Here is a 57,671-nt window from a genome sequence, read left to right as displayed (position 1 = left end):
TAGTAACAACAAGATATTTTTTGTGATGTTGCATCCAAGTAAGCATATCATTCCTTGATTAAATTTAAACTAGATATTGTATCGTAGAAGTGTTTAAGTGGAGTTTAATTATAAAATTTTTACCAAAAAATATTTGTTCTTTAAATTTTATGATTTTTACAATGAAATTTAGTTATAATTATAGCTTATAAAAATTTATTAGGATTGATTTTGGAAATTCCTCATATCCCAGTTTTGCTTAATGAAGTTCAAGAGATTTTTAAAAATCTTAAAACAGGTTATTTTTTAGACTGCACTTTAGGATTTGGCGGACATAGTGAAGCTTTGCTTAAAAATCATCCTGATCTTAAATTCATTGCTTGTGATCAAGATCAACAAGCTTTAGAATTTTCTAAAAAACGTCTTAAAGATTTTCACAATAGGATAACTTTTATACAAAGTAATTTTAGTGAAGTTTTAGAAAAAATTTCACATAAAGAAGAATTAAGAGGCATTTTAGCAGACATTGGAGTTTCTTCATTTCAACTCGATAATAACGAAAGAGGTTTTAGTGTAAATTCTGACTTTTTGGATATGAGAATGAATCAAAACTCCAAAATATCGGCTTATGAGATTATTAATGCTTATACAAAAGAGCAATTAACTTCCATTTTTAAAGATTATGGAGAATTGCACGATGCACATTTTATTGCTGAAAAAATTTGCCTAGAAAGAAGTAAAAATCCAATCAAAAGCGCCAAGGAACTTTATCAAATCATAGGAAAAGGCAAACAAAATCATAGAAAAATTTCCAAAGCCACTTTAGCATTTCAAGCCATTAGAATAGAAGTAAATCAAGAACTTAAAGTGCTTAAAGATTTTCTTGGGCATTTAGAAAATTTAAAACCAAAAAATTGCATTTTAGCAATCATTAGTTTTCATTCTTTGGAAGATAGAATAGTAAAAAATTTTTTCAAAAAATGGTCAAAAAACTGCATTTGTGATGAAAAAATAATGCGTTGCGAATGTGGAAATAACCATAGCCTAGGGCAAATAATAACCAAAAAAGCTATAAGTGCAAGCAAGGAAGAACTTTTAAAAAATTCTCGCTCTAGTTGTGCTAAAATGCGGGCTTTTTATTTTAATAATTTGGACAATAAATAATGCTAGAAGATGATTTTATAAAAGAACGCCAAAACATACGCCAAAAAATGCTGAAATTTTCTCGCGCTATAAATCAAGGCAAACCGCTTGATGATGATTTAAGAGATGAAATTTCTAGCGATGATATTTTAAGACGTCGTTTTAAAAAAAAGACTCCTAATAAATTCTTAGAAGAACTCGATGAAGAGTATGAGTCAAAACATACTAAAAAATCAAATATATATTTAAAAGAAGATCTGATCAATGTTAAATTAGAAGAAAAGCAATCTCTTGCTAAAAAATTTTTTTCCAAAATGAAAGAAAGGAAAAAAGAAGAAAATAAAAAAACTAAAAAGATTTTTTCGTTTGGAAGAAAAAAAATAAACGAGATAAAAAATATTCAAACCAAACCAAAAATTCAAACAAAAAATGATCAAAATCCTATCCAAGATAAAAAAGAAAAAAAAGAATCTATAAAATCTATAGAAAAAATTCAAAAAACTGAGCCTAAAATACAAAATTCCCAAACTATAGAAAAACGACCTGATATTAAAAAACAACCCGATATTAAACAAAGTTTGGAAAATTTACAAAAAAAGATAACACCACAAGAAAATAAACAAGAACTTCCAAAACCATCCAATCAAGCCCAAGAAAAACAACAAAATGATGAAGATGCTCAAAAGGCAAAAAATGTTTTATTAGAAGGCTACTCTAATGCCACCAAAGAAGATAGAAACCTAAATTTCAATCATCTTCTTTTTGCGGCTTTACTTGTTAGTTTTGCGTTATTTTTATTTGCTCCACAAATTTATATTAGAAATCAAATTTATTATCTTAGTAGAGAAATTGCTACATTAAGAACAGAAGAAAGCGTTTTAAACGAAGAAAATAAAGATTTAAAAAGAAGGCTTGAAAATATGCGATTCCAAAATCAAATTTTAGACTATTTAGAATGAATAATCTTATCTAAAACATACTGCTCTAAATTTGCTTTTGGAATTTCCTCTTTTAAGGCTTCCTTATAAATTTCACCTGCCATTATAGAGTATTTTTCATAAGCAAAATAAGGGAAATGCAAAGCCCAGGCTTTTTGTATTATTTTTTTTGAGATTATTTTGCGAGTATAAACTTTAAAAATATCATATCCTATAAATACACAAGCAGTAACCATAACAGCACTCACTATGCTTATATGAAAGTCAAGTTTTGTTAAAAAATAATGAGTAATTAAAAGCAATGGTAACAAAACCACAGCACAAAAAACACCAAAATAAATATAAGAATTTAGAATTTTGAAATTAAAATTTAGCTTAGAAGGATCTACAAGCATACCGTCATTAAAAAGTGCATTTGCCTCTAATAAATCCTTCACTAAAACAGGTTGTTCTGATACTTTAAATAAAAAACGAAGGCTAAATTCTTTAAATTTTTTCATAATCCATGCTTTATTTTTTAATTAAAATTTTATCTAAAGAAAATTAATTTTTACTAAATATAAACCTCTTTCAATTGCTTATTAATTCTTCTGTAATTCTAGCGATTTCTAATTCTTCATCTGTAGGAATAACAAGCACTTTAACTTTAGAATTTGCATGATTTATCATTCTTTCGCCCGAAATCCTTTGTTTGTTAAGTTCAAAATCTAACTCGATACCAAGATGAGCTAATCTCTCACATACTTTTTGTCGAACCAAACTATCATTTTCTCCTATGCCACCTGTAAAAATAATAGCATCGGTTTTTGGCAACACAGCAAAGTAGGCTCCTATGTATTTTACAAGACGATAGCAAAACATATCAAGAGCCAAACGTGCTTTATCATCACCTTGCTTTATCTCTCGTTCCATATCTCTAAAATCATTATAACCGCAAATTCCATATACTCCACTTTTTTTATTCATCAGTGTGTCTATTTCTTCTATAGTTAAACCTTTGACATGACTTATAAAAGGTAAAATAGCAGGATCTATATCCCCACAACGCGTTCCCATAATAAGTCCTTCAAGCGGAGTAAATCCCATAGAAGTATCCACACTCTTACCTTTTTCTATAGCACATACACTTGCACCATTTCCAAGATGAGCAGAGATAACATTTAATTCATCTTGATCTTTTTGAAGAAATTTTGCCGCTCTAGAACTAACATAAGCATGGGAAGTCCCATGAAAACCATATCTTCTAATATTATGCTTATCATAAAAATCATAAGGCAAAGCATACATATAAGCAAAATCAGGCATAGTGCGATGAAAAGCTGTATCAAAAATAGCTGCATTAGCAACACTAGGTGCAGCTTTAATCATTGTTTTTATACCTGCTAAATGGGCAGGATTATGCAAAGGAGCAAAAATACTAACCCTATCTATCTCTTTAAGAACATAGTCATCTACTAAACAATGCTCACTTAAATTTCTTCCCCCATGAACTATACGATGACCACAGCCATCAAGAGCATTTAAATCCGCTAAAATTCCTGATTCTTTAAAAAGCTCATTAACTATACTAAGTCCTTCTTCGTGATTATTTATTGTTAATTCTCTTTCAAAACTTTCATTATTTAAAACATTTTTTAATATAACTTTTGAATTTTGCTCTCCGATTTTCTCTACTAAGCCACTGGCTTTAACGATTTTATTATCAAAAAATTTAAATTTAATCGATGAAGAACCTGAATTTAAAACTAAAATTTTCATTTATTATTCCTTTCTATTGAGCTTGTATAGCACTTAAAATAACAGTATCTACAATATCATCTACCAAACATCCACGACTTAAATCATTAACAGGTTTTTTAAGACCTTGTAAAATAGGACCGATTGCTAAAGCATTAGCGGTTCTTTGAACTGCTTTGTAACAAATATTTGCTGCATTAAGATCAGGAAAAATATATACATTTGCATGGCCTGCTATCTTAGAATTTGGCATTTTCTTTGCCGCAGTCTTTAGATCATAAGCGCAATCAAACTGCATAGGACCATCTATATTTAACTCAGGGTATTTTTCTTTAGCAATTTTTAATGCTTCTTTTACAAGATCTACACTTTCCCCTTTACCGCTATCACCACTAGAATAAGAAAGCAAAGCTATTCTTGGTTCAAGTCCAAAAGATTTAGCAGTCATAGCACTTACATAAGCACTAGTTGCAAGCTGTTCAGCAGTTGGACTTGGATTTACAGCACAATCCGCAAAAGCTAAAACTTGATCTTCAAGCCCCATAAAGAAAATTCCCGAAACAGAACTAATACCTTCTTTGGTTTTAATAAGCTGCAATGCAGGGCGAATTGTTTCAGCCGTAGTAGTTGATGCTCCACTAACCATAGCATCAGCTTTTCCAGTATGTATAAGCAAAGTTCCAAAATAAGTTTTATCCTGAACTAGCATCTTAGCCTCTTCTAAACTCATTCCTTTAGATTTTCTTGCCTCATAAAGAATGGAAGTAAATTCTTGATTATATTCTGAATTGAGCGGATTCATAATTTGTATAGTACTTAAATCAAGACTTAATCTAGCAGCATCTTGTTTGATTTTTTCCTCATCACCCAATAAAATAAGATCAACAACTTTACTTTTTAATAAAATTTCAGCAGCTTTTAAAATTCTCTCATCATTACTTTCTGGCAAAACAACAGTTTTTTTATTTTTTACGCTTTGTTTAATCAATTCATATTTAAAACGATGCGGAGTTATAAAATCATACTCTTCAAGCTTTTGCACTTCTTCAAAATTAAATTTTTCATTAATCAAAACATAATTACGACCATCTAGGGCATGATCGAAATATTTTTGAGCTATAAGTTTATCTTCATCGTTAATAATAGCAGCGATAGGGGTATTAAGATTTTTAGCCAATTTTATACTAAGATCAAATCCATCAAGTATTCCAAATTCGCAAAAGCTATTTACAAGCACAAAATCGTATTTGCGTTTTAACTCTTCGTATTCTTCTAAAATAACATTAAAAAAATTATGAGGATCTTTGCTAAATTCCTCCATTGCCTCTCTAAAGGTAAAACCATAAGCGCTTTTTACAGTTTGATTGATATTAAATTCTTCCAACCAACCTTGCAAAACAGGGACGCGATGTATGTATATTACAGGGCAATAAATTGCGATATTTTTGTAAATTTTGCTATAATTTTTAAGCAAATTTGTACTAATAATAGTATTTAACTCATCACTTCTAGATCTCATCAAATAAAGATTTGCCATCATTTTCTCCTTGAATTTATAAATGTGGAACACTCTTTGCTTTTTCTAATTTTAACAAAGAAAAATAAAAATTCATATTTTAAAGGACGAAAATGAAAAAAGTTTTATTTTATGTGTTACCGTTTGCATTTTTTGGTTGTTCTGCAACGGTTGATCCGCAAATTTCAATGAAACCACCTGCTTATGTAGAAGAACTTGCACCAAAACAAAGTAATAATGTAGAAAGTGCACCAGGATCGCTTTTTGGCAAAGGGGATAATCCTTTATTTTCAGATAAAAAAGCTATGAATGTAAATGATTTAGTTACAGTTGTTATACAAGAAAGTACCACTCAAAGCACACAAGCTAATAAAGCAACAAGTAGAACTAATACCTCAAATTTAGGCGGAGGTGCTTTAACAGGAAGTTCAGGAGTGGTAGCTAATGCTCTTAATAAAGTCAATGCTTATTCTAATATAGGCTTTCAAACCAATAGTTCAAACAACTACACAGGAACAGGCTCACAAAGCAGAAATGAAAGTTTCAAGACTACAATTTCAACGCGTGTAATTAAAATTTTATCAAATGGTAATTATTTTATCGAAGGCTCAAGAGAGCTTTTAATCAACGGAGAGAAACAAATCATACAATTAAGCGGTGTTATTCGTCCTTATGACATCGGTCAAGACAATACTATAGATAGTAAATATATAGCAGATGCTAAAATTCTTTATAAAACAGAAGGTGAAGTGGATAGAAGCACAAGAAAACCTTGGGGTAGCAAAGTTATAGAAGCGATATGGCCATTCTAAAAGCAAGGTTAAACCTTGCTTCTTGGCTTTTATTCTTTTACAGTCCTACTTTTAACCTCATCTTCAACTTCAGCTAAAAATCTATCTACAAGTTCACTTTCTTTTAATTTAGCTACAACTTCACCATGTCTTATAACAAGTCCTTGATTTTTCCCAAAGGCTATAGCCACATCAGCGCCCTTAGCTTCACCTAAAGCATTTACTACACAACCCATAACACTGATATTTAAAGGTTCTTTTATATGCTTGGTTTTTTCTTCTACGATTTTAATCGCGCTTAACAAATCACTTTGAATCCTACCGCAAGTTGGACATGAGATGATATTTACTCCGCTTTTTTGCACTCCACTATCTTGCAAAATCGCTCTTGCTACACGAATTTCCTCTTCAAGCTCACCCGTCATAGAAACACGCATAGTATCGCCTATACCTTTAAGAAGTAAATTTCCTAAAGCTATAGAACTTTTTACAGTGCTATGAAATTTAGTTCCTGCTTCAGTTACCCCTAAGTGAAAAGGATAATCACAAAGCGGTCTTAATCTCTCATAAGCTTCTATAGTTTTTTGAGCATCTGAAGTCTTCATGGAAATTTTAATATCAAAAAAGTCTAAATCCTCTAAAAGCTTGATATTATACATCGCACTTTCTAGCATAGCATCGACACCATAGCCAAATTTATTGCTAAATTGTTTTTCTATGGAGCCGTGATTTACACCGATGCGTATAGGGATACCCTGTTCTTTACATGCTTTTACCACTTCTTTGATATTTTCTTTAGAACCTATATTGCCAGGATTTATACGCACTCCATCGATAAATTCAGCACAATATACAGCCAAATTATGATTAAAATGAATATCTACAATTAAAGGCAAAGGACTTTTAGCTTTAATCTCTTTTAAAGCCCTTGCATCGGCCATATCCAAGCACGCCAAACGCACTATATTTGCTCCTGCAAAATAAAGACGATTGATTTGCTCTAAAGAACCTTCTATATCTCTTGTCTTAGTAAAAAGCATAGATTGAACTGAAATGGGTGCATCACCGCCTATTAAAACATCTCCTACTTTGATTTGTCTGGTTTTGAATCTTTTATACTCCATAACTTCACTCTTTAAAAAAATTTTAATATCAAATTTTAACTTTTTATTGCTTTAATTAAAGTTTATTTTTGATAATATATTTAAATTTCATGATATTTAAATATTTATGAATTATATATAAATTAAATACAATTAAAAGAGATTATATGCAAAATCTTTTACTCTATATAAAAAATAACCTAACTCCAACCCTAGCTCAAATTCTTTTACAAGCTTTAAAAAATTCAAATAATGAAAAATTTTTTACCTTTGTTTTGAAAAATATTGAAACAATTTGCACTTGGCTCAATTCTAGCGAATTTAAGAATAGATATTTATCAACAAAACATCCTTATCCACCTTTAATCAATCCTAATTTCATAGAAATAGATGCTAGTCGACATTGTGCAGAATTAGCCTGGGATTTAAATTTACCCCTACCTAAACACTATAAATTTATCTATATTTCTCCACATGGCGTTGGAGCAGCAGCATTTTTAAGATACCTTAATCAATGTTGCGATGTAACTTGTTTTGCCTCCTGGGTTTTACCACCTGATGCCAAAGAAAGATATTGTCTTAATTACATGTGTCTAAATGACAATACGATTACTCAATATGCTATTAATATATCAGAAATTAATCTACCTTATTTTGATAAATATCTATCTTTATTGGATTTTAACTCTAAAATTATTTGCGGAGTTCGCGATCCAATAGGAATTTTAAAGCACAACTGGGGAAGAGATTGGAGTAAAGTTTTAAGAAACTATCCCTCTGAATTTAATCTAACTTATGATTGGCGTTATTATATTGACTATCTTACTCATCAAAATCATAAAATTAAAATCGATATAAACGAACTACAACAAGGAGTTTTTATCATCTCTTATTTATTAAAATATTTTAACAAAGACAATGTATACTATCTTGATATGGAAGAAATCCGTCAATCAAAGGCCTTCGATACTATGAATTTGCTTGCTATAAATTTTAATTTTACCCCCCCCCATAAAGATAAATTAGATTTATTTAAAATTAAAGAATTTAGAGGTTATATTCGCTATCTTTTTCCTATCACACTCTATGCAAATTCTAAAGATATTAATAACACCTTTTATATTAATACTCCTAAAAATAATAAAAATTTCAATATTGATAAAACTTCTAGCATTCCCATAATTTTAGACAGAAAACATATCAATCATGAAAAAATAGACATAATACAAGAAATTATAAAAAACGACCTATGTAATGATATGGGTGTATATATTGATAAAAATGATTTTAAACAATTAGAACAAAACAATCTTTTATTTTCAACAATTAAACATTATTTGTATGATTTTTTATATCAAATTAAAATAACCATAGATGAAACAGAATCAAAAATGATGAAAGAAAAAGATGTAATAGATTATTTTATAAAAAATAAATCACTTATTTATACTTTTTTTAATATTTTTGAAAATGAACTAAATCATTTAAAACAAACACATCCTCATATTATTGACTCTTGGAAATATTATAAAGAATTTGAAAAGATATACAAAGATAAATAATTATCTTACTTACACAAAATCAATAGGATCAATATCCGCACTTACATTTTTAAATTGCAAAATATAATTTTCAATTGCCACTAAAGCTTTATAATTTTCACTTCTAAGCAATAAATAAAAACGATATTTTCCATGCAGCATTTCAACTCCACAAATTCCATAGCCTACCAATTCTACTTGTTTGATATTTTTAAATTGATAGGCAAGTTTTTCGCAGAGCTTTTGTGAGGATTGTTGATCTTTATCTTCTATAAGAACTCTTAAAAGGCGTTTAAATGGAGGGTAAAGATCTTTTCTATTTTCTAACTCATCTTTTAAAAAAGCATCATAATCCTCTATATACTTTTCAAAAAAAGCTCTATTTTTTGTTTGTAAAAGCACTCTTGCTTCACCTTTACGCCCTGCCCTACCTGCAACTTGCATAGCTAAAGCTAAAGTTTCTTCACTCGCTCTAAAACTAGGACGCAACAAATACTCATCAAGTCCTAAAATCACACTCAAATCCACACTATGATAATCATGCCCTTTAGCAAGCATAGAGGTGCCAATAAGTATATCGATCTTATTTTCATTAAAGTCTTTTAAAATAGTATTAAGCTTTTTAACGCTTGTGATTTCATCGCTATCAAATTTTGCTATTTTTGCTAAAGGCAAAGCATTTTGCAAAAGCTCTAAAAGTTCAGCAGTCCCCATTTTTCTAGCTTCTAACATTTCTCCTTTACAACTTGGACAATTTTGCTCTATTAAAGAAGTATAATTACAATAATGACATTTTAAAACATTTTTCTTTTTATGCATACTCATAGCAATAGAACAAAAAGGACATTTTATCGTTTCTCCGCAATCCTTGCAAATGATTTGCCTAAAATTAGCCCTTGTAGGTAAAAACACTATAGCTTGTTTTTGATGTTTTAAACTTTTTTCTAATTCGCTTAAAAGCATAGGTGTTATACCAAGCTCATTTTCATCATATAAAAAATGTTTTTTGCTCTCAAAAAAAGTTCCTTTTAGTCTAAAACTTTTTTGTTTGTAAAAACTCGTCAAAGATGGGGTTGCAGAACCTAAAACCACTTTAATATTATTTTTTTGACCCAAAAAAAGTGCTAAATCTCTTGCATTGATAAAAGGCTGACTAGAAGCCTTGTAAGAATTATCATGTTCTTCATCTACTACAATAAGTCCTAAATTTCTAAAAGGCAAAAACAAAGCCGATCTTGCACCCGCTACTAAAAGCACTTCTCCCTTGCAAAAACGCTCTAAATATTCTTGCTTTTTTTTCTTTGAAATTTTAGAATGCCACAGGAAAAAATTATCCTTAAAATACACTTCCAAACGCTTTTTCATTTGTGGAGTAAGTGCGATTTCTGGCATCAAAAGCAAAGCTTGCTTACCCTGTTCCAAACACTCTTTTATCAAAGAAATATAAATTTCAGTCTTGCCACTACCCGTATCAGCAAAAAGCAAGGAATTATTTTCTTTTTGAAGAAAACTTAAGGCATTTTGTTGTTGATTGCTTAGCTTAGGGGTATCTTTAAAAAACATTTTTTGACATTCATACTTAGGACTAGTTTCAAAAAATCCCAAAACAAAACCAAGTTTTGAAGCATAATAATAAACAATAAAATTTGCTAATTCAAATTGCAAAGGAGTTAGAAAATACCCTGTAATTTCTTTAATTTCTACGGTTTTAAAATCAGGTTTTTGACATTCTTTAAGCACGATAGCTTTAAGGTTTTTTTTAGTTTTTAAATCCACTAATACTTGTGTTAAAGGTTTGATTTCATCAAAACTATGAAAAGTTAAATTATCCAAATACAAACCACAAATTGCAAGTTCATAATATCTTATATCAAATCTTTGCATCTAGAACTTCCTATACACTTTAACAAACCTTCTTTAGAATCATAAATAAATTCAACCATCTCTTTGGCGTTTAATGCAAATCTATAGTGATTTTTACCTATTTTTATCCAAGATTTAAAATCAGAATAAATAGGCGTATCAAGCAAAGAATAATCACAATCATTTAAACAATAAAAGAGTTTTTCTTTGGCTTGATTGTTTTGCGCATTATCTAAAATTTCTGGAAAATTTAAATTTTTAAGTCTCATTTGACTACGCATTAAAGCAAGAGCCGAGCTTAGCATTTCATAGTCCATTTTTAATTTTAAAATTTTAACCTCATCTTTTGTAGTATTGATAAAAGATAAAGATAAGCTTGATAAAATTCCCAAAATCAAAATCACAAAAACAAGCTCAAGCAGAGTAAAAGCTTTATTCATTTTGTCGGGAGTTCTTCATTGATTGCTTTTATTAGTTTCTTAAGTTCTCTTTCTAAAATATAATTTTCATAACTTTTTTTAACAAACGCATCTACAAAGCGTTTAAGTTCTATTTTTTTTGTACCGCCAGAAATCAAAGCGATATCATCTTCTAAAAAATTTGCAAATTCTTCACTGCACTTAACAATGAAATCTTTTGCATTGACATTAACAATGACTTGTTTTAGATTATCTGCCAAGAACAGCCTCTATTTTCTTATAAATATCTTCGCTTTCTATATTGCGAGATTTAAGTTCTTCTTCTAAACGCATGATTTGATTACTTTTTGCTTCATTTTGTGCTTTAACGCTTACAAGCTCATTTCTTAAAGCCTCATTGGCTTCGCAAACTTCGTTATACTTTTCAATTAATTCATTTACTTTATCTGTCATAGTATTGATTATTTTTTCATCAAACATATTTTTGCCTTCTTAAGAAATTTGTAATTTATGGAAAATATTATTTGATATTGTAGCAGAAAAAAATTTAAATTTAGGTTTTTATTGTCAATTAATTTTTAATTAAAGCATTTTCTTTTAAAATTTTTTCAAAAATAAAAATAAAGTAGAAAAATGTTAGAACTTACCAGCGAATTTAAACCCAGTCCCGATCAACAAGAAGCCATAAAAGGCATAGTAAAAAGTATAAAAAAAGGCAACAAATATCAAACCTTACTAGGAGTTACAGGAAGTGGAAAAACCTTTACCATGGCAAATATCATTAAAGAACTTAATATACCTACTCTTATCATGAGTCACAACAAAAGCCTTTGTGCACAACTTTATAGCGAATTTAAAGGCTTTTTTTCTAAAAATCATGTGGAATATTTTATATCTTATTATGATTATTATCAACCTGAAGCCTATATCCCACGCACTGATGTTTTCATAGAAAAAGACAGCTCAACCAATGAAGACTTAGAGCGTTTAAGACTGAGCGCCACTGCTTCTCTTTTAAGTTATGAAGATGTAGTTTGCATAGCTAGTGTTTCGGCAAATTATGGACTTGGTAATCCAAATGAATACATAGGCATGGTTTTAATCTTTGAACTAGGTATGCAAATTTCACAAAAAGAACTTTTAAAAAAACTTGTAGATATGGGTTATAAAAGAAATGATAATTTTTTTGATCGTACAGATTTTAGAGTTCAAGGAGATATTATAGACATTTATCCAGCTTATTATGAAGATGAAGTAGTAAGACTTGAATTTTTTGGCGATGAGCTTGATGCTATGTATCATTACAATGTTTTAGAAAATAAAAAAGGCAAAGATTTAAAACGCTTCATACTCTATCCTACAAGCCAGTTTAGCGTGGGCGAAACAAGATTAAAACAAGCGATAAAAGACATAAAAACAGAACTTAACGAACGCCTTGCTTATTTTGAACATGAAAATAAACTCGTAGAATATCAACGCCTTAAACAAAGGGTTGAATTTGATCTTGAAATGCTTACAAGCACAGGAATGTGTAAAGGCGTTGAAAATTATGCAAGGCATTTAACAGGACTTAAAGAAGGTGATACTCCTTATACGCTTTTTGATTATTTTGCGATTAAAGATAGAAAATTTCTTGTTATAATTGATGAAAGCCATGTATCTTTACCACAATTTAGAGGTATGTTTGCAGGAGATAGAAGCAGAAAGCAAACCTTGGTAGATTATGGTTTTCGTTTGCCTTCAGCCTTGGATAACCGTCCTTTAATGTTTGATGAATTTATCCATAAAAATTGTCAATTTCTTTTTGTTTCAGCTACACCTGCACCTTTAGAACTTGAACTGAGTAAAGAAAATATCTTTCATCAAATCATGCGTCCTACAGGACTGCTTGATCCTTTGATAGAATTAAAAGATGGTGATAATCAGGTTGAAATTTTATTTGATGAGGCTAAAAAAGCCATACAAAGAAACGAACGGGTTTTAGTAACCGTACTGACTAAAAAACTCGCTGAAGAACTTACAAGGTATTATTTAGAACTTGGTATAAAAGTCAAATACATGCACTCAGATATCGATGCTATAGAACGCAATGAAATCATAAGAGGTTTAAGAAGCGGTGCTTTTGATATGCTAATTGGCATTAACTTACTTAGAGAAGGACTTGATTTGCCTGAAGTTTCACTCATTGCCATTATGGATGCAGATAAGGAAGGTTTTTTAAGAAGTACTACAAGTTTAATCCAAACCATGGGAAGAGCAGCTAGAAATGTCAATGGTAAGGTTTTGCTTTTTTGCAAAAAAATCACAAAATCCATGCAAGAAGCTATGGATACCACCAATGAACGCCGCAAACTTCAAATGGCTTATAATAAAAAATACAATATTACCCCAACTTCAGTCAAACGCCATATTGAAGAAAGTTTGAAAAATGAAGAGGATTTAGGCGAAATTTATCGCAAAGGTAAAAAACTAGAAAAAATGCCAGCTAGCGAAAGAGCAAAACTTGTCAAAGAATTAAGAAAGCAAATGCTTGAAGCAGCAAAAGCACTTGAGTTTGAAAAAGCTGCTGCAATTAGAGATGAGATTAATAAATTAAGGGATTTATAATAAAAATATATCCCTTGTTCTAACTCCTGCCTCATTAAGTAAAGCACTTAAAATTTCATACTGAAAGTCTTGCAAGGGACGTTTTTCTTTTAAAACTATACCTATAACCCCTTTAGTTTTTTCCCCATCTTCTATAGGTAAATACATAGCATTAGCATTAGGCAGGGTATTTGTACAAACACCTGCTCTTTCTTTATTTGTTGCAACCCATTGAGCAATAGCAATCTCATCAGCACTAAAACAATTTTTTAACATTTGCTTATCATCGTTAAAAAACAACAAAGGTTTCGATAAAATATTGTTTTTATTTATAGGATAAATAATAATAGGTAAATTTAATAATTTTAAAGCTTGATTTCCAAGTTGTTCCCAAAGTTCTTGTTTGCTTTTCACTCTTGCTAACTTTTCACTATTTTCAAGCAAAATAGCTGTTCTATAAGCTCTTTTAGTGAGTTCTTTAGATTGCAATTTTAATCTTCTAGTAAAAACAGCTGTTAAAAATCCAACTATAAACATAGTTGTAAAAGTAATAATATTTCCACTATCATGAACTTTAAGACTAAAAATAGGCTCTAAAAAGAAAAAATTATAAATCAAAACACTTACCAAAGAAGAATAAAAGGCGAAAATTTTATTATCAGAAATAAAAGAAGAAGCAAAAACTGCTAAAATAAAAATCATAACTATATTACTTGGCTGAGTATTAAATTTATGAAACACAAAAGCTATAAAAGTTGCCAAAAGCAAAACTCCTGTGATTTTTAAAAAACCTAAAAAATCAAAACCTTTTTTACTTCGTATTTTAGGAGTAGAAATTTGATTTTCATTGACAAGATATAAATCAATATTGGGTGCTTTTTTAGCAACAGCTTCAAAAATCTCTTCTTTAAACTTTTTTTTATCTTTATTTTTACCTAAAACAATTTTAGAAACATTGCTAAGGCTTGAATACTCTGCAATTTGTCTTGCTATATCATCATCATATACGCTAATGATTTCAGCATTAAAACTTTTAGCTAGTTCTATATTTTCTTCTAAGGCTTTTTCTTCTTTAATATTGGGATTTTTTATATAAAGCGCACTCAATTTAGCATGAAAAGCTAAAGCAAGTCTTGCAGCTGCACGAATAACCTTTGCATTTGAAGCATTAATACAAACTAAAATATGCTCTCCAGTATGATAAGCTAAATCATCATTAATAAGCCTTTGTTCACTTGCTCTTAAATTCACTCTTGAAGCAAGTCTTCTTAAGGCAATCTCACGCAAAGCTATAAGTCTTTCTTGGCGAAAGAAATTTTCAAGTGCTAGTTTAGCTTGTTTTTCCTTATAAATTTTGCCATCTTGCATTCTTTTTAAAAGCTTATTGGGTTCAATATCAACAAGTTCAACCTGATCAGCATCATCAAAAATACGATCAGGAATACGCTCTTTAACTTCTATCTTACTGATATTAGCGACTAAATCATTTAAACTTTCTAAATGTTGTATATTTAAAGTAGTATAAACATCAATACCTGCTTTTAGAAGTTCTTCTATATCTTGAAAACGCTTTTCATTACGCAAGCCTTTAGCATTAGTGTGTGCAAGCTCATCTACTAAAACCAAAGCAGGTTTTCTCTTAAGGGTAGCGTCTAAATCAAATTCTTTTAATACTATATTTTTATAAGGAATTTCAAGATTAGCTATACTTTCAAAACCTTGTGTTAAAGCCATTGTTTCAGGTCTATCGTGAGGCTCTATATAGCCTAAAACAACATCAACTCCATTATCCCTTAAAGTTCTAGCTTCACTTAACATAGCATAAGTTTTTCCAGAACCTGCAGCATAACCTAAGAAGATTTTTAATTTTGCAAGTTTGTTTTTTTCTTCTTCCTTGGCTTTAACCTCAAGTTTTTTAAGAATTTGTTCAGGACTTTGTCTTTGCATGTTTATTCTTTTTTCATGGCTTTAGCAATAGCTATATTAACGGCTAAAACATTAACTTTTTCTTCCCCAAAAATCCCTAAAAATTTAGACTCGGTATTTTCTTGAATGATTTTTTCTAATTCTTCTTTGGTGATTTTTGAAGATTGACTTATCCTAGGAATTTGCACTAGGGCTGCTTGAAGACTGATATGAGGATCAAGTCCTGATCCCGAAGCGCTTAATAAATCCAAAGGAATTTGTTCTTTTGTAATTTGCGGATTTTCATCTAAAAATTTTTGCAAATCTTTTTGCACACGCTCTTTTAAAGCAGGATTTGACATAGCATAATTAAATCCACCTGAACTTACACTGCTTTCATTTGCATCACTTGTATTGTAATTTAATACAGATGCTCTTGAATGTAGAAAATAAGGCTTATTAAAATCTTGACCCAAAAGCTTTGAACCTACCGCTTTACTTATATCCAAAGTTGGACGACCTTCTTTATCCACTAAACTTCCACTTGATTGATAAGGAAAAATAAATTTTGCAACTGTATTTAAAGCAAAAGGATAAATAAGAGTACACAATATTAACATTATCACAAAAAAACTAAGCAAAGTTCTAAGCATATCACACTCCTAAAATTCTAAGTATCCAAGCTGTAGGAATATCAATTATTTTTATCCCTATAAAAGGTGCTATCATACCACCTAAACCATAAATACTCAAATTTCTTAAAAGCAAATGCTCGCTTTTCATAGGCTTAAATTTAACTCCACGCATAGCAATAGGTATGAGCAAAGGTATAATAATAGCATTAAAAATAAGTGCTGATAAAATAGCACTTTGCGGGGTAGCCAAATGCATAATATTTAAAATTTGCATTTGAGGTAAAACCACACTAAACATAGCAGGTAAAATAGCAAAATACTTAGCAATATCATTTGCCATACTAAAAGTTGTAAGACTACCCCTAGTAATAAGCAAACCTTTTCCTATTTCAACTACTTCTAAAATTTTAGTAGGATTAGAATCAAGATCTATCATATTGGCTGCTTCTTTGGCTGCTTGAGTTCCTGAGTTCATAGCTATACCTACATCAGCTTGCGCAAGAGCTGGAGCATCATTGGTTCCATCTCCTGTCATGGCTACTATCTTACCTTGAGCTTGTTCTTTTTTAATGGCTTCTATTTTATCTTCAGGCTTGCATTCTGCTATAAATCCATCAAGCCCTGCTTCTTTAGCTATAGTAGCTGCTGTTAAAGGATTATCTCCGGTACACATTAAAGTTTTTATGCCCATTTTTCTAAGCTCATCAAAGCGCTCTTTAAGTCCTGGTTTTACTGTATCCTTTAGATAAATTACTCCTAAAATTTTTTCATTTTTACACACTACCAAAGGAGTGCCACCAAGATTTGAAATTTCCATTACCTTAGTTTCTAAATCGCTAGGAATTTTTCCATTCATTTCGCTTATATAAGCTCTTATAGCATCAAAAGCACCTTTGCGAATTTTTGTATTATCTTGCAAATCCACACCGCTCATTCTATTTTGAGCGCTAAATTCGATAAATTCTTTAATATCATTACCTTCTAATTCATAACCCATTTTTTGAGCCAATGCAACTATACTTTTACCTTCTGGAGTTTCATCTTTTAAAGAGGATAAAACACAAGCTTTAATCATTTCGTCTTTGCTTATACCTTGGACTTCATAAAATTCATTTGCCAAACGGTTTCCAAAAGTAATCGTTCCCGTTTTATCTAAAATCATAGTATCAACATCACCACAACTTTCAACAGCCTTGCCTGAAAGTGCGATCACATTAAAACGCGTTACCCTGTCCATACCTGCTATTCCTATAGCTGATAAAAGCCCCCCTATAGTTGTAGGAATAAGACATACAAGCAATGCTACTAACCACGAAATAGGCAAACTCACGCCTAAAAATTGCATAAAAGGATATAAACTTACAACCACTACTAGAAAACTCAAACTAAGCACAATTAAAAGAGTATTAAGAGCAATTTCATTTGGAGTTTTTTGACGCGCAGCACCTTCTACAAGATTGATCATTTTATCTAAAAAACTTTCCCCAGATCCAACTAAAATTTTAATCTTTAAAAAATCAGTTAAAACCGTAGTCCCACCTGTAACAGAAGAAAAATCACCGCCCGCTTCACGCATAACAGGAGCACTTTCACCTGTAATAGCTGATTCATCAACACTTGCAGCGCCTTCTATAATTTCTCCATCATTAGGTATAAGTTCACCTGCTTTAACTAAAACTATATCACCTATTTTTAACTCGCTAGAATTAAGCATTTCTTCACTGCCATCACTTTTTATGCGTCTAGCTTTAGAATCCTTTTTGCTTTGTCTTAAAGTAGCTGCTTGGGCTTTACCCCTTCCTTCTGCAATACTTTCTGCAAAATTTGCAAAAAGCAAGGTTATAAATAAAATAAAAGTGATTAAGATGTTATAAATTCTTTCATCAGAATTTCCATTAAACAAAGTAGGAAAAATACTTAAAATCAAAGTAAGAATGAATCCAACTTCCACCATAAACATAACAGGATTTTTTACCATAAAGCGTGGATCAAATTTTAAAAATGCTCCTTTTATGGCATTATTTAAAATTTCTTTTGTAATGAGTTTATTTTGTTTTTTAGACATTGACTCTCCTTAATGCCATAAAGATAAATATTCTGCAATGCTTGATAAAGTAAGCACCGGAAAAAAAGTAAGTGCAGCAAAAATATATATAATACAAACAAGCACAAACATAAAAGTTAAATTATCCGTTTTTAAAGAATTTGCAGTATTTTCTTGTGTATTTTTAGCCAAAAGCGATCCAGCTATAGCAAGCTGAGCTATTAAAACCAAATAACGCCCACAAAACATAGCAAAAGCTGTACTTAAATTCCAAAATAAATTATCATCTTTTAAACCTTCAAGTCCTGAACCATTATTTGCTGCCGAAGAACTAAATTCATACAAAATTTGAGCCAAGCCATGAAAGCTAGGATTGCTTATACTATCTTTTGCAAAAACAACAGCTAATGCACTTAAAACAAGGATTAATAAAGGATGGATAAGAATTACCAAAGCTATAAGCTTCATTTGTGCGCTTTCTATTTTTTTACCCAAGAATTCTGGAGTTCTGCCTATCATTAATGCACAAATAAACACGGTTAAAAGCACATAAATAATCATATTCATAAGCCCTACTCCTTCGCCACCAAAAGCTACATTTAACATCATATTTAACAAAGTAGCACTGATGCTTAAAGGATTTAAACTATCGTGCATATTATTGACGCTTCCTGTAGTAAAAGCAGTAGTTACAGCACTAAATAAACTCGAACCATCTGTGCCAAATCTTATTTCTTTACCTTCTAAATTTCCCAAATTTGCATTTAAACCCAAAGAATCCAAATTTGGATTTGACATTTTTTCGCTAAAATAAATTAAAAGCAAAGAAATGATAAAAATAATCCCCATTGCACCAAAAATAACTCCCCCTTCTTTTCCCATAAGAGCAAAACCTTGTCTTTCTTTTCTATGATAAACCATCAATCCAAAAGCTACAACACAGGCGCTAGGAATAAGCATCATGGATAAAATTTGTAAAAAATTTGTAAGTAAAGTAGGATTTTCAAAAGGCATACTTGAATTAGCACCAAAAAAACCACCCCCATTTGTCCCTAAATGTTTTATAGACTCAAGAGCTGCAACAGGACCTGTGGCAATACTTTGAAATTTATTTTCTAAAGTAAGCACGCTAAAATTTGCGTGATAGTTTTGCACTACGCCTTCAGAGATAAAAATTACAGCCAAAATAAAACTTAAAGGCAACATCAAACGCGTAATAATACGCGTAAAATCTTCATAAAAATTTCCCATTTGCATGCCACATAAAGCACGACAAAAAGCCATACAAGCAGAATATCCACTTGCACTTGAAACAAACATAGCAAGTAAAATGCCTGTATTTTGCGAAAGCAAACTTAAAGCACTCTCTCCACTATAATGCTGAAGGTTTGTATTTGTAATAAAACTAATTACAGTATTTAAATTCAAATCCCCTTTCATAGAATTTATCGAATTGGGATTTAAAAAAAGTTTATCTTGCAAATAAAAAATCACGAAAGAAAAAATAGCCACTAAGGCATTAAAAGCAATTAAATGCAAAGAGTATTTTTGCCAAGTCATATTTTTTCTATCAATCGCACAAATTTTATAAATTAAGTTATCAATTGGATTAAAAATAAAATCAAAAATAGTTTTTTTACAGCTTGCAATTTTATAAAGATAATTTCCAAAAATTAAAGCTAATATAAAAGCTATAATCAGTGTTATTAAAATTTCTAGCATATTTTTCCTTTAAAATTTTTCAGGATATAATAGAGCATAAAATAAATAAAGAGCAAGTATTAAGCTTAAAACTAGTAAAAATATCATCCGCGTGTCCTAGTTTGAATTTCACAAAAACGGATAAAAAACCATAAACTACCAAAAGCTAAAAACAGAAGCAAAGCAAAGATAACATCCATAGGATAGCCCTTTCTCATTGATTCAAAATAGGATTTATTCTATCCTTGTTAAGCTTATATTTTGATTAATACTAATTTTATGATTTATTTATAATTTTTATTTACATTAAATAAAAAGACAAATGAAGAATTTAGCAGGAAAAATCCTGCTAAAAATTGTTAAAGATAACCCGCTGCCATAGCAATAAAATATCCTGCTATACAAGAAGTGATTACACCTATAAGACCTGGTAAAATAAAACTATGATTGATAACAAATTTACCGATGTGAGTAGTACCTGATCTATCAAATTGTATAGTAGCTAAATCGCTTGGATAGGTTGGTAAAATATAATACCCATAACAAGCAGCCGCAAAGGCAACAATTACACCAGGTTCAACACCAATTCCTAAAGCCAAAGGAACAAAAGCCGAAATAGCTGCTGCTTGAGAGTTTACAAATTTTGAAATTAAAAGAAGCATTACAGCATAAGTCCAAGGATGCTCTTTTACTATATCTCCAAGTGCTGCTTTCATCATAGGAGTGTGAACTGCAAACATAGTATCAGCCATCCAAGAAATTCCAAAAACCGCAACAAGCGCTATCATACCTGATTTAAAAATTTCATTAGAGCCGATTTTCTTTGCATCTGTTTTAGTAAAGATGATAATCAAAGAACCTGCTAAAAGCATAAACATCTGAATAACTGAAACCATGGATAAAACATCCATTTTAGGGTTACCTAAAGCATCTACTTGAGGAATGCCATTTTTTACAACTTGTCCCCAGTTTGGACGCAAAAAATCAAATACACCCAATAAAGCCACTAAAGCAATAGCTCCTAAGAAAATCCACATTGCGACCCAATTGCTTTTTGGAAGTTTAACACCTAAAAGTGTTTTAGAATCCCCATAAACATATTTTTTAAATTCAGGATCTTTAAGTTTTTCTTGAAATACTTCATCTTTATCCAAATCTTTTCCTCTAAACCAAGAAAAAATTCCTATACACAATACACCAAATAATGTACTAGGTATGGTAATTTGAAGAAGATTGATATAACCATCAAAACCTGCTAATTTATGATTAGCATTTAAAAGCAAAGCAGTCAAACTCACAACAGCCACAGATACAGGAGATGCAATAATACCCATTTGTGATGATATAGAAGCTGCTGCCATTGGACGCTCAGGACGAATACCATTTTTAATCGCTATATCATAAATAATAGGCATAATAGTATAAACCACATGTCCTGTTCCACAAAGTATGGTCAAAAAGCAGGTTACAAAAGGCGCTAATATTGTTAAAAACTTAGGATTGCGTCTTAAAATTCTTTCTGCTATTTGAAGCATAACATCCAAACCACCGCTTGCTTGCAAAGTTGCACTCGCAACCACCACCGCTAAAATTGTAAGCATAACATCTATGGCTGGTTTTCCAGGCTTTATATGAAAAGCAAATACAAGCATTAAAATACCTATACCACCAAGTAAACCAAGCGCTATACCGCCTTTTTTTGCACCGTAAAAAAGACAAATTAAAACGATAATGATTTGGATTGCAAATTGCCCTCCCTCACTAAGGCTTGTTAAAAAGTCCATTTTAACTCCTTTGAAAATTGATATTTAAAAACAGTTATTATTGTATCACATTTTTAAATTAAAGAATAATATTTATAAAAATAAAAATAATAATTTTTTAAATTATTTAAATTAAATTTAAATATAAAACACAAGCGTAATGGGTTTGATAGATTGATAGAATTTTATCCTTCAAGTTCATATATTTTTTTTCTATCTGTAGAGCTTGCTATATTAAGATGTTTGCGATATTTTGTAATAGTTCTTCGTCCGATATCGACCTTAAATTCTTCTTTGATTAATTCTAAAATTTTACTATCGCTTAAAGGTTTATTGCGATCTTCATTCTTTACTAAATTTGCCACGAATTCTTTAACACCTACATTTGAAGTCTCTCCCTCTTCATCAAGAGCAAAAGCAAAAAAATCACGCAAGGGAATAAGTCCTCTTTCACAACTTAAATATTTATTTGCCACAGCTCTTGATATAGTCGAAGCATTACGTTCTAAATCAAGTGCTAAATCCTTAAAAGTCATAGGTTTTATCTCTTTTCCCATGAAAAAATCATATTGATATTCTACTATCATAAGCCCTATTTTATAAAGAGTAGCTTTTCTCATCGCTAGAGCATCGACTAAATTTTTTGCTTCTTTGATGTAATGACTTAAAAAATCATGCTCTAAACCATCAGTTTGAATTGAAATTTCAGGATAATAATCATCATTGATTTTTACTTTAATTTCACCATTTTCTTTATAAACAAAAATATCAGGAACAATTATACGAGAATCTTCAAAATATTCCAAAAAAGGAGGAGTGCTAAAGCGCTTAAGTACAGCCAATGCTTCTTTATATAAAGGCTCTTTGGTATAGTTTTGTATATTTTCAAAATCCATAATCAACATTCTACAAAACTCATCAATATCTTCATCTAATTCCATATTTTCAAGAGCAAATAAAAATGCTTCTTTATAATCTTTAGCTCCTACTCCTACAGGATCTAAAAATTTAAATCTTGCTCTTACTCGCTCAATTTCTTCTAAGGAATACTCTTTTAAAAATTCTTCATCGTATTCAAAATATCCTTCCTCATTTAAGCATTCTATAATTTTTTTTGCAAGCTCTTGAGATTTGTTTGTAGGAAACAAAGGAGGAAGAATCTGTTCATTTAAAAGCTCATAAACACTTTTTTTGGCAAGTCCTTTACTATCCACAAAAGCCGAATTTGCATTATGTTTATAAAATGAATCAAAATAATTCTTATCCTTATCATGAGTTTGTATCGAATCTTGAACATTTAAGAAAGGATTATCCTCAGCAAATTTATCTAAATTTTCTTTTAAATCCTCTATGTTTGCTTGTAAAATCGGCAACCAAGAGCGTAAAGTTTGAGAAATTTTAGTCTTGGGTGCTTGAGTGATTTTTTGCTTTAACATCAATCAAGGAGTTTAAACTCCGCTCCTAAATAATACTTTTTCACGTCTTTATTGGTTGCAATTTCATCAGCATTCCCACTAGCAAGTAAAGAACCTGATCTTATAACATAAGCTCTATCACAAATAGCCAAAGTCTCACGCACATTATGATCAGTAATTAAAACCCCAATCCCTAATCTTTTAAGCTCTTTAATTAAAGTTTGAATTTCAGCCACTGCTATAGGATCAACACCTGCAAAAGGCTCATCAAGAAGCAAAAACTTAGGTTCGCACATCAAGCTTCTAGCGATCTCGCAACGCCTTCTTTCACCTCCACTTAAACTTAAACCTTTCCTTAAACGAATAGGTTCTATACTTAAAAGTTCAAGCATTTGCTCAACTTTATCATGTAAAATTTTTTTATCTTTATAAAAAATCTGAGCCGCTAAAAGCAGGTTATCTTCTACACTTAAATCCTTAAAAATACTACTTTCTTGAGGTAGATAACCTATCCCTGATCTAGCTCTTTTGTTTAAAGGATCTTTTGTTACATCCAAACCATCTAAAAGAACTTTTCCACTACTTGGAAAAATAAGTCCACATATCATATAAAAAGTTGTTGTTTTTCCTGCGCCATTTGGCCCTAAAAGTCCTACAACTTCTCCGCTATTAACCTCTAAAGAAATTCCATGTATAATCTTAGTTTTTTTAATAATTTTTTCTAAATTTACAATTTCTAATTTACTCATAAATTTCATACTTTCTTTTGTCGTCTTTAATGCTAATTTTAATCTGGATAGTAGAAATTCCAAATTTCATTAAAGTTTTTTTCAAATTTTCACCGCCCCATTCAACCAAATGTAAACCTTTTTCAAAAAAATTTTCAAATAAACCATTCGCTAAAAGTCCTTCTAAACCTTCTTGATAAATATCATAATGATAAATGCAAATATCATGATTTTCATATTTTTGCATAGTGGAAAAAGTTGGAGAATCTACCCTTGCATCAAGACCAAGAAATTTAACCCAAGCTTGCACCAAGCTTGTTTTTCCGCTAGCCAAATCTCCTTGAAGCAAAACAACACCTTCTTTAGGCATTATTTGAAGCATCGTTTTGATCTCATCTTTTGCTAAAATAAATTCTTTCATAATTTTACCACATATTCATTTTGTGCATTTTTAGGAATGCTTTTCGTGCTAGGTATAGCTAGGACTTTATATTTTTGAGTGTATTCAATAAAATGTAAAGTGATAATATCACCCACCTTAATCTCTTTACTCGCTTTAACAATAACGCCATTAATCCCCACTATGCCACTTTTACACATATCTTCAGAAATAGCTCTTCTTTTCGTGATATTAACTACATTTAAAAATTTATCTACTCTCATAAAAGCAATTTTAGCAAAAAAAATCAATTTTTGGAACAAAATTTGCTTACGCCTTTGCTTTATTTTTTAAGAAAATAGCAAGTAAAAACTTTTCTTTAATGAAATTTGGATACAATTTTACAATTTTCAAATCTATTTTAGCAAAGGATATCTTATGAAAAATGAAGTAAAAAAAGTAGTTTTAGCGTATTCTGGGGGGCTTGATACGAGCATCATTTTAAAATGGCTTCAAGATGAGTATAATTGTGAAGTTGTAACTTTTACAGCAGATATTGGTCAAGGCGAAGAACTCGAACCTGCAAGAAAAAAAGCCCTTTCTTTAGGTATAAAAGAAGAAAATATTTTCATTAAAGATTTAAGAGATGAATTTGTTAAAGATTATGTATTTCCTATGTTTAGAGCCAATGCGATTTATGAAGGAGAATATCTTTTAGGAACAAGTATAGCAAGACCACTTATAGCAAAAACTCAAGCACAAATTGCCCTGCAAACAGGTGCTGATGCGGTAAGTCATGGTGCCACAGGCAAAGGAAATGATCAAGTGCGTTTTGAACTTGGTTATCTTGCTTTTAATCCCGATTTAAAAATCATCGCTCCATGGCGTGAGTGGGATTTAAACAGTCGTGAAAAACTCCTTGCTTATGCACAAAAACACGGTATTGATATTTCTAAGAAAAAAGGAAAATCTCCTTATTCTATGGACGCAAATTTACTTCATATTTCTTATGAAGGACTTGTTTTAGAAGATCCTGCACACGCACCCCAAGAAGATATGTGGAGATGGAGTAAAAGCCCAAAAGACGCTCCAAATGAAAGTGAAATTATAGAACTTGATTTCCAAAAGGGAGATTTAGTAGCGATAAATGGAGAAAAACTAAGTCCTGCAGGACTTTTAACCAAACTTAACGAACTAGGCTGCAAACACGGTATAGGACGCCTTGATATAGTAGAAAATCGCTATGTAGGAATGAAAAGTCGTGGTTGTTACGAAACTCCAGGCGGTACTATACTTTTAAAAGCACACAGAGCGCTTGAAAGCATCACGCTTGATAGAGAAGCAGCACACTTAAAAGATGAACTCATGCCAAAATACGCAAGTTTAATTTATAATGGCTATTGGTTCTCGCCTGAAAGAATGATGCTTCAAGCCTTAATCGATGAGTCTCAAATTCACGCCAATGGCAGAGTAAAACTCGAGCTTTATAAAGGCAATGTGATGGTTATAGGACGTGAAAGTGCGAACGATAGCTTGTTTAACGCAGCTTATTGTACTTTTGAAGAAGATGAAGTGTATAATCAAAAAGACGCAGCAGGCTTTATCAAGCTTAATGCTTTGCGTTTTATCATTGCAGGAAAAAATGGAAGAAAATTTTAATAAAGGAATAAAATGAAAGTATTATTAATCAAAGATGTAAAAGCACTTGGAAAAGCAGGAGAAATAAAAGAAGTAAAAGACGGCTACGGACAAAATTTCTTAATCGCTAAAGGCTTTGCTAAAGCAGCTACTAATGAAGTTTTAAGAAAATACGAAAGCGATAAGAAAAAAGAGGCTGAAAATTTACGCTTTGAAATCGCAAATTTAGAAAAACTCAAAGAAGAACTTAGCAAAATCACTCTTGAAATTTCAAAACCCGTAGGTGCAAATGGAAGTTTGTTTGGTGGTGTAACCAAAGATGAAATCGCTCACGCCCTAAAAGAACAAAGCCATATAGAAATCGATAAAAAAAGTTTAGAATGTGACACCTTAAAAAGCTTAGGAATTCACGAGGTAAGCGTAAAACTTGGACACGCAATCCATGCTAAATTTAACATAAACATAAAGGCAGAATAATGTTTCACGCAACAACGATTTTAGCTTACAAAGGTAAAAATAAATCCGTAATCGGCGGAGATGGACAAGTAAGCTTTGGAAACACGGTACTAAAAGGCAATGCTGTAAAGATTAGAAAACTTAATAATGGAAAAGTTTTAGCAGGTTTTGCAGGATCGACAGCTGATGCTTTTAATCTTTTTGATATGTTTGAAAATCTCCTTCAAAGTTCTAAAGGCGATCTTTTAAAAGCAGCGATTGACTTTTCTAAAGAATGGAGAAAAGATAAATACCTAAGAAAACTTGAAGCCATGATGCTTGTACTTGATAGAAATCACATTTTTCTACTTTCTGGTACAGGCGATGTGGTCGAACCTGAAGATGGGCAAATCGCAGCCATAGGAAGTGGTGGAAACTATGCACTTTCAGCTGCTAGAGCCTTAGCAAAACATGCAAATTTAGATGAAGAAGAACTTGTAAAATCAAGCCTTCAAATCGCAGGTGAAATTTGCATTTACACCAATACCAATATCAAAACTTATGTAATCGAGGATGAGAAATGAATCTAACTCCAAAAGAAATTGTTAAATTTTTAGATGATTATGTTATAGGACAAAAAAAAGCTAAAAAAATCATAGCTATAGCTTTAAGAAATCGCTACCGCAGAATGCAACTTAGCCCTGAATTACAAGATGATATCGTACCTAAAAATATCTTGATGATAGGTTCTACAGGTGTAGGAAAAACAGAAATCGCTAGGCGTTTAGCTAAAATGATGGGCTTTCCTTTCATCAAAATCGAAGCGAGCAAATATACTGAAGTGGGTTTTGTAGGTCGTGATGTGGAAAGCATGGTAAGAGATCTTGCCAATGCAGCTTTAAATTTGGTAAAAAATGAGCAAAGAGAAAAAAACAAAGATAAAATCGATGAATTTATAGAAAATAAAATTTTAGAAAAACTTTTACCACCTTTACCAAAGGGTATCAGTGATGAAAAACAAGAAGAATATAAAAACAGTCTTGAAAAAATGAGAACTAAACTAAGAAATGGCGATCTTGATGAAAGCACCATAGAGATAGAAATTTCACAAAATATGTTCGATACCAATCCTAACCTACCTCCTGAAATGGGTGCAATGCAAGATATAGTTAAGGTTATAGGCGTTGGCAGTAAAAAAGTCAAAAAAGAAATGAAAATCAAAGACGCTAAAAATGCTTTAAAAAACGAAGCAGGAGAAAAAATCCTAGATCAAGAAAGTATCAAAAGCGAAGCCTTAAAAAGAGCGGAAAATGAAGGGATTATTTTTATTGATGAAATCGATAAAATCGCTGTTTCAAGCGGAAATTCAAACCGCCAAGATCCAAGTAAAGAAGGGGTGCAAAGAGACTTACTTCCTATAGTAGAGGGATCAAATGTACAAACAAAAATAGGTACTTTAAAAACCGATCATATTCTTTTTATCGCCGCAGGGGCTTTTCATCTTAGCAAACCAAGCGATCTTATCCCTGAACTTCAAGGACGCTTTCCTTTAAGAGTGGAATTAGATAGTCTTGATGATAAAGCTCTTTATGAAATTTTAACACGTCCTAAAAATTCACTTTTAAAACAATACTCTCAGCTTTTAAAAACTGAAAAATTAGAACTTGAATTTAATGATGAAGCCATTAAAGAAATAGCAAAAATAGCTTCAAGAGCTAATGAAGAAATGCAAGATATAGGTGCTAGACGCTTACATACTGTGATAGAAAAATTACTTGAAGATCTAAGCTTTGAAGCTGATGAGTATGCGGGTAAAAAATTCGTAGTGGATAAAAAAATGGTAGAAGAAAAACTCGGAGATATCATAGAAAATAAAGATCTTGCAAGGTATATTTTGTGAAAAGTGGCTTTGTTAGCATCATAGGGCGCACTAATGCAGGAAAAAGTACTTTAATCAATTCCTTATTAGAAGAAAAAATTGCCCTAGTTTCTCACAAACAAAACGCCACAAGACGTAAAATCAAAGCCATAGTGATACATGAAAAAAATCAAATCATTTTCATCGATACCCCAGGACTTCACGAAAGCGGTGCTAGGCTTAATCAACTGCTTGTCCAAAGTGCTATTAAATCCATGGGGGATTGTGATGTGATTTTATTTGTGGCAAGTGTTTTTGATAGTACAAAAGACTATGAAAATTTTCTTAGTCTAAACCCACAAGTACCACATATCATCGTTTTAAATAAAGTAGATTTAACCGACAATGCTACGCTTTTAAAAAAACTTGGCGAATATGCAAAATTTAGCCAACATTTTAAGGCTATCATTCCTTATTCTTCTAAGAAAAAAAGCTATAAAAAAGGCTTGTTAGATGAGATAGTAAAATATCTTGACGAACATGAATATTTTTATGATCCTGAATTTTTAAGTGCGAGTAGCGAAAAAGAACTTTATAGAGATTTCATACTTGAAAGTATTTATGAAAATTTAAGCGATGAGCTTCCTTATAGTAGCGAAGTGCTTATCCATCGCACTAAAGACACTCCCGATCTTTTAATCCTAGAAGCCAATATCATCACAGATACAAACTCTCACAAGGGTATGCTTATAGGAAAAGAAGGGGCAACTTTAAAAAGAATAGGCAAAGATGCACGCTTTAAAATTTCAAAACTTGCACAAAAAAAGGTACTTTTAAAGCTTTTCGTAACAGTGAAAAAAAACTGGCAAAAAGATGAAGAATTTTTAAAAAAACTTTTAAATGATGAAAATTAATTCATTAAATAAAATAAATTTTATAAAATCTACAGATTTGCTTTATACTCAAAGAACAGGAATATTCAAAGAAGACGAACTTTTTAACAATTTAACCGCAGATTTTAAGCTAAGCAAACCCTTTGACTACCAAATAGCTTTTTTTAAACATAATGAAATTTATCATTGTTTTTTAGCACCTGTTTACAAATTGAAAAAAAGTCGTTTTTGCTTTCCTGAGCCTTTAATTTTTCAAGCTTTATTTGATGAAAGATTTATTGAGGAAAGTGATTATTGTGTTTTAAATTTATATGATCAAACTTTATATTTATATTTTTACCAAGAAGGAAAATTTATCAATCTTAAAAAAATCGAAAATTTCAACCCAAGTAATATGGATTTATTTTTTAAACAAAATCGATTTATAGAACTTTTAAAACACTATGAAAGCAAATTGCTACTTTATCAGGATTTGGATACAATCAAACATTACTTCTCGTCTCAAATAAAATGTTTAAATCTAAATGATATTCTTGATAAAAATAGTTTATTGAAATTAAGTTCATATAGCATAAAAAATCTAGATCAAAATTGTAATTTTATCAAGTATAATAAAATAAAAATATCTATTTCTTTTAAAATTATATTAATATTTATTTTTAGCTTTAGTCTTAGTATGATGATTTTATTATTTAAAGATTTTATAGAGTACAAACAAAACAAGGAAATTCAAAATAAAAATTTTATCATACAAGAAGAAATTTCTAAACTAAAACAAGATAAGCAAAAATTATTAACAAACATACAAGATTTAAACCTTACTCTTTCTAATAAAATATCATCTACACAACAACAATTTCATATTTTATCCACCATAACAAAAGAAATCAATTTAGAAAAAAATAAGGCAATCATTCTAAATCAAATCATATCATGGCTTAACTCCAATGAACTTAAAATCACAAATCTTGAATTTGAACAAACAAAAATCATTCTTTCTTTTATCGATGAAAACCACTTTAAAAGAGCATTAGAAAATCTAAATTCTGCTTTTAAAATTCTTGATAAAAATGAAGAAACATTTAATATCATATTAGAAGTCATATATGAATAAAATAGAAGTATTTTTGCAAAATTTAAATCCTAGGGAAAAATTTCTTTTTATTTCTTTTATCTGCCTTTGTGCTTTGTTTTTAGCTTTTAAAATTCACGATCACTTTTTGGAAGATATTTTTCAAAAAACATTAATAGAACATAATTACCTTGCATTAAATGAAGCAAAAATAGAAAATTCACATCTTAAAGAAATAGAGACAAAGCTAACAAAACAGATAAAAACAGAGGAAGAAAAATTAAAATACTATAAAGAAAAATTACATTTATTTTCTTATGATAAAGATTTTTTCAATAAAAAGATCAATAATTTATCCAAAAATTTAACCATTAATGAAATAAAATTTTCCCAAGAAAACAAAAATTTTATCCACTATAATTATGTTTCTCTAAGTTTAAATGGCAACTTTAAAGACTTGCTCAATTTTATACAAAATTTAGAAAATCTTCCTATAGCTTTAAAAATTGATAAAATAAAACTATACAATACACAGGGTTTGAAATTAAAGCTTGATTTAATGTTTAAATTTGTTAATTGATAATAATGTTAAAATGTTATATTTTTAAATATTATTATAAAAAATATTTAAAAATATTGGAATTTAATTATTTTTCTATTGCTATTAGTTAAAATATTTTAAGCACAAAAAAGAAAAGTATTGGGAAGTGACTAAGCAAGAAATACAAAAACTTAATACAAATTTCCTAGGTCATCCCAAGCCTTTATTCTCTCTATCAATGGTAGAACTTTGGGAAAGATTTGCTTTTTATGGCAACAACCGGACTTGGAATAAACACTGAATGCGCCTTGGCAATTTATGGCATTTTTATAGGGTACTTGTATTTAGCAGCACTTCCTAGAGGCTGAATTACTGATAATTATTTAGGACAAAAAGGCTTTTTATTTCTAGGTTCTTTTATTATAGCTTTAGGACATATTAGCATAGCCTTATCTCAAGTGCATCTATATTTTTCCTAGGGCTTACTTTTATCGTTGTTGGTACTGGATTTTTAAAACTAGCGCTTCTGTAACAGTTGGAATGTTACATAAAAGCAAAATGATACAAGATCCAATACTAGCCATACGATTTTTTATATAGGAATTAACATTGGAGCATTCATTGCTCCTCTTATATGTGGTTTTGTTCAAGCAAAATGGAATTATCATTTAGGATTTAGCATAGGAGGTTTAGGTATACTAATCTCTTTGCTTATTTTACATTTTAAAGCTGCCCCCTGAGCTTGAAGAATTTCATAAAAATTGCACCTTAAAGCAAAGCTGGGAACAACCATTTAAAAAAGTAAAAATTTAACTCTTATACTAAGTATAAACTTGTTAAATATTATTGGATTTTTTCTAATTTTTATTAATCTTATAGATATTAATCTCATAATACTATCAAAAAAACTTCTAATTGTAATTTTGCTATGTTTGGTAAATTTATTTCATATGTCTTTTTGTTTTTAAAGCCTTAAATAAAAGAGAGAAGCAACAATTAACAATTTTAATTGCCTTATTCTTTGCAGCCACTTTTTTGGAGTACTTTTGACAAAATAATCTTTTTTACGCAAGATTTTACAAATAGAAATATTTTTGATTGGAAAATTCCAACAAACTGGTTTCAATCTTTTAATCCAATTTTTATCATCATACTTACTCCTATAGCAAGTTATATTTAGTTATTTTTAGAGAAAAAAATATATATTTTTCTTCCATTGGAAAATTTACTTTAGAAATATTATTTGCCGGTATTGGTTTTATGATAATGACCTTTGCTTCACAAAGTCTAATAAACAACAATGGTTTACCAATATCCATGGCTTGGATTATTATAAGTATATTCTTTTAACACTTGTGGAACTATGCATGTCTCCTATTGGACTCTCTATAATGGCTGAGATTACCCCTGATTTAATCGAAAATCAAGTCATGGGACTTTGGTTTGTAGCAAGTGCACTTGGAAATTTTGTTGCAGGACTTATAGGAGGAAATGTCAATATTAAAAACATCGATCAACTTCCTAATATTTTTGGACAATGCATGTGGATGCTTTTTGTTATAGCGCTTTTACTTTTTATTGCTAAAAAACCAATTTATAAAATTCTTAACGAAAAAAATAAGCAATTATCTAACTAAACTTAAAATACAAAATACACCAAAGTTGAAAATTGATCTTAATATTTCTTTTTTTATATTTGCAAAAAAGTAACATTATGATATAAATCATTTAAAAATATTACAAAGTTATACATATTTTTTTAATTTCTTGTCTATAATTTATAAATAAAAATACACAAAGGATATAAATTGAGTAAAAATGTAAAAAATTTAGATACTTCATTTTTTGGACATCCAAAACCACTTTTATCTCTTTCACTTACTGAGCTTTGGGAAAGATTTTCTTTTTACGGAATTCGTCCCTTGCTTTACCTTTTTATGATAGCAAGTTTTGAAAAAAGTGGAATGAACTTAAAACCCGAAGAAGCAAGTGCAATTATGGGAATTTTTGCAAGTTGTTTATATCTTGCTGCTTTGCCAGGTGGATGGCTTGCGGATAATTATTTAGGACAAAAAAGAGCAATTTTATTAGGTGCTTTAACTATAGCATTTGGACATTTATGCATAGCCTTTTCTTATTTTAACAATAAAATGATTTTTGTTGGTATGGTTTTTTTGGTTATAGGTACAGGACTTTTTAAAACTTGTGCTTCTGTAATGGTTGGAATGCTTTATAAAAAAAATGATGCAAGGCGTGACTCTGGTTTTACTCTTTTTTATATGTGCTTTAATTTTGGTGCTTTTGTAGCTCCTTTAATTTGCGGCTTTTTACAAAAAGAATACGGATGGCATTTTGGTTTTGGTGCAGGTGGGATTGGTATGCTTTTAGCGGTAATTATTTTCTACCTAAAAACTATGCCTGATTTAAAAGAATTTGATGAAAAAGTTGGCATAGACTCTACTTGGGATAGACCAAGCAAAAAAAGCAAAAATGCATTTTACATCATCATTGTATCAGGTATTGTTTTACTTGGAGCAATATTTTTAATCCTTGATGGTTTTATAAAATTAGATGCACAAGTTATTAATAAAAATATTATTTTAACTATCTTAGCTTGTGCTGGAATTTATTTTTTATATCTTTTCGCTTTTACTTCTTTAAAAATAGAAGAAAAAAGAAATTTAATTATTTTTATTATTTTATTTTTAGCGGCTGCGTTATTTTGGTCAGTATATGAGCAACAATACACTTCTTTTAATTTTTTTGCAGAAAAATTAACGGATAAAACCATATTAAATTATGAAATTCCTACAATATGGTTTCAATCTCTTGGAGGTTTATTTGTTATACTTTTTGCACCTTTTAGTGCTTTTATATGGACTATATGTGCCAAAAATAATAAAGAAATTTCATCTATTATTAAATTTGCATTAGGACTTTTGGGTGCGGCTTTGGCATTTTTAATAATGGCTTTAGCTTCAAATCATGCGATTAGTTTAAATGGTGATGCTAATACATTAAGAGAAAATTTAGAAAATTCATCACAAATTATTTTAGTTTCACCTTGGTGGCTTGTCAGTAGCTTTTTGCTTATGGTTTTAGGAGAGCTTTGCCTTTCTCCTGTGGGACTTTCTATAATGACAAAAATTGCACCTAATTTAATTAAATCTCAAGTCATGGGACTTTGGTTTGTAGCAAGTGCATTAGGCAATGCTTTAGCTGGATTCATAGGTGGTAAAGCAAGTAAAGAAAATATAGCTTATTTGCCAAATTTATTTTACCAATGTATGTGGATATTACTTGGTGCTGTTATAATTTTACTTATACTCAAAAAACCTATCAATAAAATACTAAAAAATTAATATTAAGGAGAAAATATGAGTATTTACAAACAAAGAGTATTAGAACTTAGAAGATTAATGAAAGAAAATAATATTGACGCCTATCTCATCTTAAGCGCAGATCCGCATTTGAGCGAATATTTACCAGAATATTACAAAAACAGAATCTTTATCAGTGGCTTTAAGGGTTCTGTTGGAACAGTTCTTATCACACAAGAAGAGGGCTTTTTGTGGGTAGATGGAAGATATTGGCTTCAAGCACAAAAGGAATTAGAAGGTAGTGGCATACTTTTACAAAAGCAAGATGCTAAAAATACTTTTACCAAATGGTTGGAAAAAAATTTAAGCGAAGATCAAATTTTAGGCATCGATTTTGCACTTTTACCTTTATCTTTGCAAAAAGATTTAAAGATTAATTGCAAGGCAAATTTAAAACATATAGATTTAATAAGTCCACTTTGGAAAGATCGTCCCACTTTACCACAAGAAAAAATTTATGAACACGAACTAGAATACTGCTCTTACTCAAGAAAAGAAAAATTAGCATTAGTGCGTCAAAAAATGAAAAATTTAAATGCTACTTCTCATTTAATCTCCAGCCTTGATGATATAGCTTGGCTTACAAATTTAAGAGGGAATGATGTAAATTATAATCCTGTATTTTTAAGTCATTTGCTAATCTTGGAAGACAAAGCTTTGCTTTTTGTTGATCAGAAAAAAGTAAATTCAGAACTTAAAAAAAAATTAAATTTAGATGGGTTTTGGCTTAAAAATTATGATGAAATCATCATGGAGCTTGAAAAACTTACAAATACAAATTTGCTTATTGAACCTTCAAAAATGACCGCTTTACTCATAAATTCTTTAGATAAAAGCGTAAAAATCATTCAAGAAATTAATCCAAGCACTCACTTAAAAGCAGCTAAAAATACAAAAGAAATAGCGCATATACAAGATGCTATGATAGAAGATGGAGTGGCTTTATGTAAATTTTTTGCCTGGCTTGAAGAAGCGATAGAAAATAAAGAATTAATAAGCGAATTGGACATAGATGCTAAAGCAAGCGAATTTAGAGCACAAAGCAAGTACTACATAAGTGATAGTTTTGCCACTATAGCAGGCTTTAACGAAAACGCAGCATATCCACATTATAAAGCCACAAAAGAGAGTTTTGCTTATCTTAAAAAAGATGGGCTTTTACTTATTGATTCTGGTGGACAATATAAAAACGGTACAACAGATATTACACGCGTTGTACCAATAGGAAAGGCTAATGCAGAACAAATTCATGACTATACCTTGGTTTTAAAAGCACATATTGCCATTTCTAGTGCAATTTTTCCAAAAGATATAGCTATGCCCTTACTTGATGCAATCACACGCGTACCTTTATGGAAAGAACAAATTGACTATATACACGGCACAGGACATGGCGTGGGATATTTTTTAAATGTCCATGAAGGTCCACAAGTTTTATCTTATCTATCCCCTGTACTTGAAAAAACAAAAGCCAAAGAAGGTATGCTAACCTCCATAGAACCAGGTATTTATAAAGTAGGTAAATGGGGTATAAGACTTGAAAATTTAGTTATTCATACCAAAGTAGAAAATCCTAAAAATAAAGATTTTGGAGAGTTTTTATACTTTAAACCTGTTACTCTTTGTCCTTTTGAAATATCTTGTATTGATACAAAAATGTTAGATGAAAAAGAAAAAAAATGGTTAAACGATTATCACAAAGAAGTATTTGAAAAACTTTCTCCTAAGCTAGGTGATTATCCAAAAGCTCTAGTTTGGCTTGAAAAAAGAACAAAAGCCATCTTTTAAGATACTTTTGTTAATATAGATAAATTTTCCTTGTATTAAACTTATAATTTGTTTAATACAAGGTTTTTAAACCAATTGCTAAAAAAGTTTTTTTTGAAAAACTTAATTTACAACTAGAAATTATTTAAAATATCCAAGTTCAATCATTTTTTGATAAATTTTAGCTACAGTTGCCCCTGAAGTAATATTTCTCCCACCATGCTCCAAAAGAACGGTAACTACATATTTTGGCTTAGAATAAGGAGCATAAGAAGTAAGCCACGCATGAGATCTAGTATAATACTCAAATTGTTTTTCATCAACCCTATTTTTATCTGTCTGTGAAAATCCCACAACCTGAGCAGTTCCTGTTTTTGCTGCAACTTTCACATCAAGATTATGCAAATAACGATAAGAGGTTCCTCCTTGCTCATTGGCAACAGCATACATTGCATCTCTTATATAAGGTAATTGACTCTTTTCAAATAAAGTAAAAATTTCTTTTTTATTTTCATCCATTTGATTTTCTATAGTTGTATTATTATTTTCTATGCTTTTTAAAAAATGAGGTATAACCTCTCCACCTTTTGCGATTTGAGCTGTATATCTAGCAATTTGCATAGGTGTTGCAAGAAAACTACCTTGACCTATAGCTGTATTTAAAGTATCACCTTGAAACCAAGATTGTCTATATCTTTGCATCTTCCATTCTTTACTTGGTAAAGTTCCTAAAAATTCACTAGGTAAATCTACCCCTGTTTTCGCTCCAAAGCCAATGCGAGATAAAGTTTCACTTATTTGATCGATTCCAACTTGCAAACTGCCATTATAAAAATAAACATCACAACTATATTTTATCGCATGTTTTAAATCCACAGGTCCATGGCCTGATCGATTCCAACATCTAAAAAACCTGCCTCCAAGCTCAATGCTTCCATTGCAAACATATTGAGTCGACGGGCTAATATTTTTAGAATTTAAAAAAGAAAGCCCTACTCCCATTTTTACAACAGAGCCTGGAGGATAATATCCATTTATAAGTTTATTTGTAAAAGGATGATCAAGACTATTTGAAAGCTCATCCCAATCCTTAAAAGAAATCCCTGTTACAAAAGGATTAAGATCATATTCAGGGAAACTCCCTGCAGCCAAAATAGATCCATCATTTACATTCATAATTATAGCAGCTCCAGCATTCCCTTCAAACAATGAAGTTAAATAAGACTGAAGCTCTATATCTATCGTAAGTTCTATATCATTAGACTTAGCAGGAGTGTAAGAAAGCTGTTCTACTTCTTGATTTAAGGCATTAACCTTATAAACCCTGGTTCCTTTTTCTCCTTGTAAAATATCATTATAATAGCGTTCTATACCGCTTTTTCCCGTATAGTTAGAAAGTTTTGCTATTTCATTTTCTTGAACATCTTGCAAATTTGCCTTACCTACATACCCAATAATATGCGAAGCCAATTTTCCAAAAGGATATTTTCTTTTTACAACAGGATCTATTTTTATTGTTTTATTAAGATTTAACTCTGAATAATGCGGAATAATCTCATCGTAGGGTATAAAATCTACAACTTTAATAAAATCTTGATTATAGTAAGAATCATTTCTCTTATAAATTTCTGCTAATTTACTAGCATTTAAATCGGGAAATAAATTTGTAAGTTCAGATAATTCTTTATCTAAAATTCCCTTATTTGACTTTTTAATACTTAAATAAGGTTTAATAGAGATACTAAAACCCAAATCATTAATAGCTAATAAAGTTCCATTTCTATCTGTAATTTGACCCCTAACGGGTGGTAAAAATTCAGTTTTTATGGCATTTTGTTTAGCAAGCTCTTCATAATATACATTTGATTTTATACTCAAATAATACACACGACTTAATAAAAATATAAAAAACAATAGTATAAATCCAACAACTAAACGCATTCTCATTTAAATTTTACCTTTAAAAAACACATAAGCTAAGCAACATTCTATAAAAACTGAAACAATATACGCCCATCCTAAAATTTTAATTTTTTCATCTCCAATATAAGACAATATCACATCCAAAAACAAAATAATGGCGTAAGCACAAAGCACAAAAACAACAGGGATAAATTTACCAATTTTTAAATTTGTCTTAATCCAATCTGCACAAAGATAATAAAAAATAAAAAATGCCAACCAAGATGAAAAAATAAAAAAATTATAAGTTATATCAGTAAAAAATAAAAAAAATAAAGAAAAATACCATCTAAAATCAAGCTTTAAAAAAGTTCTTTCTCTCTCTTCTAGTAAGCAAAACATATAACAGAAAAAAATCCCATAAAGTAACGGAGTATATACAAAAGTCGAACCAAGAATCTGATAGATTAGAAAAAAAAATCCTAAAAGGACATAAGCTCCATTAAAATTTGCTTTATAAGCACTTAAATTTCTTCTCATTTATCAAGACCTAAAGTTTGATTGATGATAATATCTTCTAAAGAATCAAGACCAAATTTATTCAAATTTGAAACTAAAATAGAGTCTTTAAATTCATTTTTTAACTTAGCTTTTTCACTTTGATTTAATTTATCGCATTTGGTAAAAACTTTTAAAATTTTTTGATCAGGTCGTAAAAATCTTTTCAAATAGTCGTTTAAATTTGCATCGATCTCTAAATGAGTATGTCTTGAGTCGATTAAATGTATAAATAACTTTATCGAGGTTCTTAATTTTAAAAATTCATCTAAGTTTTGATTCCATATTGCTTTTAAATTTTTAGAAACCTTTGCATAACCAAACCCTGGCAAATCGATAAAATTGATATTAAATTTTTCTTCATTTCTTTTGCAAGTTACTTCGAAAAAATTTATAAGCTGAGTTTTTCCAGGAGTTGCCGAACTTTTGGCTAAATTTTTTTGTTTACACAAAGAATTGATTAAAGAACTTTTTCCGACATTGGAACGCCCCAAAAATGCTACTTCACTAAAATTTGAGCTCAATTTCTCATCAAATTTTACTAAAGAAGTGATAAATTTAGCACTAATTATCATTTGTCTTTAAGATCAAACACAAAACGAGCAGGTTTTTGATCCTTACTCTCCACTCGATAAATATTAGCTTTTCTATCGACTATTATTTTATCACCAAAAAGTTTTTGATTACTTCCAAGCTCATTTATATAAGCATGACCATTAATCTCGTAAGTATCTTTAATAACATTATAAATAAATTTATCTCCACTACCTTTATAAGTTTTACCCTTTAAAACAATCTTAAACCTAGCATTTTGCATTGCTTCATAACGAATAGGTTTGCGATTTTTATCCGTATAAATAATCAATTTTTCAGAATTTAAAATATCATCACCCCTAATTACTTCTACATTTCCACTAAGAATACTTTCACCCTTATTTTCATCTGAGTAAAAATTTAAAGCTTTTACTTCAATTTGAGTTGCCCAAGTTACACTTACACAAGCTAACAATAAAATTATTTGTCTTGCAACCACGCATTTACTCCTTGGATATTTAAAATTTTGTTTTTTATATCATAGTTTAAAGCATTTCCATTAATAATACTTCCATTAATTAGAGCTTTAAAATTAGTATTTGTGTGTAAAATTTTATCCTTAGTTTGGTATTCTACCTCTTGAGAAATAATTTTGACATTATTAGCACCTATATAAGTGACATTTCCTTCAAACAAAACCTTGCTCATATCTTTATTGAAAAACTCTAAACGATTCGCACTAAGATTAAAATCTAAATTTAAAGTAATAAAATCATTAAATTCATCTCTATCTGCATATCTCACCCAAGAATTTGCCTTATAATATGCCTTAATTGTACTAGTATTACTCTCATAAGCTTTCAAATTTTTAGCCTCAATATTTTTAAAATTTAAAGCATTAGTTTGCAAATTTAAAGAATACGGATCTTGCAAACTTAAAATTGTAAAAGTAATTGTAAAAAGAGCAATTAAGATTCCAAAAATTTTTATAGCCAAAGCTTATTCCATTCTTCTTCTAGATGATTTTTTTCTACTAAAATTTCTATCATCTGTGCTACAGCAGCCTTGCCACCTTTTTTGCTAAGCACTATATCTACATTTAAATCTTTATGACCATCTTTTGGCTTAAAACTAAGTCCTACACTTTCAAGCAAAGCCTTATCATTAAAATAATCCCCAATAGCCGCACACTGAGAAAAATCTAAATTAAGTTTTTGTAAAATTTCTTTTGCACAAGCTAACTTATCCTTGATGCCTTGATATAAAATTTCTATTTTTAAATCTTTAGCTCTTTTTTCAACACAAGGACAATTTCTACCTGTAATAATAGCAATTTTTTTACCAAGCTTTAGCCAAGCCTCGATAGCCGCTCCATCTTTTACATCAAATTCTTTAATAAATTCTCCATTAGAAGTATAAATAATTTTTCCATCAGTTAAACAGCCATCTACATCCAAAAAAATCAATTCTGTCATAATTTCTACTCTCTTACAACAAATGCACCTGCAAATGCACCACTTGCAGCAAAATCCCTTGCTTCATCTTCACTTCTAAAGCCTGTTAAGAAAACGCGATTTAATCCATCCACTGAGCTTGTGCGTATAGTAGAGCTATAAGTTCTATAAGTTTTATATCTTGCTGCTATCGTTTGTGCTCCAGCTGGGTTTTTAAAGGCTCCAATTTGAACCATGAAATTTCCACCTTCATAAATTTGTCCATTATTTGCAATCTCTCCACTATTTCCATAGTTTACATTAGAATGTACAATATTATTACCCGAATTACTTGATCCAAATCCTATAACCTCAAGCCTTACTGGAGCTGTTCCTGAAGCAATCATATCAATTTGGCTAGCAGCTCCTTTTGATAAATCTATAATACGATTATTCACAAAAGGACCTCTATCATTTACACGAACGGTAACTTGACGATTGTTATTTAGATTAGTTACTTTTAAGATAGTATTCATAGGTAAAGTTTTATGAGCCGCGGTTAAAGCATTTTGATTATAGATTTCACCATTAGAGGTTTTCTTGCCGTGAAAGCCTGGCCCATACCAACTCGCAATACCATCAGCAGTTTCGCCTACTGCTACAACAGTAGGATAATAAGTTTTACCGTTGATAGTATAAGGCTTCATCGTTCCTTTAGTCCCTGAAGAACTAGGACTGCTTTTAAAATCATTTGAAGGATAATACACTTGAGCATTATCCAAGCTAGAAAAAAAGCTAGTGCCTAAACAACCACTAAAAAATAAAGCCCCCAGACTAACGGCTGACAACTTTAGTGTAATTGTTTTTATTTGCATTTTTATTCTCCTTGATTGGTATAATTAATTTTTGATTAATGCTAAGATGATTTTTTGCTATTTTATTGAATTCTCGAATTTCATCAACACTTATATTATAATTTTTTGCTATTTTATATAAAGAGTCACCAGACTTAACAATATAAGTTCTTGTCATAGGTATAGTTGTATCAACCTTCGCAAGTTTTTCTGCTTTAAAATTTTTATCAAAAAATGCTACTTTATTAAGTGGTATATACATATAATACCCTTTACCAGGAGGCGTAAAATTATGTTTAAATTGTGGATTATATTTCTTAAAAGTTGCAAGATCCATATTTAAATTCTTAGCTATTTCTTTTAAAGATGCAGAAGAAGGCACATCAACTTTTGCAAATTCGTTGCTTAAAGCATAATTCATTAAAGACGCATCCTTATCTAGTAAAAAATCCCTATCATTGGCTAAAAAAGCAAGCGTTAAAATCTTTCTTATAAAATTTCTGGTTTCTAAAGAAAGATATTTCTTATCAGGGTTCAATAAAACACTTAAATCATCACTTCCTGCTTGCTTGATAGCTTGTCTTAGTTTACCATTTCCACAATTATAAGCTAAAAGCGCTAAATACCATTTACCAAATTCTTCTTTTAACTCTTTTAAATAATTTGTAGCGGCATAAGTTGACTTGACCGGATCACGCCTTTCATCAACATAAGCATCGATTCTTAAACCCAAATTTCTAGCTGTTGGTTGCATAAATTGCCAAACCCCTACAGCCTTGGCATTAGAAACACTATGAGTTTTCAAGCCTGATTCAACCATAGCTAGATACAAAATCTCATCAGGAACTTCCTGCTGGGCTAAAATTTTTCTTATCATAGGAGTAACTTTTGAAAAATTCTGCATACTATCTATTAAAGTTTGAGCATGTTTTGATTTTATATCTTGTTGAGTTTGCACAAAAATCAAATCACTGATAAAACTTGGGTTAATATCCAAATTTCTTAAAACATTCATTTGTCTTTCGTAAAATTCAGGAGTATTAATTTGTGCAAAAAGAAAATTAAAACATATTAAAAAACACAATAAAATTTTTTTCATTAATAACCTTTAAAAAATAATTTTTCAGAATTATTAAAACAAATTTCTAAAAGCTCTTTTCTTGATAATTTCAATACTTCACACATTTTGTTTGCTACAAATTGAGTTAACAAAGGTTCATTTCTTTTACCGCGATAAGGCTCTGGAGTAAGATATGGAGCATCAGTTTCAAGTAGTAGTCTATCTTTTGGAATTTTAGGTAAAATTTCAACTAATTTCTTAGCATTTTTAAAAGTTAAAACTCCTCCAATACCAAAATAAAATCCCTCTTCAAAAAGAGTTAGCAAATGTTCGCTTGCATTAAAGCAGTGTAAAACTCCTCCTACAAGATCCTTAGAATACCCATGTAAAATCTCATAAGTATCATGATTTGCTTCTCTTGAATGGATGATAACAGGTTTTTTAAATTCAATAGCAAGTTCGAGCTGTGCGATAAAAATCTTTTTTTGATTTTCTTTTTCTTTTTGAATTTCTTCAGCAAGATCACTTTTAAAACGAAAATAATCAAGCCCACATTCACCTACAGCTACACACTTTTCATCGCATAAATACTGCCTTAAAATTTTCTCATCATAATTATCAATTTCATAAGGATGCACCCCTGCTGCAAAAAAAATATTTTTATATTTATGAGCAATTGTAGCTGCATAAGGCAAGTCTTTTATATCAGCACCAGGTATGATGATTTTCTCTATACCATTTTTAAAAGCACGATTTAAAGTTTCATCTAAATCATCTTTAAATGCTTCACTGTCTAGATGGCAATGCGTATCAACAATCCTTAAACCATCTTGAAAATCAAGATTTAAGAACATACTTCAACTCTATCCTTGCCATTATCTTTTGCTTGAGACAATATTTTACTTGCTTTATCAACCAAAGAATCAATCTTATCTCCACTTTTTCCAAAAACCACGCCTATAGAAGCTGTAAAAAAGACTTCATCTAAATTAACTAAAACACCGGCCTTTTTTATATTTACTCGTATACGAGAAAAGATTTTAATCGCTCTTTCTTGGGATATATTTTTAAGTAAAATACAAATTTTTTCTGCACTATATCTACCTACAAGATCTCTTCCTTTAGTTTCATTAACTATTTCATTGGCGCAGATTTTAATTACTTCATCACCAACTTCACGACCGTATTCATCGTTAATCATTTGAAGATTATCTATATCTAAGAAAGCAAAAGCAAATTCCTCGTCTTTTGTTGCTATTTCATTAAAATAATCATCTATTCCATCGATTAAAGCATTATAATTTTTAACCCCAGATACAGGATCTAAAACATTATAAGTGCTTAAAAATTTTTTATCATCCATATAAGATAAACAACGATCTAAGCGGCAATTAAAGCTTTCTTTGCTTAAAGGCTTGAGCAAATACTCATTAACTCCATTTTTAAAAGAATTCGCTTCAAATGAATCATTATAATCCCCCAAAAGAATCACACCTAATTCATCATCACTAAAACGCTCTCTTACTTGAGTTAAAAGCTCAAAACCACTAATTACTGGCATATTGACATCTGCTATAATAAGCTTAACATCATTATTATCATTTAAATAACTCATTGCTTCTTCACCATGAGCTGCAGCTAAAACATTAAATTGTCTTTGAGTAAGTATTTTTTTAATTTCATTACGTTCAGGTAGCTTACTCATAGCTAAAATCACTTTAGTTTTTGCATATTGATTAAGTTTTATAATAGAACTAATAATCTCATCAACGCAAGTTTCACTTTCTTTAAAAATATAATCTAATATATCTTTATCCATAAATTTTTCTTTAGTAGCCTTATCACCACTAGCCGTAAGAACAATAGCAGGAATTTTCTTTTCTATAACATAATCCACAACTTCACCATTTGGGGCATCCGGTAAACATAAATCCACAAAAGCTAAAAAATAATTATTGTTCATTAACTCCTTAGCTTCAGCAAAACCAAAAGCAATATCTACCTCATAATCTAAAGTCATTTGAATTTTTTTAGCTAAAAGTTTGCCGAGCATTTTATTGTCATCAATAATTAAAATTTTCTTATTCATAGTGTGTAAAATACCTTTATATCTAAAATTTTTAATATATTTGTTTCAAAGAAAGGAAATTTTATAGTTATATATTCTAACATAGTAAAATAAAAAATCCGCTTAATCCTTAAACAAGGTCTTAGCAAATTCGATTGCTTCATCACTAACAAGCTCTCCACTTACCATCCTAGCAAGCTCTTTAATTCTTTCTTCTTGATCAAGCTTTTTTACCTTGCTTTCTTCGCCATTTTTTTCAACTAAAAAATGATTATGCGCCTTAGAGGAAAGTTGAGGCAAATGAGAAATAGCAAAAATTTGATAAAACTTAGAAAGCTCCTCTAAAACCTTGGCTATACTCATAGCCTCTTTTCCGCTTAAATTTGCATCGATTTCATCTAAAAATAATATCCCTTTGCCTGCATTTAAAATTTTACATTCTGTGGCTATAAAAGCAAGTCTTAAGCGATTTAATTCACCCGAACTTAAATTTTTTAAATGAGCTAAATTAATATCTAGCATCATCTCATCTTTGCCTAAAATTGAAATTTTTTCATTTTCTTTAAGTGTCAAACTTGCGTCTTTCATATAAAGATCTTTAAGATAATTATTTAAACATTTTTCTAATTTTTTAAGGTTTTTCTTTCTTGTTTGAGTTAAAATTTGTGCTTTTTCTTCTAATTTTTGTTTTAATTCTTGAAATTTTTTTTCAAGTTCTTTTTTTTCAAAACTTAAATTTTCATAATGTTCTAGTTCATGTTTCTTTTGCTTTAAAACTTCTAAAGCATTTTCTATGCTTTCATAACGCTTGATGAGATAGGATAAATTTTCAATGCGATCTAAAAGCGTCTCCACATCAAAATCCAAATCTTCCATTTTTTGATTTTCACAAATCACGCGTAATTCATTTAAACATTCACTAAAAAAACTTGCATCAACTTCGCTTAAATTTAAAGCTTCAATAACAACTTTTTCAAGCTCAAAAATACGCTCTGCCTTACTCCAAGCTTCTTCTAATTTATCTTTTTTAGAAAGCTTTTTTTTAAGTATTAAAAGCTCTTCATACTCACCTATTTTAGGATTAATGCTTGAAATTTTTTCAATTTGCACTCTAGCTAATTCTTTTAATTCTTCTACTTTTTTTTCTTCTTCTAAAATTGCATTAAGCTCATTAGAAATTTGACTATAAGCATTAAAATCTTTTTTAAAATCTTCTAAAAAGGAAATAAAATTTGTATTTTCTTGCATTTCTAAGGCATCTAAGAGATTTAAAAATTTTTCATTTCCAAATTCGTTATTTTCCTTTGCGCTTAAATACTTAATAAAAGTTTTACTTAAATTTTGCAAACTTTTTTTCGCTATGCTTTGATTGTTAATAAAATATTTTGTGTTTTTTTCTTTTAAAAGCTTAAAAACATTCTCCTCTTCGCTTTCTATGCCAAAACTTTCTAAATCTAACTTATCATCTAGTTCTATTTCGACAATTTTAGCCTCACTTTCACTCAAAGAAAATGCGGATAAAATTCCTTTAAACAAAACTGATTTTCCAGCTCCACTTAGGCCTGTAAAAACGGTAAGCCCTTTAGAAATTTCAAGCTCAGCCTTTTTAAAACCAAGATTTTCTTTCATAAAAATTCTATTTATCATCAATTTCCCCAGTGTAATTTTTCTTTTAAAATTTGAAAATAATCCCTATTTTTTGGGTGAATTAAAGCCACATTTTTATCACTTAAACCCACTTTTATACTTTTAAAATCATTCATTTTATAATTTTCTTGCCCATCAATACAAAGTATGCAATCCTTTGCCATAATCTCTATTTCAAAACCTTTTGGCAAAACAATAGGGCGTTGTGTTAAAGAATGAGAACAAACAGGAGTTAAGATAAAAGCTTGAGCTAAAGTATAAACTATGGGCCCATTTGCACTTAAATTATAAGCTGTTGAACCCGCAGGAGTTGCAACAATAAGCCCATCTCCAAAATATTCATTAAATTTCTTTTCTTTTCTAAAAACTTCTATATGAGCCATAGAAGCTTGATTGTTTTTACTGATGACCACATCGTTAAAAGCTAATTTTTCTAAAATTTTTCCTTGCTTATCTTCTAAAAAAACACTTAACAAATAAGGCTTTTCTATTCTAAATTCTCCTTGAAAAAAAGCTTGAAAAAAATTTTCAGCTTCATCAACTTTAAAATCTGTTAAAAAACCTAAATGTCCAGCATGAATTCCTAAAACTGCTTTATCATATTCACAAGCTTTACGACATAAAGAAATCAAAGTTCCATCTCCACCTAAAGAAATAACAAAATCAGATATTTTAAACAAATCATCCAATCCATACTTTGGCAAATCTAAAATTTCAGAACTTTCTTTAAACAATACAAGCTCAACTTTATATATAGATAAAATCGATTGAAGTTTTAAAATTTCCTTATCTAAACTCACATTGGGTCGTGTAACAAGTCCGATTGTTTTAATATTTTTATGATCTATTTTATTTTGCATAAAAAATTATATCAAATCTTAGCAAAGCAAAAGAATAAAAATACTATAATTTTGCTCATTATCTTAAAAAATCTTTTTCAAGGAATAAATTTGCGAAGTCATTATAATACAGACTTGGGAATTTCCCATGTTGGTCAAAGCGTTAAACTTTGCGGTTGGGTAAATAGCTACCGCGATCATGGTGGAGTTATTTTTATAGATTTAAGAGATAGAAGTGGTATTATCCAACTTGTTTGCGATCCAAATGATAGCAAAGAAGCTCATGAAATCGCTTCCAATGCAAGAAATGAATTTGTACTTATTGCAGAAGGTGCTATTCGTCCGCGTGGCGAAGGACTTGTAAATCCTAAATTAAAAACAGGAGAAATCGAAGTAGTTGTTTCTAAACTTACCATAGAAAATGAAAGTGCCGTACCTCCTTTTGCTATCGCTGATGAAAGTGTAAATGAAGAATTACGCTTAAAATATCGCTTTTTAGATTTAAGAAATCCTAAACTTTATGAAAATTTTGCCTTGCGTTCTAAAGCTTGTATAGCAGCTAGAAATTCTTTGGCAAATATGGGATTTTTAGAAGTTGAAACCCCTATTCTTACCAAAGCTACTCCCGAAGGTGCAAGAGATTATCTCGTGCCTTCTCGTGTGCATCAGGGTGAATTTTATGCTCTTCCACAAAGCCCTCAGCTTTTCAAACAACTTTTAATGTGTAGCGGTTTTGATCGTTATTTTCAAATCGCAAAATGTTTTAGAGATGAAGATTTAAGAGCTGATCGCCAACCTGAATTCACACAAATTGATGTTGAAATGAGTTTTTGCGAACAAAAAGATGTAATCAATGTAGCTGAAACTTTTTTAAAAGATATTTTCAAAGCTTGCGGCAAAGAAATTCAAACCCCTTTTAGACAAATGCAATACAAAGACGCTATGGAAAATTATGGCTCTGATAAGCCAGATTTAAGATTTGATCTTAAATTTATTGATGTGATTGATATTTTTGCTAAGTCAAATAATGAAATTTTTGCAAATATTGCCAAAGATACAAAGAAAAATCGCATCAAAGCCATACGCGTTCCAAAAGGCGATACTATTTTTTCAAAAAGACAAATGCAAAGATTTGAAGAATTTGTGCGTAAATTTGGTGCTCAAGGCTTAGCTTTTATACAAGTTAAAGAAGATGGGCTTAAAGGTCCACTTTGTAAATTCTTTAGCGAAGAAGATTTAAATGAGCTAAGCAAACGCTGTGAACTTGAAGTAGGAGATGTGGTATTTTTCGGTGCAGGAGCTAAAAAAACAGTGCTTGATTATATGGGAAGATTTAGAATTTTCTTAGCCAACGAGTTAAATCTTATAGATCCAAATGCCTTAGAATTCTTATGGGTTGTTGATTTTCCTATGTTTGAGCAAAATGATGATGGAAGTTATTCTGCGATGCACCATCCTTTTACCATGCCAAAAAATATCGATGAGACTGATTTAGAAGAAATTTCATCTATTGCTTATGATGTAGTGTTAAATGGCGTTGAGCTAGGTGGAGGTAGTATAAGAATCCATAAAAACGATATTCAACAAAAAGTATTTAAACTTTTAAATATCGATGAAGAACAACAAAAAGAAAAATTTGGTTTCTTGCTTGATGCTTTAAGTTTTGGTGCTCCACCACATGGAGGTATCGCTATAGGACTTGATAGACTCATCATGCTAGTTACAGGAGCAAACAGTATAAGAGAGGTTATAGCCTTTCCAAAAACCCAAAGAGCGCAATGCTTAATGACAGATGCACCATCGCCTGCTAGCAATGAAGCAATGAGAGAATTGGGAATCAAATTAAGGGAGAATATAAAATGAAAGAATTGTTTTTAATCATAGGTGCACCGGGTAGTGGAAAAACTACCGATGCTAGTTTAATCGCACAAGCAGATGCGACAAATATCACACACTATTCAACAGGAGATCTTTTAAGAGCTGAAGTAGCAAGTGGGAGTGAGCTTGGAAAAACTATAGATAGTTTTATATCCAAAGGCAATCTTGTTCCTTTAGATGTTGTTGTAAATACTATAGTTTGCGCACTAAAAGCTGCTCCAACTAAAACTATTATCATCGATGGCTATCCAAGAAGCGTAGAACAAATGATGGAATTTGACAAGGTTTTAAGTGAGCAAAATGAAATTTGTCTTAAAGGTGTTATAGAAGTAAGAGTAAGCGAAGAAGTTGCCAAAGAAAGAGTTTTAGGCAGAAATCGTGGTGCAGATGACAATGAAGAAGTGTTTTATAATAGAATGAAAGTTTATACAGAACCTTTAAATGAAATTTTAGATTTTTATCAAAAGAAAAAACTTCATTTTATTATCGATGGGGAACGCACTATCGAACCTATCGTTGCAGACATGAAAGAACTGATTAAAAAAATTCAAAGTATATAAGGAGAAAAAATGGATTTAAGCAAAATCAAAATCGGAGATATTCCAAATAAAATCAATGCCGTAATCGAAATTCCATACGGCTCAAGCATCAAATACGAAATCGATAAAGATAGTGGTGCTATCATGGTAGATCGCGTTATGGCTAGTGCGATGTTTTACCCAGCAAACTATGGTTTTATTGCCAATACTTTGGCTGATGATGGTGATCCTGTGGATATTTTAGTGCTTAATGAATATCCTATCCAAGCTGGAGCCGTGATTCCTTGCCGCTTAATTGGTGTTTTAATCATGGAAGATGAAAGCGGAATGGATGAAAAACTTCTTGCAGTTCCAAATTCAAAAATAGATGCAAGATATGACAATATAAAAACTTACACAGATTTACCACAAGCAACTTTAAATAAAATCAAAAATTTCTTTGAAACTTATAAAATTTTAGAGCCAAACAAATGGGTTAAAGTACAAGATTTTAAAGATGAAAAAGCTGCAATTGAAATTTTAGAAAAAGCAATCAAAAACTACAAATAATCCTAGCCCTTCAAAGGGCTAAACTCAAGGAAAACTCGCAATGAAAAATATCGTTTTAGGTGGTGGTTGTTTTTGGTGTGTTGAAGCCGTATTTGAACGCCTAAAAGGTGTAATCGATACTGAAGTTGGATATAGCGGAGGAAATCCAAATCCTAGCTATGAAAGCGTGTGTAATGGTGATGGTAACATAGAAGTTGTCAAAATAAATTACGATGAAAAACAAATCTCTCTTCTTGAAATCTTAACACTCTTTTTTAAAATTCATGATCCAACAAGTATAGATAAACAAGGTGGAGATATTGGTATACAATATCGCTCAATAATCTTTTACGAAAATGAAGAAGATAAAATTTTAGCTCAAAATTTCATCGAAGAACAGCAAAAAATATTTAGCAAAAAAATAGTTACTAAAATTTCAAGATTGCAAACTTACTACAAAGCTGAAAACTATCATCAACATTATTTTATAAATAATCCCAATCAAGGATATTGTCAAGCTGTAATAGTTCCAAAACTGCAAAAAATACAATCAGACTAATTTCATCTTTTTAAGGTTAAAAAAATTTCAACTTTATTCACAGCCTTTTCACGCTGTGATTTTCTTTTCAAAGTACTTAAAAATAGAACTTTAAGCTTTAAAATAAAGAAAAAATTATTTATTGTTTTTTAAGTTTTTTTATGAATTTGTATTTAAATGTGAATAATTTTATCAATTAACATAATTTCCTAAGCTTAGCTATAAAAAATCCATCATAGTCTAAGCTTGGTAAAATCCGTCTGCATTTTGAAATTTCAGCAAATTCTTCACTTTGCCCTGCTTTAGCCTCAACATTTTCCAAATCAATATCTAAAAGCTCTAATTTAAACTCGCTTTTTAAAGCATTCTCTATCACTTCTTCATTTTCTTCTTTGGTAAAGGTGCAAGTACTATATACAAGCTCTCCGCCTATTTTTAATGCCTTTAAAGCAGAATGTAGAAGTTTTTTTTGAGTTTTTGCAATATTTTTGATTTCTTTATAACTTTTTTCCAAATCAAAACCTATTTTAGCAAAAGTTGAACAAGGTGCATCAAGTAAAATTTTATCAAATTTTAAAGGACATAAATTGCCTATATTTTTACCATCTTTCATAAAAACTTTAGCAATCACGCCGTAATTTTTAAGATTTTTTTGCAAAATAAAAAATCTATCCCTACTCATCTCATTGCAAGCTAAATAACCTGTATTTTGCATAAAATTTGCAAGATTGATACTTTTGCCACCCGGAGCTGCACACATATCAAGAACACTTTGCCCTGCTTTGACCTCTAAATTTAAAGCACACAAATAAGAAGAATAATTTTGTATATAAAAGTACCCCTCATTAAAAACTTTCATAGAACTTAAGATGGCTTTATCTTTAGCGTCAAACAAATAACAATAAGCATTAATCTTTTTAAATTTTAAATTTTGTTTTAAAAATTCTTTTTCTAATTCTTCAATGCTAATTTTTAAAGTATTTGCAAATACACAAACATTTTTTTCTTGAGTAAAAGAAGATAAAATATTTTGCATTTCATCTTTGGTATAAAGTTTTTCTATTCTAGAGAGCAAAATAATCCTTTATCATGATAAAAGCAGATAAAGAGTCTAATTTACCATCTTTTTTGCGTGTATTGGCTACACCGTATCCTAAAGCTTCTTTACTTGTTCCACTTTCATCTACAAAGCAAATTTCTTTATCAAATTCAAGCAAAGAAACAAAATGCTTAATGCGTCTTGTCATTTCTTCTTCACTTGACCCACCCTTAGGAATACCTACAATGAGTAAAGAAATTTCATGTATTTTAAGTAAATTTTTGATTTCATTAGCGGCTTGATTGCGATTTTTTCTTAAAACTGCGTCTAAAGGCAAAGCGATCTTTTTATCTACGCAAAGTGCTACACCTATGCGTTTTAAACCTACATCTAAAGCCAAAGCTCTCATACTAAAACCCTTATAAAAAGCCCTTCTATGGAAATTTTTCCCTCAAGTTCGTATTCATAAACTTTTTGTCCATAAATTTTTAAAGCCTCATCAACACTCACACCTTTTTTACAAAACTCTAAAAACTCATCTTGATTTGTATCTATACTTGCAAACTCACTTACAAATTCTTTAAAATCACAGATTAACTTTGCTTTATTTTCCTTTAAAAGCAAATTAGTCCCTGTGCTTTCTCCTAGTCTTTGCGGTAAAACATATAAAGGTTTATTAAGCTCTAAAGCAAGCCTTGCACTTTGCATAGAACCACTTTTTATATCTGCTTGTGCAACCACAACAGCTTTACTTAAAGCAATAACCAAACGGTTTCTTAGTAAAAAGTCATAATTTTTTGGCAAATAATCATTTTCGTATTCGCTTAAAGCTAAAGCGTTTTCATAAATTTGTTTAATGATTTTTTCATTAGTTCTTGGATAAATTTGATCTAAACCATTAGCAAAAATACCTATAGTATTTGGCATAGCCGCCACACTTGCGGTGATATCCACACCCAAAGCACCGCCACTTACCACACAAAGATGAGCATTTTTAAGCATACTCGCTAAAGAAAAAACACAATTTTTCGTATAAACACTCATACGCCTTGAACCTATAATAGCGATTTTGTCTTGTTTTAATAAAGATAAATTTCCTTTGTAGTGTAATTTTTTAGGAGGCTTTTTTAAATCCTTAAAAAGTTCTAAAAATTCATCAGGCAAAATTTCACTTGCCATAAATTTCACTCAAATACACAAGATCAACGCCTTTTAACAAATCCTTACTTTGCTCTAAGGCTTTAAAAGTATTTTTCCTAGGATGTCCTATGGCTATAACAAAACCTTTTTTTTGTGCAAGTTTTACTGCGCTTTGAAGTTGTTTTTTAACATAATTAACATCATCTTCATTATCCAAAAACACATCTCTTTGTATATAAGGCATACTGAGTTCTTTAGCGATTTTATTTGCCTTAGAATTTCCTATAGTTTTAGAATCTACAAAAAATATATTTTGATTTTTTAAAGCCTCGTAAAGCTTTCTCATAGCTTCTTCATTGCTTGTAAATAAACTTCCTGTGTGATTATTGATATATCTTAAATCCTTAAAATCTTTTTTAATTTGCTTGATTTTTTTAAAAATTCTTTCTTTGCTATCATTTGGATTTAAAGTATCAAGCTCGGGTTTATTGTAATTAATCGCTGCTAAAGGTAAATGCACCATATAAAAATCAAATTTTAAAGCAAGTTTTGGCGTTTCGCTATGGTTTTTATCTGGCGGAAAAAAAGAAGGATTTAACTTTAAATTTAAAGCTTTTAAACCTCTAACCTGACTTGCATTTGCCATATCATCGATAATAATAGCAAGTTTTGGTTTTTTAGAAATTTTATTTAAATGAATATCTTCATCAAAAGTTAAATTTTGATCTTGGGTTAAATTTATATCTTTTGGAATAAAATTTTGCTCTAAACTCTGATTTTGTTCTAAACTTAAATTCTGCTCCACACTGCTTAAATTTTGCTCATTTAAACTTGTATTTAAATCATCAATTTCTTGAATTTTTTGCTCTAAAATACTTACAGATTTATTATTATCAAACTCACTCTCTTGAAAAATACCAATTTCGTAATGATCTTTGTTTGATGAAATTAAATCTTCTTGTTTATCAACAAAATAATCCGGCTTAGCAGAAGAAACATCTTGGGAATTTTGATATTTTACTAAAATTCCCAAAGCTAAAGCTATACAAAGTAAAAAAAGTATAGCTATGATTAAATAACGCTGAATTTGAACTAATTTTTTCTTTGACAATGTTTAGTTCTTATCTTTATCTACTAATTTTTTAGCACTGATCCAAGGCATCATAGCGCGCAAATTACGCCCTGTTTTTTCTATCAAAGAATCATTCATATTTTTGCGTTCTGCATGCATTCTAGCAAAACCTGCACGGCGTTCTAAGATAAAATCTTTTGCAAAAACACCATTTTGTATATCTTTTAAAACACCTTTCATTGCTTTTTTAGTCTCTTCAGTGATAATCTTTGGCCCTGTGATGTAATCGCCGTATTCTGCAGTATTTGAGATAGAATAACGCATATCTGCAATACCACCTTGATAAATCAAATCCACAATGAGTTTCATTTCATGCAAACACTCAAAATAAGCCATTTCAGGTTCATAACCTGCTTCAACTAAAGTCTCAAAACCTGCTTGAATCAAAGCACTAAGCCCACCACAAAGCACGGCTTGTTCACCAAAAAGATCTGTTTCTGTTTCAGCTTTAAAGGTTGTTTCTATAATACCTGTGCGTCCGCCCCCAATCGCACTTGCATAACTTAAGGCTAAATTTTTAGCATTTTTACTTTCATCTTGATGGATGGCTATCAAGCAAGGAGTTCCACCTCCTAAAGTAAATTCATTTCTTACTGTATGTCCTGGTGCTTTAGGTGCTATCATGATAACATCTATACCTTTTGGAGCAACAATTTGACCATAGTGGATATTAAAACCGTGCGCAAAAGCTATAGCCTTGCCTTCACTTAAATTTGGTTTTATTTCGACATTAAAAATATCTGCTTGAATTTCATCAGGAGCTAAAATCATAACCACATCTGCTGCCTTAGAAGCTTCACTTACACTCATTACTTCAAAACCAGCATTTTTTGCTTTAACAGCACTTGCACTACCTTCACGAAGTCCGATAATTACATTTACGCCATTATCTCTTAAATTCATCGCATGAGCGTGTCCTTGAGAGCCAAAGCCTATAATTGCTACTTTTTTTGATTTGATTAAATTTAAATCACAATCTTTATCATAATATACTGTAATAGCCATATTCACTCCTTAAAAATTCAAAAATTAAAGGTATTATTATAGCAATTAAAGTATAAATTTCATATTTTTTTTATAAACTTTATGTAAGAATTTTACAAAAAATCATAAAGTATCAAAAGTGAAAGAATTTTTAAACAGTCTTAGTTATGGTATTAGCTCTCACGAAGCAAGCAATGAATTTAAACAAATTTTAAGAGAGCTTTTAGCCAATCACATCATCAAAGAACACAAAAACAAATACTATCTTAACAATGGTTTTACCTTTGGAGTACTTGATATTTCAAGCAAAGGCACAGGTTTTTTACAATGCTTTGATGAAAGTTTCAAAAAAGATCTTTTGATAGAAAACAAAAACCTAAAAGGTGCAAACTATAAAGATATAGTTGCAGTAAAACTTCTACCTTTAAAGAAAAAACGCCCCAGTGCAAAGGTGATTTTAGTTCTAAAAAGAGCCAATGAAACCTCTTTAGTGATCACCAAAAGGTATGGCCAAGCCGTACTTGGAATGAATATCAAAACAGGATTAAGCACTGCCTTAAAAGCTTCTCAAAAATCCTTAAAAGCACTACCTTTAGGGACAATTTTAAAAATAGAAAATGAAAATAACAATATCATAGAAGTTTTAGGACATATTGATGATGAAAGCGTAGATGAAAAAATCTCCTTAGCTCTTTTTAATAAAAATAACGAATTTAGCGACGCTTGTATCAAAGAAGCCCTAGCAAACGGCGATAGTGTTGATGCGAGTATGTATGAAAATCGCATGGATTTAAGAGCCTTGCCTTTTTGCACCATAGATCCTATACATGCAAAAGATTTTGATGATGCGATTTATTTTGACACTCAAAAACGAGAAATTTATGTAGCTATTGCTGATGTTAGCGAATATGTTTATGCTTATAGTGCTATAGATAAAGAAGCAAGAAATCGTGGGTTTTCTATTTATTTTCCACATATTGCTATACCTATGTTACCTCGTCCTTTAAGTGAAAATATCTGTTCTTTAAAACCTCATTTAGATCGCTTAGCGTATTGTTTTAAAATCACGCTCGATCATGAAAATAAAGTCATCAAAGAAGAACTTTTTGAAGGTATTATCAACTCAAAACGCCGTTTTAATTACGATGAAGTTGATGAAATTTTGGTACAAAAACCTGATTTAAAAGAACTTTCATGGCTTTATGAGCTTTTTGAAATCACAAAAAATTTACGCAAAATGCGTCTTAAAAATGCCTTTGAATTTCGCACCGAAGAATTAAGAATGAATTTAGATGAAAACTTAAGTCTAAAAAGCACAGTTTTTGAAAAAGACACGCCTTCGCATAATTTGATCGAAGATTGTATGCTTTTAGCCAATAAAGCCGCAGCAAAACTCATAGATATAGGTATTTTTAGAAATCACTTAAGTGCTGATGCAAGAAAAATCGATAAACTTTTAAATGAATTACGCGAACTCGGAATCGATGTAAATTTTAAATCCAATCTTCCTGAACTCATACGCGACATACAAGCTTTAGCTGATGAATTAAATTTAAGAGCAGAAGTAGATAAACTCATCATCAAAGCACAAAAAAAAGCGGAATACTCTAGCGTAAATGCGGGACATTTTGGCTTAGGTTTTGATAAATACTCACATTTTACAAGCCCTATAAGAAGGTATTCTGATCTTATTTTACACAGACTTTTAAAAGCCAAACAAAAAAACGATGAAAAACTTTTTAATTATCTGCTTTTAAACATAGAAAGCACTTGCGAGAGTCTTAGTACACTTGAAAGAGAGGCGGATAAGGTTGCTTTTAATTTTATGGATAGAAAATTTGCTAGATGGGCAGCTAAAAATATAGGCAAAAAATTTAAAGCTTTGGTTGTGCAAAATGATGGAGTTTGCATAGCTAAACTAGATGATGAAATCAAAGGAGCGGATATAATCCTTTATGATACGCGTGTAAATTTACTAGAAAGTGTTGAAGTGCAAATCATGGAAGCGGATATAGTTATGGCAAAAATTTATGCTAAAATCACCCAAAGACTTATAAAGGAAGAAAATGTATAGAAAAGAGCTTCAAACCCTGCTTTCTAAAGATTCAATACCTAATTTTTTCTTTCTTTATGGAGCAGATAATTTTCAAAGCGAACTTTATGCTGAATTTATAAAAGAAAAATATAAACCCGATGAAACTCTAAAGCTTTTTTTTGAAGAATACAACTTCACTCGTGCGAGTGATTTTTTAAGCGCAGGATCGCTTTTTAGCGAAAAAAAATTACTAGAAATCAAAACTTCTAAAAAAATTCCAATAAAAGATCTTAAAATTTTAGTCGAACTTTGCAAAAACAATGCGGACAATTTCTTTCTTTTAGAATTTTATGATGAAAGTTCAAAGCAAAGTGACATAGAAAAAATTTTCTCTCCTCATTTTGTAAGATTTTTTAAAGCTAACGGAGCTAAAGAAGGCGTGGAGCTTTTAAGCATAAAAGCAAAACAACTAAGGGTTGAAATCACTCAAAATGCTTTATTTACTCTTTTTACAAGTTTTGATGAAAACTTGTATCTTGCTGCAAGCGAACTTAATAAATTTAGCGGTTTAAGAGTAGATGAAAAAACCATAGAACAATACTGCTATAGTTTAAATACAGGAAGTTTTGAAAGCTTTTTTGATAAAATTTTAAAAAAACAAGACTTTAAAAGCGAACTTGAAAAAATTTTAGATAATTTTAATGAAATTGCTTTAATCAACTCTTTATATAATTCTTTTTATCGTTTATTTAAAATCGCACTTTATGTTAAAGTCAATGGCAAAATTGATTTTAAAGAGCTTTTAGGCTACACTCCACCCCCTCAAGTGGGACAAAATTTAAGCTCTCAAGCCTTTAGTTTAAAAATCGAACAATATAAAGAAATTTTCACTCTTTTACTTAAAAGCGAATACGAACTTAAAACCAATCCTAAACTCGTAAAAAAAGAATTTTTGATTTCGAATTTGCTTAAACTTGCAAGGATTTTAAAAAGTTAATTTTTAATCTTCAATCCTCTTCACTTCTTTTTAATCGTATTAAAATAATTTAAAATGATTTATTGTTAATCTTAGCTGAGTTTTTAAAATACTTTAAAAGAATGATTGCAATCTAAAAAGAGTTTAACAACCTTAAAAACATCCATCCTAATAATTTTAAAATTATCAGGATGAAATTTTTAACAAGTAGGAGAGT

At 30.3% G+C, this 57,671-nt stretch carries 57 protein-coding genes and 1 pseudogene (1 of these 58 running past the window's edge); 22 read left to right on the top strand and 36 right to left on the bottom strand.

Annotated elements, in window-relative coordinates:
• A protein-coding gene (locus AJ939_RS01600) for a peptidylprolyl isomerase (RefSeq protein WP_070276188.1) crosses the window boundary here: on the bottom strand, positions 1-46 show its beginning. The gene continues 1,445 nt to the left of window position 1, outside the view; the window shows 46 of its 1,491 coding nt (coding positions 1-46); it begins with the start codon at positions 44-46; the stop codon falls past the left edge of the window.
• 158 nt (positions 47-204) lie between these two features.
• Here AJ939_RS01600 and rsmH point away from each other — a divergent pair, with 158 nt between their 5' ends.
• Positions 205-1,143, top strand: coding sequence for a 16S rRNA (cytosine(1402)-N(4))-methyltransferase RsmH (gene rsmH, locus AJ939_RS01595; RefSeq protein ID WP_074469948.1), 939 nt, complete (start codon positions 205-207; stop codon positions 1,141-1,143).
• Entirely contained in the window at positions 1,143-2,081 is a 939-nt protein-coding gene (locus tag AJ939_RS01590; protein ID WP_004305554.1) for a hypothetical protein, read from the top strand. Before rsmH ends, AJ939_RS01590 begins: the two co-directional genes overlap by 1 nt.
• Here the strand turns inward: AJ939_RS01590 and AJ939_RS01585 are convergent.
• From AJ939_RS01585 to pta, 3 genes are all read right to left on the bottom strand, one after another.
• A complete protein-coding gene (locus AJ939_RS01585) occupies positions 2,069-2,560 on the bottom strand; it encodes a hypothetical protein (protein ID WP_002855147.1) in 492 nt (163 codons plus the stop codon). The two genes, AJ939_RS01590 and AJ939_RS01585, sit on opposite strands and share 13 nt — an antisense overlap.
• A gap of 70 nt (positions 2,561-2,630) precedes the next feature.
• Positions 2,631-3,818 carry an acetate kinase gene (locus tag AJ939_RS01580; protein WP_070276189.1) on the bottom strand — a complete coding sequence of 396 codons (1,188 nt, stop codon included), beginning with the start codon at positions 3,816-3,818 and terminating at the stop codon, positions 2,631-2,633.
• Positions 3,819-3,831: 13 nt separating this feature from the next.
• Positions 3,832-5,337: a phosphate acetyltransferase gene (gene pta / locus AJ939_RS01575; protein WP_074469949.1), complete on the bottom strand. Its 1,506-nt coding sequence runs from the start codon at positions 5,335-5,337 to the stop codon at positions 3,832-3,834.
• Positions 5,338-5,426: 89 nt separating this feature from the next.
• Between pta and flgH the strand changes: the two genes are divergently transcribed.
• Complete coding sequence (flgH, locus tag AJ939_RS01570; RefSeq protein WP_052801800.1) at positions 5,427-6,125, top strand: flagellar basal body L-ring protein FlgH; 699 nt, start codon at positions 5,427-5,429, stop codon at positions 6,123-6,125.
• Between the two features lie 29 nt (positions 6,126-6,154).
• Here the strand turns inward: flgH and ispG are convergent, their stop codons facing one another.
• The gene (gene ispG, locus AJ939_RS01565) at positions 6,155-7,228 is read right to left on the bottom strand and encodes a flavodoxin-dependent (E)-4-hydroxy-3-methylbut-2-enyl-diphosphate synthase (RefSeq protein WP_070276190.1); all 1,074 of its coding nucleotides are present in this window, start codon (positions 7,226-7,228) and stop codon (positions 6,155-6,157) included.
• 146 nt (positions 7,229-7,374) lie between these two features.
• Between ispG and AJ939_RS01560 the strand changes: the two genes are divergently transcribed.
• Positions 7,375-8,769 (top strand): DUF2972 domain-containing protein, encoded by a 1,395-nt coding sequence (locus tag AJ939_RS01560; RefSeq protein ID WP_070233197.1) that lies wholly within the window; start codon positions 7,375-7,377, stop codon positions 8,767-8,769.
• Between the two features lie 9 nt (positions 8,770-8,778).
• Here AJ939_RS01560 and AJ939_RS01555 read toward each other — a convergent pair whose 3' ends face one another.
• The 4 genes from AJ939_RS01555 to AJ939_RS01540 are packed head-to-tail and all read right to left on the bottom strand — an operon-like array spanning position 8,779 to position 11,510.
• On the bottom strand, positions 8,779-10,632 hold the full coding sequence (locus tag AJ939_RS01555) for a primosomal protein N' (RefSeq protein ID WP_074469951.1): 1,854 nt from the start codon (positions 10,630-10,632) through the stop codon (positions 8,779-8,781).
• Positions 10,614-11,051: a prepilin-type N-terminal cleavage/methylation domain-containing protein gene (locus AJ939_RS01550; protein ID WP_002852324.1), complete on the bottom strand. Its 438-nt coding sequence runs from the start codon at positions 11,049-11,051 to the stop codon at positions 10,614-10,616. Before AJ939_RS01550 ends, AJ939_RS01555 begins: the two co-directional genes overlap by 19 nt.
• Positions 11,048-11,290, bottom strand: a complete 243-nt coding sequence (locus AJ939_RS01545) for a hypothetical protein (protein ID WP_002854947.1) — start codon at positions 11,288-11,290, stop codon at positions 11,048-11,050. The genes AJ939_RS01550 and AJ939_RS01545 overlap by 4 nt, the downstream gene beginning before the upstream one ends.
• Complete coding sequence (locus tag AJ939_RS01540; RefSeq protein ID WP_002852327.1) at positions 11,280-11,510, bottom strand: hypothetical protein; 231 nt, start codon at positions 11,508-11,510, stop codon at positions 11,280-11,282. Before AJ939_RS01540 ends, AJ939_RS01545 begins: the two co-directional genes overlap by 11 nt.
• A gap of 153 nt (positions 11,511-11,663) precedes the next feature.
• On the opposite strand from AJ939_RS01540, the gene uvrB reads away from it, so the two are divergent.
• Positions 11,664-13,637: an excinuclease ABC subunit UvrB gene (uvrB, locus tag AJ939_RS01535; protein WP_070276192.1), complete on the top strand. Its 1,974-nt coding sequence runs from the start codon at positions 11,664-11,666 to the stop codon at positions 13,635-13,637.
• On the opposite strand, the gene AJ939_RS01530 is transcribed toward uvrB, so the two are convergent.
• The 10 genes and pseudogenes from AJ939_RS01530 to AJ939_RS01490 form a co-directional block, all read right to left on the bottom strand.
• On the bottom strand, positions 13,632-15,563 hold the full coding sequence (locus AJ939_RS01530; RefSeq protein ID WP_070276194.1) for a sensor histidine kinase: 1,932 nt from the start codon (positions 15,561-15,563) through the stop codon (positions 13,632-13,634). The two genes, uvrB and AJ939_RS01530, sit on opposite strands and share 6 nt — an antisense overlap.
• Before the next feature lie 2 nt (positions 15,564-15,565).
• Positions 15,566-16,174, bottom strand: coding sequence for a potassium-transporting ATPase subunit KdpC (kdpC, locus tag AJ939_RS01525; RefSeq protein WP_070276196.1), 609 nt, complete (start codon positions 16,172-16,174; stop codon positions 15,566-15,568).
• Between the two features lies 1 nt (position 16,175).
• Positions 16,176-18,221 (bottom strand): potassium-transporting ATPase subunit KdpB, encoded by a 2,046-nt coding sequence (gene kdpB, locus AJ939_RS01520; RefSeq protein WP_070276198.1) that lies wholly within the window; start codon positions 18,219-18,221, stop codon positions 16,176-16,178.
• 9 nt (positions 18,222-18,230) lie between these two features.
• Positions 18,231-19,922: a potassium-transporting ATPase subunit KdpA gene (kdpA, locus tag AJ939_RS01515; protein ID WP_070276200.1), complete on the bottom strand. Its 1,692-nt coding sequence runs from the start codon at positions 19,920-19,922 to the stop codon at positions 18,231-18,233.
• A 9-nt stretch (positions 19,923-19,931) separates the two neighbouring features.
• A pseudogene (gene kdpF, locus AJ939_RS10505) lies at positions 19,932-20,119 on the bottom strand (K(+)-transporting ATPase subunit F).
• A gap of 141 nt (positions 20,120-20,260) precedes the next feature.
• On the bottom strand, positions 20,261-21,685 hold the full coding sequence (locus AJ939_RS01510; protein WP_002856715.1) for an anaerobic C4-dicarboxylate transporter: 1,425 nt from the start codon (positions 21,683-21,685) through the stop codon (positions 20,261-20,263).
• A 164-nt stretch (positions 21,686-21,849) separates the two neighbouring features.
• The gene (locus tag AJ939_RS01505; protein ID WP_053872598.1) at positions 21,850-23,100 is read right to left on the bottom strand and encodes an RNA polymerase factor sigma-54; all 1,251 of its coding nucleotides are present in this window, start codon (positions 23,098-23,100) and stop codon (positions 21,850-21,852) included.
• Positions 23,100-23,828 carry an LPS export ABC transporter ATP-binding protein gene (gene lptB / locus AJ939_RS01500; RefSeq protein WP_070276228.1) on the bottom strand — a complete coding sequence of 243 codons (729 nt, stop codon included), beginning with the start codon at positions 23,826-23,828 and terminating at the stop codon, positions 23,100-23,102. Before lptB ends, AJ939_RS01505 begins: the two co-directional genes overlap by 1 nt.
• On the bottom strand, positions 23,821-24,228 hold the full coding sequence (tsaE, locus tag AJ939_RS01495) for a tRNA (adenosine(37)-N6)-threonylcarbamoyltransferase complex ATPase subunit type 1 TsaE (RefSeq protein WP_002854905.1): 408 nt from the start codon (positions 24,226-24,228) through the stop codon (positions 23,821-23,823). The genes lptB and tsaE overlap by 8 nt, the downstream gene beginning before the upstream one ends.
• Positions 24,225-24,470, bottom strand: a complete 246-nt coding sequence (locus tag AJ939_RS01490; protein WP_070210754.1) for an RNA-binding S4 domain-containing protein — start codon at positions 24,468-24,470, stop codon at positions 24,225-24,227. Before AJ939_RS01490 ends, tsaE begins: the two co-directional genes overlap by 4 nt.
• 154 nt (positions 24,471-24,624) lie before the next feature.
• On the opposite strand from AJ939_RS01490, the gene AJ939_RS01485 reads away from it, so the two are divergent.
• The 11 genes from AJ939_RS01485 to AJ939_RS01430 all read left to right on the top strand — a co-directional run bounded on the left by AJ939_RS01485 (position 24,625) and on the right by AJ939_RS01430 (position 35,791).
• Positions 24,625-25,845, top strand: coding sequence for an argininosuccinate synthase (locus tag AJ939_RS01485; RefSeq protein WP_002861361.1), 1,221 nt, complete (start codon positions 24,625-24,627; stop codon positions 25,843-25,845).
• 12 nt (positions 25,846-25,857) lie between these two features.
• Positions 25,858-26,301: a 50S ribosomal protein L9 gene (gene rplI, locus AJ939_RS01480; protein WP_002781628.1), complete on the top strand. Its 444-nt coding sequence runs from the start codon at positions 25,858-25,860 to the stop codon at positions 26,299-26,301.
• Positions 26,301-26,843, top strand: a complete 543-nt coding sequence (gene hslV, locus AJ939_RS01475) for an ATP-dependent protease subunit HslV (protein ID WP_002776411.1) — start codon at positions 26,301-26,303, stop codon at positions 26,841-26,843. Before rplI ends, hslV begins: the two co-directional genes overlap by 1 nt.
• Positions 26,840-28,159, top strand: coding sequence for an ATP-dependent protease ATPase subunit HslU (hslU, locus tag AJ939_RS01470; RefSeq protein ID WP_004305504.1), 1,320 nt, complete (start codon positions 26,840-26,842; stop codon positions 28,157-28,159). Before hslV ends, hslU begins: the two co-directional genes overlap by 4 nt.
• Positions 28,156-29,031: a GTPase Era gene (era, locus tag AJ939_RS01465; RefSeq protein ID WP_070276202.1), complete on the top strand. Its 876-nt coding sequence runs from the start codon at positions 28,156-28,158 to the stop codon at positions 29,029-29,031. Before hslU ends, era begins: the two co-directional genes overlap by 4 nt.
• Positions 29,018-30,124, top strand: a complete 1,107-nt coding sequence (locus AJ939_RS01460) for a hypothetical protein (protein WP_074469953.1) — start codon at positions 29,018-29,020, stop codon at positions 30,122-30,124. The genes era and AJ939_RS01460 overlap by 14 nt, the downstream gene beginning before the upstream one ends.
• A complete protein-coding gene (locus tag AJ939_RS01455; RefSeq protein ID WP_070276204.1) occupies positions 30,117-30,662 on the top strand; it encodes a hypothetical protein in 546 nt (181 codons plus the stop codon). Before AJ939_RS01460 ends, AJ939_RS01455 begins: the two co-directional genes overlap by 8 nt.
• Positions 30,663-31,210: 548 nt before the next feature.
• Positions 31,211-31,363, top strand: a complete 153-nt coding sequence (locus tag AJ939_RS11070; protein WP_308203064.1) for a hypothetical protein — start codon at positions 31,211-31,213, stop codon at positions 31,361-31,363.
• 627 nt (positions 31,364-31,990) lie between these two features.
• Positions 31,991-32,260, top strand: a complete 270-nt coding sequence (locus AJ939_RS11060; protein ID WP_044780539.1) for a hypothetical protein — start codon at positions 31,991-31,993, stop codon at positions 32,258-32,260.
• A 171-nt stretch (positions 32,261-32,431) separates the two neighbouring features.
• Positions 32,432-33,985 (top strand): peptide MFS transporter, encoded by a 1,554-nt coding sequence (locus AJ939_RS01435; protein ID WP_070276206.1) that lies wholly within the window; start codon positions 32,432-32,434, stop codon positions 33,983-33,985.
• Positions 33,986-34,000: 15 nt separating this feature from the next.
• A complete protein-coding gene (locus AJ939_RS01430; RefSeq protein WP_070276208.1) occupies positions 34,001-35,791 on the top strand; it encodes an aminopeptidase P family protein in 1,791 nt (596 codons plus the stop codon).
• 120 nt (positions 35,792-35,911) lie between these two features.
• Here the strand turns inward: AJ939_RS01430 and mrdA are convergent, their stop codons facing one another.
• The 12 genes from mrdA to AJ939_RS01370 form a co-directional block, all read right to left on the bottom strand.
• Positions 35,912-37,717 (bottom strand): penicillin-binding protein 2, encoded by a 1,806-nt coding sequence (gene mrdA, locus AJ939_RS01425; RefSeq protein ID WP_070233177.1) that lies wholly within the window; start codon positions 37,715-37,717, stop codon positions 35,912-35,914.
• Entirely contained in the window at positions 37,718-38,212 is a 495-nt protein-coding gene (locus tag AJ939_RS01420) for a hypothetical protein (protein ID WP_070276210.1), read from the bottom strand.
• Positions 38,209-38,805: a ribosome biogenesis GTP-binding protein YihA/YsxC gene (gene yihA, locus AJ939_RS01415; RefSeq protein ID WP_070276211.1), complete on the bottom strand. Its 597-nt coding sequence runs from the start codon at positions 38,803-38,805 to the stop codon at positions 38,209-38,211. The genes AJ939_RS01420 and yihA overlap by 4 nt, the downstream gene beginning before the upstream one ends.
• On the bottom strand, positions 38,802-39,263 hold the full coding sequence (locus AJ939_RS01410) for an LptA/OstA family protein (protein WP_002859586.1): 462 nt from the start codon (positions 39,261-39,263) through the stop codon (positions 38,802-38,804). Before AJ939_RS01410 ends, yihA begins: the two co-directional genes overlap by 4 nt.
• Complete coding sequence (locus AJ939_RS01405) at positions 39,245-39,760, bottom strand: hypothetical protein (protein WP_070276213.1); 516 nt, start codon at positions 39,758-39,760, stop codon at positions 39,245-39,247. Before AJ939_RS01405 ends, AJ939_RS01410 begins: the two co-directional genes overlap by 19 nt.
• Positions 39,751-40,239: an HAD-IIIA family hydrolase gene (locus AJ939_RS01400; protein WP_002866504.1), complete on the bottom strand. Its 489-nt coding sequence runs from the start codon at positions 40,237-40,239 to the stop codon at positions 39,751-39,753. Before AJ939_RS01400 ends, AJ939_RS01405 begins: the two co-directional genes overlap by 10 nt.
• A 5-nt stretch (positions 40,240-40,244) precedes the next feature.
• On the bottom strand, positions 40,245-41,072 hold the full coding sequence (locus tag AJ939_RS01395; protein ID WP_070276215.1) for a septal ring lytic transglycosylase RlpA family protein: 828 nt from the start codon (positions 41,070-41,072) through the stop codon (positions 40,245-40,247).
• Positions 41,032-42,150 (bottom strand): lytic transglycosylase domain-containing protein, encoded by a 1,119-nt coding sequence (locus AJ939_RS01390; RefSeq protein WP_052858977.1) that lies wholly within the window; start codon positions 42,148-42,150, stop codon positions 41,032-41,034. Before AJ939_RS01390 ends, AJ939_RS01395 begins: the two co-directional genes overlap by 41 nt.
• Entirely contained in the window at positions 42,150-42,965 is an 816-nt protein-coding gene (locus tag AJ939_RS01385; protein ID WP_002871344.1) for a TatD family hydrolase, read from the bottom strand. Before AJ939_RS01385 ends, AJ939_RS01390 begins: the two co-directional genes overlap by 1 nt.
• Positions 42,956-44,200, bottom strand: a complete 1,245-nt coding sequence (gene cbrR, locus AJ939_RS01380) for a bile resistance response regulator CbrR (protein ID WP_070276217.1) — start codon at positions 44,198-44,200, stop codon at positions 42,956-42,958. Before cbrR ends, AJ939_RS01385 begins: the two co-directional genes overlap by 10 nt.
• A 102-nt stretch (positions 44,201-44,302) precedes the next feature.
• The gene (locus tag AJ939_RS01375) at positions 44,303-45,826 is read right to left on the bottom strand and encodes an AAA family ATPase (RefSeq protein WP_002856955.1); all 1,524 of its coding nucleotides are present in this window, start codon (positions 45,824-45,826) and stop codon (positions 44,303-44,305) included.
• Positions 45,826-46,686, bottom strand: a complete 861-nt coding sequence (locus tag AJ939_RS01370) for an NAD(+) kinase (protein ID WP_002855276.1) — start codon at positions 46,684-46,686, stop codon at positions 45,826-45,828. Before AJ939_RS01370 ends, AJ939_RS01375 begins: the two co-directional genes overlap by 1 nt.
• A 90-nt stretch (positions 46,687-46,776) precedes the next feature.
• Here AJ939_RS01370 and aspS point away from each other — a divergent pair, with 90 nt between their 5' ends.
• Genes aspS through msrA form a run of 4 tightly spaced genes read left to right on the top strand, consistent with a single transcriptional unit; the run spans position 46,777 to position 50,169 of the window.
• Positions 46,777-48,528 carry an aspartate--tRNA ligase gene (gene aspS, locus AJ939_RS01365; RefSeq protein WP_002854803.1) on the top strand — a complete coding sequence of 584 codons (1,752 nt, stop codon included), beginning with the start codon at positions 46,777-46,779 and terminating at the stop codon, positions 48,526-48,528.
• A complete protein-coding gene (locus AJ939_RS01360; protein WP_002855137.1) occupies positions 48,525-49,103 on the top strand; it encodes an adenylate kinase in 579 nt (192 codons plus the stop codon). Before aspS ends, AJ939_RS01360 begins: the two co-directional genes overlap by 4 nt.
• A 9-nt stretch (positions 49,104-49,112) precedes the next feature.
• A complete protein-coding gene (gene ppa, locus AJ939_RS01355; RefSeq protein ID WP_002855031.1) occupies positions 49,113-49,631 on the top strand; it encodes an inorganic diphosphatase in 519 nt (172 codons plus the stop codon).
• A 40-nt stretch (positions 49,632-49,671) separates the two neighbouring features.
• Positions 49,672-50,169 (top strand): peptide-methionine (S)-S-oxide reductase MsrA, encoded by a 498-nt coding sequence (gene msrA / locus AJ939_RS01350; protein ID WP_002876697.1) that lies wholly within the window; start codon positions 49,672-49,674, stop codon positions 50,167-50,169.
• Between the two features lie 175 nt (positions 50,170-50,344).
• Here msrA and AJ939_RS01345 read toward each other — a convergent pair whose 3' ends face one another.
• The 5 genes from AJ939_RS01345 to ilvC are packed head-to-tail and all read right to left on the bottom strand — an operon-like array spanning position 50,345 to position 54,464.
• Complete coding sequence (locus AJ939_RS01345; protein WP_079860505.1) at positions 50,345-51,184, bottom strand: RsmB/NOP family class I SAM-dependent RNA methyltransferase; 840 nt, start codon at positions 51,182-51,184, stop codon at positions 50,345-50,347.
• 28 nt (positions 51,185-51,212) lie between these two features.
• Positions 51,213-51,596: a Holliday junction resolvase RuvX gene (gene ruvX / locus AJ939_RS01340; RefSeq protein WP_002856861.1), complete on the bottom strand. Its 384-nt coding sequence runs from the start codon at positions 51,594-51,596 to the stop codon at positions 51,213-51,215.
• Positions 51,593-52,366 (bottom strand): DNA-processing protein DprA, encoded by a 774-nt coding sequence (locus AJ939_RS01335; protein ID WP_070276221.1) that lies wholly within the window; start codon positions 52,364-52,366, stop codon positions 51,593-51,595. Before AJ939_RS01335 ends, ruvX begins: the two co-directional genes overlap by 4 nt.
• Positions 52,356-53,438: a divergent polysaccharide deacetylase family protein gene (locus AJ939_RS01330; RefSeq protein ID WP_070276223.1), complete on the bottom strand. Its 1,083-nt coding sequence runs from the start codon at positions 53,436-53,438 to the stop codon at positions 52,356-52,358. The genes AJ939_RS01335 and AJ939_RS01330 overlap by 11 nt, the downstream gene beginning before the upstream one ends.
• A 3-nt stretch (positions 53,439-53,441) precedes the next feature.
• The gene (gene ilvC / locus AJ939_RS01325; protein ID WP_044780557.1) at positions 53,442-54,464 is read right to left on the bottom strand and encodes a ketol-acid reductoisomerase; all 1,023 of its coding nucleotides are present in this window, start codon (positions 54,462-54,464) and stop codon (positions 53,442-53,444) included.
• A 118-nt stretch (positions 54,465-54,582) separates the two neighbouring features.
• Between ilvC and AJ939_RS01320 the strand changes: the two genes are divergently transcribed.
• Both AJ939_RS01320 and AJ939_RS01315 read left to right on the top strand, forming a co-directional pair.
• Positions 54,583-56,517, top strand: a complete 1,935-nt coding sequence (locus tag AJ939_RS01320; RefSeq protein WP_070276225.1) for an RNB domain-containing ribonuclease — start codon at positions 54,583-54,585, stop codon at positions 56,515-56,517.
• Positions 56,510-57,475 carry a DNA polymerase III subunit delta gene (locus AJ939_RS01315; protein WP_070276227.1) on the top strand — a complete coding sequence of 322 codons (966 nt, stop codon included), beginning with the start codon at positions 56,510-56,512 and terminating at the stop codon, positions 57,473-57,475. Before AJ939_RS01320 ends, AJ939_RS01315 begins: the two co-directional genes overlap by 8 nt.
• The last annotated feature ends 196 nt before the right edge of the window (positions 57,476-57,671 follow it).

Origin of the sequence: Campylobacter sp. BCW_6889 (genome assembly GCF_001762535.1) — a bacterium.
Classification (GTDB): Bacteria; Campylobacterota; Campylobacteria; order Campylobacterales; family Campylobacteraceae; genus Campylobacter_D; species Campylobacter_D jejuni.
Note: the sequence above shows the minus strand (reverse complement) of the source record. Positions and strands in the feature narration are given on the sequence as shown.

What these genes read in the sequence shown, in the direction of transcription:
- msrA (WP_002876697.1), top strand. Translation starts at nt 49,672, where the DNA reads ATGAAAAATATCGTTTTAGGTGGTGGTTGTTTTTGGTGTGTTGAAGCC.
- AJ939_RS01400 (WP_002866504.1), bottom strand. Translation starts at nt 40,239, where the DNA reads ATGACAGAATTGATTTTTTTGGATGTAGATGGCTGTTTAACTGATGGA.
- AJ939_RS01585 (WP_002855147.1), bottom strand. Translation starts at nt 2,560, where the DNA reads ATGAAAAAATTTAAAGAATTTAGCCTTCGTTTTTTATTTAAAGTATCA.
- kdpA (WP_070276200.1), bottom strand. Translation starts at nt 19,922, where the DNA reads ATGCTAGAAATTTTAATAACACTGATTATAGCTTTTATATTAGCTTTA.
- AJ939_RS01490 (WP_070210754.1), bottom strand. Translation starts at nt 24,470, where the DNA reads ATGAGAGTAGATAAATTTTTAAATGTAGTTAATATCACGAAAAGAAGA.
- AJ939_RS01460 (WP_074469953.1), top strand. Translation starts at nt 29,018, where the DNA reads ATGATGAAAATTAATTCATTAAATAAAATAAATTTTATAAAATCTACA.
- rplI (WP_002781628.1), top strand. Translation starts at nt 25,858, where the DNA reads ATGAAAGTATTATTAATCAAAGATGTAAAAGCACTTGGAAAAGCAGGA.
- tsaE (WP_002854905.1), bottom strand. Translation starts at nt 24,228, where the DNA reads ATGAAAGAATTTATTTTAGCAAAAGATGAGATCAAAACGATGCTTCAA.
- AJ939_RS01385 (WP_002871344.1), bottom strand. Translation starts at nt 42,965, where the DNA reads ATGTTCTTAAATCTTGATTTTCAAGATGGTTTAAGGATTGTTGATACG.
- AJ939_RS01315 (WP_070276227.1), top strand. Translation starts at nt 56,510, where the DNA reads ATGTATAGAAAAGAGCTTCAAACCCTGCTTTCTAAAGATTCAATACCT.
- flgH (WP_052801800.1), top strand. Translation starts at nt 5,427, where the DNA reads ATGAAAAAAGTTTTATTTTATGTGTTACCGTTTGCATTTTTTGGTTGT.
- ispG (WP_070276190.1), bottom strand. Translation starts at nt 7,228, where the DNA reads ATGGAGTATAAAAGATTCAAAACCAGACAAATCAAAGTAGGAGATGTT.
- AJ939_RS01550 (WP_002852324.1), bottom strand. Translation starts at nt 11,051, where the DNA reads ATGAATAAAGCTTTTACTCTGCTTGAGCTTGTTTTTGTGATTTTGATT.
- AJ939_RS01455 (WP_070276204.1), top strand. Translation starts at nt 30,117, where the DNA reads ATGAATAAAATAGAAGTATTTTTGCAAAATTTAAATCCTAGGGAAAAA.
- hslV (WP_002776411.1), top strand. Translation starts at nt 26,301, where the DNA reads ATGTTTCACGCAACAACGATTTTAGCTTACAAAGGTAAAAATAAATCC.
- AJ939_RS01560 (WP_070233197.1), top strand. Translation starts at nt 7,375, where the DNA reads ATGCAAAATCTTTTACTCTATATAAAAAATAACCTAACTCCAACCCTA.
- kdpB (WP_070276198.1), bottom strand. Translation starts at nt 18,221, where the DNA reads ATGTCTAAAAAACAAAATAAACTCATTACAAAAGAAATTTTAAATAAT.
- AJ939_RS01505 (WP_053872598.1), bottom strand. Translation starts at nt 23,100, where the DNA reads ATGTTAAAGCAAAAAATCACTCAAGCACCCAAGACTAAAATTTCTCAA.
- AJ939_RS01390 (WP_052858977.1), bottom strand. Translation starts at nt 42,150, where the DNA reads ATGAAAAAAATTTTATTGTGTTTTTTAATATGTTTTAATTTTCTTTTT.
- ruvX (WP_002856861.1), bottom strand. Translation starts at nt 51,596, where the DNA reads ATGAGAGCTTTGGCTTTAGATGTAGGTTTAAAACGCATAGGTGTAGCA.
- AJ939_RS01510 (WP_002856715.1), bottom strand. Translation starts at nt 21,685, where the DNA reads ATGGACTTTTTAACAAGCCTTAGTGAGGGAGGGCAATTTGCAATCCAA.
- lptB (WP_070276228.1), bottom strand. Translation starts at nt 23,828, where the DNA reads ATGAGTAAATTAGAAATTGTAAATTTAGAAAAAATTATTAAAAAAACT.
- AJ939_RS01580 (WP_070276189.1), bottom strand. Translation starts at nt 3,818, where the DNA reads ATGAAAATTTTAGTTTTAAATTCAGGTTCTTCATCGATTAAATTTAAA.
- ilvC (WP_044780557.1), bottom strand. Translation starts at nt 54,464, where the DNA reads ATGGCTATTACAGTATATTATGATAAAGATTGTGATTTAAATTTAATC.
- AJ939_RS01430 (WP_070276208.1), top strand. Translation starts at nt 34,001, where the DNA reads ATGAGTATTTACAAACAAAGAGTATTAGAACTTAGAAGATTAATGAAA.
- AJ939_RS11060 (WP_044780539.1), top strand. Translation starts at nt 31,991, where the DNA reads ATGTCTCCTATTGGACTCTCTATAATGGCTGAGATTACCCCTGATTTA.
- AJ939_RS01395 (WP_070276215.1), bottom strand. Translation starts at nt 41,072, where the DNA reads ATGCAAATAAAAACAATTACACTAAAGTTGTCAGCCGTTAGTCTGGGG.
- cbrR (WP_070276217.1), bottom strand. Translation starts at nt 44,200, where the DNA reads ATGAATAAGAAAATTTTAATTATTGATGACAATAAAATGCTCGGCAAA.
- uvrB (WP_070276192.1), top strand. Translation starts at nt 11,664, where the DNA reads ATGTTAGAACTTACCAGCGAATTTAAACCCAGTCCCGATCAACAAGAA.
- AJ939_RS01530 (WP_070276194.1), bottom strand. Translation starts at nt 15,563, where the DNA reads ATGCAAAGACAAAGTCCTGAACAAATTCTTAAAAAACTTGAGGTTAAA.
- AJ939_RS01555 (WP_074469951.1), bottom strand. Translation starts at nt 10,632, where the DNA reads ATGCAAAGATTTGATATAAGATATTATGAACTTGCAATTTGTGGTTTG.
- AJ939_RS01370 (WP_002855276.1), bottom strand. Translation starts at nt 46,686, where the DNA reads ATGCAAAATAAAATAGATCATAAAAATATTAAAACAATCGGACTTGTT.
- kdpC (WP_070276196.1), bottom strand. Translation starts at nt 16,174, where the DNA reads ATGCTTAGAACTTTGCTTAGTTTTTTTGTGATAATGTTAATATTGTGT.
- AJ939_RS01345 (WP_079860505.1), bottom strand. Translation starts at nt 51,184, where the DNA reads ATGCAAAATATTTTATCTTCTTTTACTCAAGAAAAAAATGTTTGTGTA.
- AJ939_RS01335 (WP_070276221.1), bottom strand. Translation starts at nt 52,366, where the DNA reads ATGGCAAGTGAAATTTTGCCTGATGAATTTTTAGAACTTTTTAAGGAT.
- ppa (WP_002855031.1), top strand. Translation starts at nt 49,113, where the DNA reads ATGGATTTAAGCAAAATCAAAATCGGAGATATTCCAAATAAAATCAAT.
- AJ939_RS01375 (WP_002856955.1), bottom strand. Translation starts at nt 45,826, where the DNA reads ATGATAAATAGAATTTTTATGAAAGAAAATCTTGGTTTTAAAAAGGCT.
- pta (WP_074469949.1), bottom strand. Translation starts at nt 5,337, where the DNA reads ATGATGGCAAATCTTTATTTGATGAGATCTAGAAGTGATGAGTTAAAT.
- mrdA (WP_070233177.1), bottom strand. Translation starts at nt 37,717, where the DNA reads ATGAGAATGCGTTTAGTTGTTGGATTTATACTATTGTTTTTTATATTT.
- hslU (WP_004305504.1), top strand. Translation starts at nt 26,840, where the DNA reads ATGAATCTAACTCCAAAAGAAATTGTTAAATTTTTAGATGATTATGTT.
- AJ939_RS01360 (WP_002855137.1), top strand. Translation starts at nt 48,525, where the DNA reads ATGAAAGAATTGTTTTTAATCATAGGTGCACCGGGTAGTGGAAAAACT.
- AJ939_RS01540 (WP_002852327.1), bottom strand. Translation starts at nt 11,510, where the DNA reads ATGTTTGATGAAAAAATAATCAATACTATGACAGATAAAGTAAATGAA.
- AJ939_RS01590 (WP_004305554.1), top strand. Translation starts at nt 1,143, where the DNA reads ATGCTAGAAGATGATTTTATAAAAGAACGCCAAAACATACGCCAAAAA.
- yihA (WP_070276211.1), bottom strand. Translation starts at nt 38,805, where the DNA reads ATGATAATTAGTGCTAAATTTATCACTTCTTTAGTAAAATTTGATGAG.
- AJ939_RS01485 (WP_002861361.1), top strand. Translation starts at nt 24,625, where the DNA reads ATGAAAAATGAAGTAAAAAAAGTAGTTTTAGCGTATTCTGGGGGGCTT.
- AJ939_RS01420 (WP_070276210.1), bottom strand. Translation starts at nt 38,212, where the DNA reads ATGAGAAGAAATTTAAGTGCTTATAAAGCAAATTTTAATGGAGCTTAT.